Annotated in this window: 51 protein-coding genes, 4 tRNA genes and 1 pseudogene (1 of these 56 cut by a window edge); 23 read left to right on the top strand and 33 right to left on the bottom strand. The window is 71.7% G+C overall.

Annotated features, from left to right (window positions below; genetic code table 11):
• From BBH68_RS12900 to BBH68_RS12880, 5 genes are all read right to left on the bottom strand, one after another.
• Positions 1 to 1,544 carry the 5' portion of a copper resistance protein CopC gene (locus tag BBH68_RS12900; protein ID WP_079150952.1) on the bottom strand. It extends 451 nt beyond the left edge of the window, so the window shows 1,544 of its 1,995 coding nt (coding positions 1–1,544); the start codon lies at positions 1,542 to 1,544; its stop codon lies off the left edge, out of view.
• Between the two features lie 6 nt (positions 1,545 to 1,550).
• Positions 1,551 to 2,027: a copper chaperone PCu(A)C gene (locus BBH68_RS12895; protein WP_065961842.1), complete on the bottom strand. Its 477-nt coding sequence runs from the start codon at positions 2,025 to 2,027 to the stop codon at positions 1,551 to 1,553.
• Complete coding sequence (locus BBH68_RS12890; RefSeq protein ID WP_065961841.1) at positions 2,024 to 2,689, bottom strand: SCO family protein; 666 nt, start codon at positions 2,687 to 2,689, stop codon at positions 2,024 to 2,026. The genes BBH68_RS12895 and BBH68_RS12890 overlap by 4 nt, the downstream gene beginning before the upstream one ends.
• Positions 2,690 to 2,792: 103 nt before the next feature.
• Complete coding sequence (locus tag BBH68_RS12885; RefSeq protein WP_425428812.1) at positions 2,793 to 3,551, bottom strand: YcnI family copper-binding membrane protein; 759 nt, start codon at positions 3,549 to 3,551, stop codon at positions 2,793 to 2,795.
• Positions 3,552 to 3,651: 100 nt separating this feature from the next.
• Positions 3,652 to 4,449: a hypothetical protein gene (locus BBH68_RS12880; RefSeq protein WP_065961839.1), complete on the bottom strand. Its 798-nt coding sequence runs from the start codon at positions 4,447 to 4,449 to the stop codon at positions 3,652 to 3,654.
• Between the two features lie 201 nt (positions 4,450 to 4,650).
• On the opposite strand from BBH68_RS12880, the gene BBH68_RS12875 reads away from it, so the two are divergent.
• On the top strand, positions 4,651 to 5,139 hold the full coding sequence (locus BBH68_RS12875) for an ATP-binding protein (protein WP_065961838.1): 489 nt from the start codon (positions 4,651 to 4,653) through the stop codon (positions 5,137 to 5,139).
• Here the strand turns inward: BBH68_RS12875 and pdxR are convergent.
• From pdxR to BBH68_RS12860, 3 genes are all read right to left on the bottom strand, one after another.
• Positions 5,136 to 6,662, bottom strand: a complete 1,527-nt coding sequence (gene pdxR / locus BBH68_RS12870; RefSeq protein WP_104531294.1) for a MocR-like pyridoxine biosynthesis transcription factor PdxR — start codon at positions 6,660 to 6,662, stop codon at positions 5,136 to 5,138. The genes BBH68_RS12875 and pdxR overlap by 4 nt on opposite strands.
• A 234-nt stretch (positions 6,663 to 6,896) precedes the next feature.
• A complete protein-coding gene (locus BBH68_RS12865) occupies positions 6,897 to 8,414 on the bottom strand; it encodes an aminopeptidase P family protein (protein WP_065961836.1) in 1,518 nt (505 codons plus the stop codon).
• A gap of 30 nt (positions 8,415 to 8,444) precedes the next feature.
• Positions 8,445 to 9,977, bottom strand: a complete 1,533-nt coding sequence (locus BBH68_RS12860) for a PP2C family protein-serine/threonine phosphatase (RefSeq protein WP_079150950.1) — start codon at positions 9,975 to 9,977, stop codon at positions 8,445 to 8,447.
• 572 nt (positions 9,978 to 10,549) lie between these two features.
• Here BBH68_RS12860 and BBH68_RS12855 point away from each other — a divergent pair.
• Positions 10,550 to 11,224 carry a bifunctional DNA primase/polymerase gene (locus BBH68_RS12855; RefSeq protein ID WP_065961831.1) on the top strand — a complete coding sequence of 225 codons (675 nt, stop codon included), beginning with the start codon at positions 10,550 to 10,552 and terminating at the stop codon, positions 11,222 to 11,224.
• 680 nt (positions 11,225 to 11,904) lie between these two features.
• Here the strand turns inward: BBH68_RS12855 and BBH68_RS12850 are convergent.
• The 3 genes from BBH68_RS12850 to BBH68_RS12840 all read right to left on the bottom strand — a co-directional run bounded on the left by BBH68_RS12850 (position 11,905) and on the right by BBH68_RS12840 (position 14,537).
• Positions 11,905 to 12,873, bottom strand: coding sequence for a DUF5926 family protein (locus tag BBH68_RS12850; protein ID WP_065961830.1), 969 nt, complete (start codon positions 12,871 to 12,873; stop codon positions 11,905 to 11,907).
• A gap of 168 nt (positions 12,874 to 13,041) precedes the next feature.
• Positions 13,042 to 13,650: an ATP-binding protein gene (locus BBH68_RS12845; RefSeq protein ID WP_076970925.1), complete on the bottom strand. Its 609-nt coding sequence runs from the start codon at positions 13,648 to 13,650 to the stop codon at positions 13,042 to 13,044.
• 53 nt (positions 13,651 to 13,703) lie between these two features.
• On the bottom strand, positions 13,704 to 14,537 hold the full coding sequence (locus BBH68_RS12840; protein ID WP_065961827.1) for a glycerophosphodiester phosphodiesterase family protein: 834 nt from the start codon (positions 14,535 to 14,537) through the stop codon (positions 13,704 to 13,706).
• Between the two features lie 215 nt (positions 14,538 to 14,752).
• Here BBH68_RS12840 and BBH68_RS12835 point away from each other — a divergent pair, with 215 nt between their 5' ends.
• Positions 14,753 to 16,300 carry a S1C family serine protease gene (locus tag BBH68_RS12835; RefSeq protein WP_065961826.1) on the top strand — a complete coding sequence of 516 codons (1,548 nt, stop codon included), beginning with the start codon at positions 14,753 to 14,755 and terminating at the stop codon, positions 16,298 to 16,300.
• Positions 16,301 to 16,349: 49 nt separating this feature from the next.
• Positions 16,350 to 16,436 (top strand) — tRNA-Ser (locus BBH68_RS12830).
• A 193-nt stretch (positions 16,437 to 16,629) separates the two neighbouring features.
• Here BBH68_RS12830 and BBH68_RS12825 read toward each other — a convergent pair.
• Positions 16,630 to 16,869, bottom strand: coding sequence for a hypothetical protein (locus tag BBH68_RS12825; protein WP_065961825.1), 240 nt, complete (start codon positions 16,867 to 16,869; stop codon positions 16,630 to 16,632).
• 238 nt (positions 16,870 to 17,107) lie between these two features.
• On the bottom strand, positions 17,108 to 17,290 hold the full coding sequence (locus BBH68_RS12820; protein WP_065961823.1) for a DUF1737 domain-containing protein: 183 nt from the start codon (positions 17,288 to 17,290) through the stop codon (positions 17,108 to 17,110).
• 265 nt (positions 17,291 to 17,555) lie between these two features.
• On the opposite strand from BBH68_RS12820, the gene BBH68_RS12815 reads away from it, so the two are divergent.
• Positions 17,556 to 17,882, top strand: coding sequence for a helix-turn-helix domain-containing protein (locus BBH68_RS12815; protein ID WP_065961822.1), 327 nt, complete (start codon positions 17,556 to 17,558; stop codon positions 17,880 to 17,882).
• A 21-nt stretch (positions 17,883 to 17,903) separates the two neighbouring features.
• Here the strand turns inward: BBH68_RS12815 and BBH68_RS12810 are convergent, their stop codons facing one another.
• Positions 17,904 to 18,701: a hypothetical protein gene (locus BBH68_RS12810; RefSeq protein WP_245738035.1), complete on the bottom strand. Its 798-nt coding sequence runs from the start codon at positions 18,699 to 18,701 to the stop codon at positions 17,904 to 17,906.
• A 444-nt stretch (positions 18,702 to 19,145) separates the two neighbouring features.
• On the opposite strand from BBH68_RS12810, the gene BBH68_RS12805 reads away from it, so the two are divergent.
• The 8 genes from BBH68_RS12805 (at position 19,146) to BBH68_RS12770 (ending at position 27,606) form a co-directional block, all read left to right on the top strand.
• On the top strand, positions 19,146 to 20,315 hold the full coding sequence (locus BBH68_RS12805; RefSeq protein ID WP_065961819.1) for an acyl-CoA dehydrogenase family protein: 1,170 nt from the start codon (positions 19,146 to 19,148) through the stop codon (positions 20,313 to 20,315).
• A complete protein-coding gene (locus tag BBH68_RS12800) occupies positions 20,312 to 21,304 on the top strand; it encodes a bifunctional MaoC family dehydratase N-terminal/OB-fold nucleic acid binding domain-containing protein (RefSeq protein ID WP_079150948.1) in 993 nt (330 codons plus the stop codon). The genes BBH68_RS12805 and BBH68_RS12800 overlap by 4 nt, the downstream gene beginning before the upstream one ends.
• On the top strand, positions 21,304 to 22,635 hold the full coding sequence (locus tag BBH68_RS12795; protein ID WP_079150947.1) for an acyl-CoA dehydrogenase family protein: 1,332 nt from the start codon (positions 21,304 to 21,306) through the stop codon (positions 22,633 to 22,635). Before BBH68_RS12800 ends, BBH68_RS12795 begins: the two co-directional genes overlap by 1 nt.
• Positions 22,632 to 23,072 carry a MaoC family dehydratase gene (locus tag BBH68_RS12790; RefSeq protein WP_065961818.1) on the top strand — a complete coding sequence of 147 codons (441 nt, stop codon included), beginning with the start codon at positions 22,632 to 22,634 and terminating at the stop codon, positions 23,070 to 23,072. The genes BBH68_RS12795 and BBH68_RS12790 overlap by 4 nt, the downstream gene beginning before the upstream one ends.
• The gene (locus tag BBH68_RS12785; RefSeq protein WP_065961816.1) at positions 23,069 to 24,235 is read left to right on the top strand and encodes a lipid-transfer protein; all 1,167 of its coding nucleotides are present in this window, start codon (positions 23,069 to 23,071) and stop codon (positions 24,233 to 24,235) included. The genes BBH68_RS12790 and BBH68_RS12785 overlap by 4 nt, the downstream gene beginning before the upstream one ends.
• Positions 24,236 to 24,288: 53 nt before the next feature.
• The gene (locus tag BBH68_RS12780; protein ID WP_065961815.1) at positions 24,289 to 25,146 is read left to right on the top strand and encodes a DUF1906 domain-containing protein; all 858 of its coding nucleotides are present in this window, start codon (positions 24,289 to 24,291) and stop codon (positions 25,144 to 25,146) included.
• 193 nt (positions 25,147 to 25,339) lie between these two features.
• Positions 25,340 to 25,870, top strand: a complete 531-nt coding sequence (locus BBH68_RS12775; protein WP_065961814.1) for a SigE family RNA polymerase sigma factor — start codon at positions 25,340 to 25,342, stop codon at positions 25,868 to 25,870.
• 83 nt (positions 25,871 to 25,953) lie between these two features.
• On the top strand, positions 25,954 to 27,606 hold the full coding sequence (locus BBH68_RS12770; protein ID WP_065961811.1) for a long-chain fatty acid--CoA ligase: 1,653 nt from the start codon (positions 25,954 to 25,956) through the stop codon (positions 27,604 to 27,606).
• A 184-nt stretch (positions 27,607 to 27,790) separates the two neighbouring features.
• Here the strand turns inward: BBH68_RS12770 and BBH68_RS12765 are convergent, their stop codons facing one another.
• Complete coding sequence (locus tag BBH68_RS12765; RefSeq protein ID WP_245738034.1) at positions 27,791 to 29,056, bottom strand: MFS transporter; 1,266 nt, start codon at positions 29,054 to 29,056, stop codon at positions 27,791 to 27,793.
• 221 nt (positions 29,057 to 29,277) lie between these two features.
• On the opposite strand from BBH68_RS12765, the pseudogene BBH68_RS12760 reads away from it, so the two are divergent.
• Positions 29,278 to 29,853, top strand: a pseudogene (locus tag BBH68_RS12760) (TetR/AcrR family transcriptional regulator); the annotation flags it as partial.
• A gap of 166 nt (positions 29,854 to 30,019) precedes the next feature.
• Here BBH68_RS12760 and BBH68_RS12755 read toward each other — a convergent pair.
• Together BBH68_RS12755 and BBH68_RS12750 are read right to left on the bottom strand one after the other, a co-directional pair.
• Positions 30,020 to 34,948 carry a PAS domain-containing protein gene (locus BBH68_RS12755; RefSeq protein WP_174589016.1) on the bottom strand — a complete coding sequence of 1,643 codons (4,929 nt, stop codon included), beginning with the start codon at positions 34,946 to 34,948 and terminating at the stop codon, positions 30,020 to 30,022.
• A gap of 226 nt (positions 34,949 to 35,174) precedes the next feature.
• On the bottom strand, positions 35,175 to 35,468 hold the full coding sequence (locus BBH68_RS12750) for an SSI family serine proteinase inhibitor (RefSeq protein ID WP_342673132.1): 294 nt from the start codon (positions 35,466 to 35,468) through the stop codon (positions 35,175 to 35,177).
• Here BBH68_RS12750 and BBH68_RS44245 point away from each other — a divergent pair.
• From BBH68_RS44245 to BBH68_RS12740, 3 genes are all read left to right on the top strand, one after another.
• Positions 35,443 to 35,643 (top strand): hypothetical protein, encoded by a 201-nt coding sequence (locus BBH68_RS44245; RefSeq protein ID WP_342673133.1) that lies wholly within the window; start codon positions 35,443 to 35,445, stop codon positions 35,641 to 35,643. The genes BBH68_RS12750 and BBH68_RS44245 overlap by 26 nt on opposite strands.
• A gap of 186 nt (positions 35,644 to 35,829) precedes the next feature.
• Positions 35,830 to 35,919: transfer RNA gene (locus BBH68_RS12745), tRNA-Ser, on the top strand.
• A 316-nt stretch (positions 35,920 to 36,235) separates the two neighbouring features.
• Positions 36,236 to 36,308, top strand: a tRNA-Arg gene (locus tag BBH68_RS12740).
• A 91-nt stretch (positions 36,309 to 36,399) separates the two neighbouring features.
• On the opposite strand, the gene BBH68_RS12735 is transcribed toward BBH68_RS12740, so the two are convergent.
• From BBH68_RS12735 to BBH68_RS12705, 7 genes are all read right to left on the bottom strand, one after another.
• Entirely contained in the window at positions 36,400 to 37,674 is a 1,275-nt protein-coding gene (locus BBH68_RS12735) for a site-specific integrase (RefSeq protein WP_065961807.1), read from the bottom strand.
• Positions 37,674 to 37,853: a helix-turn-helix domain-containing protein gene (locus tag BBH68_RS12730; RefSeq protein ID WP_245738033.1), complete on the bottom strand. Its 180-nt coding sequence runs from the start codon at positions 37,851 to 37,853 to the stop codon at positions 37,674 to 37,676. Before BBH68_RS12730 ends, BBH68_RS12735 begins: the two co-directional genes overlap by 1 nt.
• Positions 37,850 to 39,298: a replication initiator gene (locus BBH68_RS12725; protein ID WP_065961805.1), complete on the bottom strand. Its 1,449-nt coding sequence runs from the start codon at positions 39,296 to 39,298 to the stop codon at positions 37,850 to 37,852. Before BBH68_RS12725 ends, BBH68_RS12730 begins: the two co-directional genes overlap by 4 nt.
• A 131-nt stretch (positions 39,299 to 39,429) precedes the next feature.
• A complete protein-coding gene (locus BBH68_RS12720; RefSeq protein ID WP_065961804.1) occupies positions 39,430 to 40,122 on the bottom strand; it encodes a DUF2637 domain-containing protein in 693 nt (230 codons plus the stop codon).
• Between the two features lie 48 nt (positions 40,123 to 40,170).
• Complete coding sequence (locus tag BBH68_RS12715) at positions 40,171 to 41,553, bottom strand: FtsK/SpoIIIE domain-containing protein (RefSeq protein ID WP_065961802.1); 1,383 nt, start codon at positions 41,551 to 41,553, stop codon at positions 40,171 to 40,173.
• A 2-nt stretch (positions 41,554 to 41,555) separates the two neighbouring features.
• Positions 41,556 to 41,753 carry a hypothetical protein gene (locus BBH68_RS12710; protein WP_065961801.1) on the bottom strand — a complete coding sequence of 66 codons (198 nt, stop codon included), beginning with the start codon at positions 41,751 to 41,753 and terminating at the stop codon, positions 41,556 to 41,558.
• The gene (locus tag BBH68_RS12705) at positions 41,750 to 42,088 is read right to left on the bottom strand and encodes an SCO3933 family regulatory protein (RefSeq protein ID WP_079150944.1); all 339 of its coding nucleotides are present in this window, start codon (positions 42,086 to 42,088) and stop codon (positions 41,750 to 41,752) included. The genes BBH68_RS12710 and BBH68_RS12705 overlap by 4 nt, the downstream gene beginning before the upstream one ends.
• A gap of 181 nt (positions 42,089 to 42,269) precedes the next feature.
• Between BBH68_RS12705 and BBH68_RS12700 the strand changes: the two genes are divergently transcribed.
• Positions 42,270 to 42,680, top strand: coding sequence for a GntR family transcriptional regulator (locus tag BBH68_RS12700; protein WP_065961799.1), 411 nt, complete (start codon positions 42,270 to 42,272; stop codon positions 42,678 to 42,680).
• On the opposite strand, the gene BBH68_RS44030 is transcribed toward BBH68_RS12700, so the two are convergent.
• Both BBH68_RS44030 and BBH68_RS12695 read right to left on the bottom strand, forming a co-directional pair.
• Entirely contained in the window at positions 42,655 to 42,786 is a 132-nt protein-coding gene (locus BBH68_RS44030; protein ID WP_281182479.1) for a hypothetical protein, read from the bottom strand. The two genes, BBH68_RS12700 and BBH68_RS44030, sit on opposite strands and share 26 nt — an antisense overlap.
• Before the next feature lie 1,091 nt (positions 42,787 to 43,877).
• On the bottom strand, positions 43,878 to 44,255 hold the full coding sequence (locus BBH68_RS12695) for a DUF6415 family natural product biosynthesis protein (protein ID WP_065961797.1): 378 nt from the start codon (positions 44,253 to 44,255) through the stop codon (positions 43,878 to 43,880).
• A 207-nt stretch (positions 44,256 to 44,462) separates the two neighbouring features.
• Between BBH68_RS12695 and BBH68_RS12690 the strand changes: the two genes are divergently transcribed.
• Positions 44,463 to 45,746 (top strand): NsdA family TPR-like regulatory protein, encoded by a 1,284-nt coding sequence (locus tag BBH68_RS12690; RefSeq protein WP_065961796.1) that lies wholly within the window; start codon positions 44,463 to 44,465, stop codon positions 45,744 to 45,746.
• On the opposite strand, the gene BBH68_RS12685 is transcribed toward BBH68_RS12690, so the two are convergent.
• The 5 genes from BBH68_RS12685 to BBH68_RS12665 all read right to left on the bottom strand — a co-directional run bounded on the left by BBH68_RS12685 (position 45,727) and on the right by BBH68_RS12665 (position 50,966).
• Positions 45,727 to 46,386, bottom strand: a complete 660-nt coding sequence (locus tag BBH68_RS12685; protein ID WP_065961795.1) for an HAD family hydrolase — start codon at positions 46,384 to 46,386, stop codon at positions 45,727 to 45,729. The genes BBH68_RS12690 and BBH68_RS12685 overlap by 20 nt on opposite strands.
• Before the next feature lie 149 nt (positions 46,387 to 46,535).
• Positions 46,536 to 47,741 carry a right-handed parallel beta-helix repeat-containing protein gene (locus BBH68_RS12680; protein WP_141712990.1) on the bottom strand — a complete coding sequence of 402 codons (1,206 nt, stop codon included), beginning with the start codon at positions 47,739 to 47,741 and terminating at the stop codon, positions 46,536 to 46,538.
• A 725-nt stretch (positions 47,742 to 48,466) separates the two neighbouring features.
• On the bottom strand, positions 48,467 to 48,883 hold the full coding sequence (locus BBH68_RS12675; protein WP_245738032.1) for a hypothetical protein: 417 nt from the start codon (positions 48,881 to 48,883) through the stop codon (positions 48,467 to 48,469).
• A gap of 746 nt (positions 48,884 to 49,629) precedes the next feature.
• Entirely contained in the window at positions 49,630 to 50,223 is a 594-nt protein-coding gene (locus BBH68_RS12670; protein WP_065961790.1) for an isochorismatase family protein, read from the bottom strand.
• A gap of 122 nt (positions 50,224 to 50,345) precedes the next feature.
• The gene (locus tag BBH68_RS12665; protein WP_065961788.1) at positions 50,346 to 50,966 is read right to left on the bottom strand and encodes a hypothetical protein; all 621 of its coding nucleotides are present in this window, start codon (positions 50,964 to 50,966) and stop codon (positions 50,346 to 50,348) included.
• 210 nt (positions 50,967 to 51,176) lie between these two features.
• On the opposite strand from BBH68_RS12665, the gene BBH68_RS12660 reads away from it, so the two are divergent.
• Positions 51,177 to 51,250, top strand: a tRNA-Met gene (locus BBH68_RS12660).
• A gap of 44 nt (positions 51,251 to 51,294) precedes the next feature.
• On the opposite strand, the gene BBH68_RS12655 is transcribed toward BBH68_RS12660, so the two are convergent.
• Complete coding sequence (locus BBH68_RS12655) at positions 51,295 to 51,912, bottom strand: hypothetical protein (protein ID WP_065961786.1); 618 nt, start codon at positions 51,910 to 51,912, stop codon at positions 51,295 to 51,297.
• 17 nt (positions 51,913 to 51,929) lie between these two features.
• On the opposite strand from BBH68_RS12655, the gene BBH68_RS12650 reads away from it, so the two are divergent.
• Positions 51,930 to 52,151 (top strand): hypothetical protein, encoded by a 222-nt coding sequence (locus tag BBH68_RS12650; protein WP_065961784.1) that lies wholly within the window; start codon positions 51,930 to 51,932, stop codon positions 52,149 to 52,151.
• 186 nt (positions 52,152 to 52,337) lie between these two features.
• Here the strand turns inward: BBH68_RS12650 and BBH68_RS12645 are convergent, their stop codons facing one another.
• A complete protein-coding gene (locus BBH68_RS12645) occupies positions 52,338 to 53,267 on the bottom strand; it encodes an LLM class F420-dependent oxidoreductase (RefSeq protein ID WP_079150943.1) in 930 nt (309 codons plus the stop codon).
• A gap of 209 nt (positions 53,268 to 53,476) precedes the next feature.
• Between BBH68_RS12645 and BBH68_RS12640 the strand changes: the two genes are divergently transcribed.
• Together BBH68_RS12640 and BBH68_RS12635 are read left to right on the top strand one after the other, a co-directional pair.
• Positions 53,477 to 54,214 carry a response regulator transcription factor gene (locus tag BBH68_RS12640; protein WP_076970928.1) on the top strand — a complete coding sequence of 246 codons (738 nt, stop codon included), beginning with the start codon at positions 53,477 to 53,479 and terminating at the stop codon, positions 54,212 to 54,214.
• Positions 54,215 to 54,374: 160 nt separating this feature from the next.
• Positions 54,375 to 55,870 (top strand): sensor histidine kinase (locus tag BBH68_RS12635; protein ID WP_065961936.1); only part of this gene is annotated, 1,496 nt, incomplete at its 3' end.

Raw genomic sequence — 55,870 nt, 5'->3', positions numbered from 1 at the left:
ACGGCCACGATCGCCTCGGCCACGACGGAGCGGTAGAGCGAGCCGCGCGCGAGGTCGCCGTAGCGCCTGCGGAGGGTGGTGGCCTTGGCGACCGCCGCCTTCTGGCGGGCGAGCTGGGCGGTGCGCACGGGGTCGGCGGGCTCGGCCGCGGTCTCGCCGCTCTCGCCGTCTTGTCCGCTCTCGCCGTCCTCTTCGCTCTCCTCGTTCACCTGGGCGGTCGTCTCGCCGGTCGTCTCATCGGCCGTCTCGGCGGGTCCGTCCGAGAGACGGGCCGTCCAGCGGCGGGAGACGGCCGCGATGGCGAGGAGCACCCCCACCAGGCCGATCTTGACCAGCAGCCAGCGCCCGTAGTCCGTGCCGGTCAGGGCCGACCAGGAGCCGACCTGCCGCCACGACTGGTAGACGCCGGTGAGGACGAGGGCGACGACCGAGCCGAAGGCCAGCCGCGAGAAGCGGCGCACGGCCGCCCGTTCGATCGGCTCCCCCGCGCGCAGCGTCGCCACGAGCGCCCCCAGGCCGCCCAGCCACACCCCCACGGCCAGCATGTGGACCACGTCGACCGGCATCGCGAGCGCCGACTGGATGCCGACCGAGGCGTGCTCGGCCATCGCCCAGGTCGCCGCGAGGCCCACCGAGACGACGGTGCCGCCAAAGGCGAGCCCGAACGCCAGGTCCTGGCGCCGGCGCGGATCCGCGTCGGCCGCGCGGCGCGCGTACGAACCGAAGAGGACGGCCAGGAAGACCGCCGCCGCGCCGAGCAGCAGCAGCCGCGACAGCAGCGCCGCGCCCGGCTTGGTGGACAGCACGTCACCCAGCCCGCCGAGGTCGAAGACCCCGCCGATGCCCTTCCCGTCGGTGTACGGGCCGCGCAGCAGCAACAGCAGCAGGGTCGCGGAGAACAGCGTCACCCAGCCGCCGACGGTGAGTTTCTGGACCGGTCGGGAGGAGCGGCACAGCCCGGCGAAGACACAGCCGCCGACGAGCGCCGCGAATCCGCCGTAGGCGGCGTACCGCCCGATGTCGTACAGCGTCTCGACCGTGGTGTCGGGGCCCGCGTCCGAGGGCACCTTCGCCTTGGTCTTGGACGGCGCCCCGATGGAGAAGGTGAACGCCCCCGCCACCGGGTGACTGTCCTCCGAGACCACCTTCCAGGCCACCGTGAAGGTGCCGTCCGGCAGCCCGGAGTGCAGCGCCACGGCGGCGGTCGACGACCGGCCGCCCACATGGGCGGGGCTGCCGGTGTCCACCCGCTTGCCGTCCGGGTCCAGGACGCGGACGGAGTCGCGGGAGAGCAGCACCCCCTCCGAGAAGGTGAGCCGCACCTGTGAGGGCGCGGTCTTGACCACCGCGCCGTCGGCGGGGTCCGTCGCCGTGAGCGCCGCGTGCGCGGACGCGGGGGACGCGCCGACGCTGAGCGCGCACAGCAGCGCGGTGAGCAGGGCACCGCAGATCGACAGCAGCCGCCTGGCGGTCGGCCCGAGGGCCGGCCGGTCGGCGGGCCCGGTGGCCCGCCTGGCGGTCACGGAGGGGGGCAGCGTGGTCATCGGGTGTCAGTCCTTGGGGCGGTACGTCGTCGGCTCGACCGGGACCTTGATCTCGATGGGGTCGGAGGAGGCGAAGTGCAGGGTGAGGCTGACCTTGTCACCGACCTTCGGCTTGTGGGTGAGGTTTGTCAGCATCAGATGATCTCCGCCGGTGGCCAGCCGGAGCTCCCCGTCCGCCGGGACCTTCAGCGACGCCACCCGCTTCATCCGGGTGCCGATGGTGGTGTGCATGGTGACCTCGGCGGCCAGGGGGGTGGTCACGGAGGTCAGCCGGTCGGCGGCGCCGCCCTTGTTGGTCACCGTCACATAGCCGGCGGCCATGTCGGGTGTCGGGGGCTGGGGCACGTACGCCCCGCTGACCGACAGCTCCGGGCGGTCGTCGCCGCCCCCGCCGCCCCCGCCGCAGCCGGCGAGGGCGGCGGCCAGGGCCAGGCCGAGCGCGGCGGCGGCCGTCCGCCGCGCGCCGGCCGCCGGGCCCGTCACGGGTTCTGTCCCTTGACGAGCTTCGGCAGGTCCTTGGCGTACTGGTCGGCCGTGGTCTCCGTGGTGTAGATCCAGTGGTTCTTGTCGTCCTTGGGGGAGAAGCCGACCACCTCGGCGCCGTGGTTGACGGTGATGCTGCCGTCCTTCTCCTTCTTCGGCTTCTCGACGAGGATGCCCAGCGGCCGCGCGGCGGCCTGGATGGTGTCGAAGTCGCCGGTCAGCCCGACGAAGTCCTTGCCGCCCTGGCCGTCCAGCCAGGAGCGCATCCGCTTGGGGGTGTCCCGGGCGGGGTCGGTGGTGACGAAGACGACCTGGAGCTTGTCGCGCTCGGCCTTGGGGAGCTTCTTCTCGGCGATGCCGATGTTGCTCATGACCAGGGAGCAGACGTCCGGGCAGTAGGTGTAGCCGAAGTAGACCAGGGTGGGCCGGCCCTTGGTCTCCTTCACCAGGTCGTACTTCTTGCCGTCGGTGTCGGTCAGGACCAGGTCGGGCTTGGCCTTGGGGCGGTCGAGGACGATCGCGTGGCCGGGCTTGGTGTTGCCGCCGGAGACCTCGGCGGCCTGCTCGGCCTTGTCGCCGTCGCCGCCGCCGGAGCCGCCGCAGGCGGTGAGGGTGAGCGCGGCGGCGGTGACGAGGGCCGCGCCCAGGTATGTGGTGCGCATGGAGTTCGTTCTCCGAAGGAAGTGCAGGAAGGAAGTACGGAGTGGATCGGTGATACGGGGGGCGGCGGGCCCGCGGGCCCGCCACTCCCCCTCGCGTCAGCGCTCAGGCGTTGCGGCGGCGGCCGGCCAGCACGCCGAAGGCGATGCCGGCGACGCCGACGACGATGCCCGCGATGCCCAGCACGCGCGCCGTGGTGTCGCTGCTGTCGCCGTCGTCGGAGGCGGCCGCGGCCTTCTCGGCGGTGCCGTCGGCCTTGGCGTTCTCGGCGCTGTCGCCGTCCGTGTCACCCGAGGCGGCGGAGCCGTGGCTGTCGGAGTCCTGGGCCGGCTTGACGAGCTTGAGCACCGGCGCCGGGTTCTCGGGCTCCGGCTGCCCCTCCTGGGGCGCCTCGATCCAGCGCACGACCTCCTTGTCGTCGTACGTCTGGAGGGCCTTGAAGACGAGCTGGTCGGTGTCGTGGGGCAGCTCGCCGACCGACAGCGGGAACTGCTGGAAGGTGCCCGGCTCGATCTTGCCGCCGCTCCACGTGACCTTGGTGACCGCTTCCGTGATCTTCTCGCCGTGCGACTCGACCGGCTTGGCGAGCTTGGTCTTGGTGAGCTTCACGTCCCAGCCGGGCACCGGCTGGGCCATCACCGAGGCCAGCGGGTGGTCGGCGGGCAGGGTGACCTCCAGCTTGACGGTCGAGGCGTCGTCCTTCTCGTTAGGCACCTTGAAGGCGATGGTGCTGTAGGTGCCCTGCTCGGCCTGGCCCGGCTGCACGCTGACGTGCGCGAAGGCGGGGGAGGCGGCGAGCAGCACCAGAGCTGACGCGGCGATGCCGCCGACGACCGGAAGACGGCGAAGACGCATGGCGTTCATGACAAAACACTCCATGGCAGGAATGGATCAGGGTGGGTGGGTGACGCGCGTGCGGCGACGTCGCGCACGCCCCCGGCCCCGCCGGAGTGCGCCGCGTCGCTCAGGCCGCGAGGTCGAAGCGCGGCGGTCCCCGCCTGATCACACTGTGCTGGAGTACGAGGGTCTCGGCCCCGCCCTCGTCGTCCTCCGGAGCGCGCGGCCGGCGCACGGCCGCGCCGCGCGGCTCGTCCAGCGCCGCGCGCAGCGCCCGCACCAGCCGCAGGGCGGCGCGCAGGGCTCGTACGAGCGCGGCCTCCGCGACTCCGCGCGCCCCGTCCGCCGACAGCCGCACCACCCGCCACATGGCGACCTCGCCGCGCCGCAGCAGCCAGCCGACGGCGAGGGCGGCGAGCAGGTGGCCGAGCACCATCGGCAGCGACGGCAGCAGGGCGTCGGCGTGCGGGGGCGCCGGGGTGGGCGTGCTCCCCGCCGCGGCGGGGTCGAGTCCGGCGTGGGTGACGATCCGGTGGGCCGTGGCGGTGTCCAGATGGCCGCGGCCGGAGCCGCACAGGAGCCTCCCGGCCAGGGCCGTCACCCCGCCCTCGGGGCCGCCCGTGCCCGGGGCCCGGTCCATGGCCGGCTGCTGGGTGGCGCGCTGTCCGAGCGCGAAGAGGACGTGCAGCGCGAGCTGCCCGGCGCCCAGCAGCGCCGCGATCCCCGGCAGCGACCGCTCCCGCCCGGCCAGCGGCGTGACCAGCGCGAACAGCGCCGCACAGGCCACGCCCACGGTCCACAGCGGCACGGTGGCGCAGGAGGCGAGCATGTGCCCGCCCGCGGACAGCACGACGCAGACCGCGGTGAACACCGCGGCCCGCAGCATCCGCAGATCGGCTCCGGCACGGCCGTGGGGGGCAGACATGGCGGCGCCATCATCCCACTGGGCCCGCGTTTCCCCTACGGCGGGTGGGGCGTACCGCCGCACACCCGGACAGCCCCATACACCGCTATGCGGAACTCGCGCTTCCGCCGAATGAGCGGCATCACGTCAATCGCACGCTTACGGACCATGGACCCAGGCAATACGTAACGGTATGTCGAGCCGTGGCCGGGAGGCTGGAGCATGAGCATCTGGTGGTCACTCCATCTGCCGCGTGAGGCGGCGAGCGTACCGCTCGCCCGGCGCCTGCTCCTCGGCACCATGGAGACAGCCGGGGTCGATCCCGAAATCTCCTACGACCTGTCGGTCGCCCTTTCCGAGGCATGTGCCAACGCGGTTGAGCACGGCGGGGCGGACGGCGCGGGCGGGGACTACAGAGTCACGGCCTCCATCGACGGCGACACCTGCCGCATCGAGGTCACCGACTCCGGTCCGGGCTTCCCCCGCCGCCCCGTCCCCCCGGGCTCGGGGGACTGGAAGAAGAGCCCCCAGCCCCACCCCGCCGCCAGACAACCGGCCCCCGCCCAGGCAGAGCACGGGCGAGGGCTTTTTTTGATCGAGGCGCTGACCGACCATGTCCGCTACCGCGACCGGCCCGGGCGCGGCGGTGTGGTGGTCAGCTTCGACAAGATCCTCAAGTGGCGCGAGGACTCCCTGATGGGGGTCTCCTAGCCGCGGGGGGTTTGGTAGCCGCTGGGGGTCTCGTGGCCGCTGGGGGTGGCGGACCAGCTGAACCCATCGGCTGAACCCGCTGAATCGGCGGAATCCGCTGAATCGGCTGAGTCCGCTGGACCCGCGAGGTCGGGCGGGAGCGCGCGGCACAGCGCGTCCAGCGCGCCCGCGAAGGAATGGTCGGGCGGGGTGGCGTAGCCGACGACCAGACCGTCCCGGTGCGGCCCCTCGGCGTCCGGGTGGCGGTAGTCGGCCAGCCCTTCCAGCGCCAGGCCCTGCCAGGCGGCGGCCCGTACGGCGGACCGCTCGGTGCCGCGCGGCAGCTCGAGCACCGCGTGCAGCCCCGCAGCGACACCGCTGACGCGGATGTGCGGGGCGTGTGCGGCGAGCATGGCCACCAGCTGGTCGCGGCGGCGGCGGTAGCGCTGCCGCATGCGGCGGATGTGCCGGTCGTACCCGCCCGATTCGATGAAGTCGGCGAGCGTGAGCTGATCGAGCGCGCTCACCCACCCCTCGCGGTCCCCCTTGACGGCCAGGACCTCGTCGACGAGGCGGTCGGGCAGCACCATCCAGCCCAGCCGCAGCGCCGGGGACAGGCTCTTGCTGACGGACCCGACGTACAGCACGTGGTCCGGGTCCAGACCCTGCACGGCGCCCACGGGCCTGCGGTCGTAGCGGAACTCGCCGTCGTAGTCGTCCTCCAGGACCAGCCCGCCGCGTGCCCGGGCCCAGTCCACGGCGGCCGCCCGCCGCCGCGCGTGCAGCGGCCCGCCGGTGGGGAACTGGTGCGCCGGGGTGAGCAGGACCGTCCGCACCCCCGGGTGCGAGCCCAGCTCCTCGGTGCGCGCGCCGTCCGCGTCCAGGGGCAGCGGCACGGTACGGACCCCGGCGGCGGCCAGCAGCGAGCGGTGGAAGCCGAGGCCGTACGCCTCCACCGCCGCCCTGCCGCGCAGCGCCCCCGTCCCGGCCAGCAGCCGCAGCGCGTGGGCGTACCCGGAACACACGACGATCCGCCCCGCGTCGGTGCGCACGCCCCGCACCCGGGCCAGATAGTCGGCCAGCGCCCGGCGCAGCTCCGGGCGGCCGTGCGGGTCGCCGGGGCCGAAGGCCTCGTTGGGCGCGGCGGTCAGGGCGCGGCGGGCCGAGGCCAGCCAGGCGGCGCGCGGGAAGGACGCGGCGTCTGGCCGGCCCTGCAGCAGGTTGTGGACGGGCTCGGTGGGGCGCGCGGGCGCACGCCGGACACCGCCTTCGCCCGGCGGCTTCGTGTGTTGCGTGAGTTTCGCGGGTTTCAGGGGTTTCGCCCGGTCGGCTCGCCTGCTGGGCGGGGGCGGGTCGGCGCGGGGGGCGACGCGGGTGCCGGAGCCCTGGCGGGCGGTGAGCCAGCCCTCGGCGACCAGCTCGGCATAGGCGTCGGCGACGGTGTTGCGGGCCAGGCCGAGGTCGGCGGCGAGCGAGCGGTAGGGCGGCAGCCGGGTGCCGGGGGCGAGCCGGCCGCCGCGGATCGCGTCGCGCAGCGCCGCCATCAGGGCCGCGCGGCGGCTGCCCGTCCCGGCCAGCTCCAGGTGGAGGTCACTGCCCAGGGCCTCCGCCGAATCGACCCACACATTGACCCCCGCATCAGCCCCCGCGTCGACCCTCACGCATCGACCCCCGCACCAGCCCCGCGTTGCCACCCGGATTGGCCCGCACCGCCCCGGGACCACGCCGCGGCGGCCGGCGATACCGCCGGCCGCCGGCTCACCGGCCCGCGCGGGCGGTCAGCTCCCGGCCGACCGCTCCGCGGCCAGCCGGGCCATCCAGGCCTCGACGTCATCCGCGGTGCGCGGCAGCGCGGCGGACAGGTTTCGGTTGCCGTCCTCGGTGACGAGGATGTCGTCCTCGATACGGACACCGATGCCCCGGTACTCCTCCGGGACGGTCAGGTCGTCGGCCTGGAAGTACAGGCCGGGCTCGACCGTCAGGCACATGCCGGGCTCCAGGGTGCCCTCCGCGTACGCCTCGCGGCGGGCCGCGGCGCAGTCGTGGACGTCCATGCCGAGCATGTGGCCGGTGCCGTGGAGCGTCCAGCGGCGCTGCAGGCCCAGCTCCAGGACGCGCTCGACGGGCCCCTCGACCAGCCCCCACTCGACCAGCCTGGTGGCGAGGACCCGCTGGGCGGCCTCGTGGAAGTCGAGGTACTTCGCGCCCGGGCGGACCGCGGCGATGCCCGCCTCCTGCGCCTCGTACACCGCGTCGTAGATCTTGCGCTGCAGCGGGGTGAAGCGGCCGCTGACGGGCATCGTGCGGGTCACGTCGGCGGTGTAGAGGGTGGTGGTCTCCACGCCCGCGTCCAGGAGCAGCAGGTCCCCGGAGCGGACCGGGCCGTCGTTGCGCACCCAGTGGAGCGTGGTGGCGTGCGGGCCGGAGGCGCAGATGGAGCCGTAGCCGACGGCGTTGCCCTCGACGCGGGCGCGCAGGAAGAAGGTGCCCTCGATGTAGCGCTCGGAGGTGGCCTCGGCCTTGTCGAGGACCTTGACCACGTCCTCGAAGCCACGCACGGTCGAGTCGACGGCCGCCTGCAGCTGGCCGATCTCGAAGTCGTCCTTGACCAGGCGCTGCTCGCTGAGGAACACCCGCAGCTCCTCGTCGCGCTCGGCGGTGACCTTGTCGGTGAGGGCCGCCTCCAGACCGGCGTCGTGGCCGCGCACGATGCGCACCGGGCCGGTCGCGGCGCGCAGCTCGTCGGCGAGCTCGCGGACGTCCCTGGCCGGCACGCCCAGCAGCCGCTCGGCCTCGGTGAGGCTGTGGCGGCGGCCGACCCACAGCTCGCCCTGGCCGTCCAGCCAGAACTCGCCGTTCTCCCGGTTGGAGCGCGGCAGCAGGTACACCGTCGCGGTGTGGCCCTCGGCACCGGTCGGCTCCAGGACCAGGACGCCGTCGTGGGTCTGGTCGCCGGTGAGGTACGCGTACTCCGTCGAGGCGCGGAAGTCGTACTCGGTGTCGTTGGAACGGGTGCGGAGATTGCCGGCCGGGATGACCAGGCGCTCGCCGGGGAAGCGGGCGGAGAGCGCGGCGCGGCGGCGGGCGGTGTACGGCGCCTGCTCGATGGGCTCCAGGTCGCGCAGCTCGGTGTCCGCCCAGCCGGACTTCATGTTCTCGGCGAGCTCGTCGGAGACGCCCGGGTAAAGGCCGTTCTTCCGCTGCTTGATGGGCTGCTCCCCGGCCTCTGGGGTCTCCAGGGTCTCGGAAGTGGGCTCCTCGGTCACGTCATCCTCCTCGCGCTGAACCGTGTCCATGGTAGGCGGGGGGTACGACAGCCGGTCCGGTCAGTCGAAGTGGGCGACGAGCAGGACCACGTCCTCAGTGCTGTAATCCGAGCCCGCGCCCCCGTCCCGCCCGCCCCCGGCGGGAGCCGCGTCGGCGCGGCGCGTGTCGGCGCGGCGCGCGTCGGCGCGGTGCGCGTCGAGGAAGGCGGCATCGGGGAGGACCGTGCGCAGCAGGTGGTCCGCGAAGCCTTCCGGATCGTTCCGTACGGCCCTGGGGGCGCTCGCGGCGGCCGAGTGCAGCCGTGCGAAGGCCCGGTCCATGGGCTCTCCCGTACGGTGCAGCAGCCCGTCGCTGTAGAAGAGGAGCGTTTCCCCTCGGCCCGGCTGGAACTCCACGCTGGGCGCTTCCCAGCAGGAGAGCATGCCCAGCGGCGCGGACAGGGCGGTCTCCACGAACTCGGTGCGCCGCTCGCCGGTGATCAACGGCGGGCAGTGTCCCGCCCCGGCCAGCACCATCCGGCGCGGCAGCGGCTCGTAGTAGGCGAAGAGAGCGGTCGCGGAGCGGGCGGGCTCGGTCAGCCGCAGCAGCAGTTCCAGGTCGGAGAGCACGGCCACCGGATCCTCGCCCTCCATCACGGCGTACGCGCGCAGGGACGCCCGCAGCCGGCCCATCGCGGCGACCGCGCCGGCCCCGGAGCCGGTCACCGCGCCGACCGAGAGGCCGAGCGCGCCGTCGGGCAGTGGCAGCGCGTCGTACCAGTCGCCGCCGCCGCGTGGCGCGGCGCTGTGGCGCACGGCGAGGCGTACGCCCGGGATCCGGGGCAGCCGCGTGGGCAGCAGCTCCTCCTGGACCGTGGCGACGGTGGCCCGGGCGCGGCTGAGCTCCACCAGCCGGGCGATGTGCGCGGCGGCGTAGCGGCAATAAAGGCCGACCAGGTGGCGCTGGCGCTCCGCGGGCTCGGCGGGTTCGTCGTACAACCACGCCGCCGCGCCGAGCCGCCCGGCGGGGCGGGCGGCGCCCGCGATGCCCGTGGTGCCCGCGGTCCCGCCGGGGGCGGTGGGCGGGTCAAGCGCCATGGCGTAGCTCGCGGAGTAGCCGAGGCGGGCGGCGACTTCGCGGTGGCGCGGGTCGAGTTCGGGCTCGCCCGGGATGTCGGGGTGCGCGACGCCGGACCGCCGCTCCCCGTCCGGCTCCGGGAGTCCGTCCAGGAGATGGCCGGCGGACGCGGAACCGCGCGGGATCGTCTCGATGTGGCCGAGGTCGGCGCGGCCGAGACCCAGCCCGACGGTGGTCACCGGGCCCAGCCCGTCGGCCGGTTCCAGCGCGACCAGCCCACGCCGGGCGCCGACCAGCCCCGCTCCGGCGCGCAGGAGTTCGTCCAGCGCGTCCTCCAGCGTGCCCGTAAGGGCGAGCCGCTCGGTGAGTTCGTGCAGGGTGGTCAGATCCGAGACCCACCCGGCGAGATGGTCCTGGATGGCGGGACCGGGGTCGGGGCCGGGGGCGGAAGGCGGGGTGACGGGGTCGGAAGTGTGCGTGGGGGCGGGGAGTGAAGGATCGATTCCGGCCACTTTCGGCAGGTGGGGCGAGCTCATGGCCCGCTGCCTTGGCGCGCGGTCCCCGGCTTGCTCAAGAGCATCGCAAACCCCCTGTCGTGCTGCGCCGCTACGGTGCCGCTACTGTCTCCAGATGTACACGCACCCGAGAGGCGATGTCCAGCATTGTCCCGGTGGTCTTGTTGGTGTCTGTGGGGAATTGAACTTGGCCGAAAAGAGGTCGTTACGTTGCCGATTTAGGGTCGACTGTCGTCATTCGACAGCGCGTCGTCTCCGCCGCGGCGGGTACACATTCGGAGAAGGGCAGGGGCAGTTGGGCCGCCCCGGAACCCCCGGACCGGTCCTGGCGTCCTAGACGGCAACGGCCGGCGCCCATCCCCGAGTGGCGAGGGAACGCACCACCGAAGACGGCAAGCGCCATGCGCGCGCCACCCCTCGCCACGTTCCACGCTCGGCCTGCGGCGTGATGCGCTGCCTTGTACGCGCAGTGACTTGTGATCCACGTGGTGTGACGGGCCGAACAATGCCGGACAGCTCCACGTAGTGCCATGTGAAGTGCCATGTAGTGCGACGGAACAGCCCTCGGCGTTAACGGAAAGGAACGAGCGCTCATGCGCGAGATCCTCGGAAGGCGACGCAAGTTCTCGCTGCGGCGCGGTGCGCGATCGCCGCTGCTCCGTGCGGCGCTCACCTGCGCCACCGAGTGGCAGTGGCCCGTACTCCCCGGCGTGGGCCTCGCGCCCGGCGGCGGACGGCCGCGCTCCTGCGGATGCCCGGACCCGGACTGCGCGGTGCCCGGCGGCCACCCCTTCGACCCCGTCCTCCTCGCCGCGACCACCGACCCGCGCATGGTGCGCTGGTGGTGGACCAACCGCCCGACCGCGCCCGTCCTCCTCGCCACCGGAGGACGCGGCCCCTGCGCGGTGAGCCTGCCGGCGGTCGCCGGGATGCGGGCCCTGGACGCCATCGAGCGGTTCGGTGTGCGCCTCGGCCCCGTGATCGCCACACCCACCCGCTGGTCGCTGCTGGTGGCCCCGTACTCCCTCGAAGAGCTGGGCGATCTGCTGTACCGCCAGGACTGGGTACCCAGCTCACTGCGGTTCCACGGCGAGGGCGGCTATCTGGTGCTGCCGCCCTCGCAGCTCGGCGCGGGCGGGGTGCGCTGGGAGCGGGCCCCGCTGCGGCGCGGCGGGCGCCCGTGGCTGCCCGAGATCGCGACGGTGCTGGAGGCGCTGGTCGAGGCGAGCACCAGCGCGCCCGACGGCGGCAGCCGGCTCGCCTACTGACCCGGGGCGACTTCCCGGGGCTCGCCTACTGACCCGGGCCGACTTCCCGGGGCTCGTCTACTGACCCGGGGCGGCTTCCTGCCGCCGGGCCCGCCTGCCGACCCGGGCCCGCCTGCCGACCCGGGCCCCGAGCGCCCGAGGACCTTCAGAACGCCGGAGAGGGGGCGAGCGGCGCCATGGGCGCCCTCCCCCGGCCCCGGACCACCCCGACGCCGCGCGCGGCGCGGAGACGGCCGCGTGCGGCTTCCCGATCGGCCCGCCAACGCGATCGCGATACTGCCCAGGGCTGCGCCTGTGATCGCGGTCGCGTTGCGGTTGCGACGACTCGGCGATCCGCTCCAGCGGGCTGCCCCGGCGGCTGCTCCGGATGTTCCGACGGCTGCCCCGGCCGCGCGTACGGGACGCAACTCCCGGCGGCTCGGCGGCCGTTGCGCGCCCCTGCGCGGCGCCGTGGGGCCGGGGAGGGCCCGGGGCGGGTGCGACCCCGGATCCCGGACATGGAAGCGCCCGGTCGCTGGCGACGGGGGATGCACCAGCGACCGGGCTTTTAAAACCGTAACAAGAGATCGGCGGTTCGCAAATTCGATCGCGGATTTCCGGACGCGTAATTGCAGGGCGTAGCGCTGAGTTGTGAGCAGCGTCACGCGTACGGTTCCCCGTGCTTGCGCCCGGTATGACCGTCAGCTCAGCGTCACCTGACGGTTGGTGAGTCCGCCGCGCGCCCGCCGCTGCTCGGCGGTCAGCGGGGCGTCGGAGGCCAGCGCCTCGGCCAGCCGCTCCGCGAACGCCTCGGCGGGCTTCTCCGTCTCCTCCGCGCCCATCGTGCCGGGCAGGTCCCACACCGGCACGGTGAGCCCGTGGGCCCGGAAGGAGCCGACCAGCCGGGTGTCTTCGCCGAGGGAGGAGGCGCCCGCGGCGTGCAGCCGGGCGAGGGCGTCGAGCAGCTTCTCCTCGGGGTGGGACATCACCCAGCGCAGGTGGTTCTTCTCCGGGGTGCGGCACCAGTAGGCGGCCTCGACGCTGGTGAGCCGGGCGGTCGGAATGGCGGCGGCGTTCGCCCGTTCGAGGGATGCGGCGACCTCACCCGTGGCGCTCGCGGCGTCCTCGAGCCAGAACTCGAAACCCTCGTGCAGGGTCGGCGAAAAACCGCCCTTCGGATCGAGCAGATCCTGCAGCCGCGGACCCTCTCCGGAGACCCGTTCGGCGGCGACCGGCGTCCCCGGCTCGGCGGTCAGGGCGCGCCGCAGGGTGTCGGCCAGGTCGCGGCTGATGTCGCCGGAGGGGGTGTCGTTCTGCAGGCCGAGCAGCACGGCGCCGTTGTCGCGGCGCAGCGCCGGCCAGGCCATGGGCAGCACGGTGGCGAGGGTGACGGACGGGACGTCCTCGGGCAGGCCCTCGGCGAGCTTCAGCTCGACGGTCGCGGCGGGCACGAGCTCACGCAGGGCGACCCAGTCGCACTCGCCGGGCAGCCCCTCGAAGGGGCGCTGCACCAGTTCGGTGACCGCGTGCGCGGCCTGACGGCCGTGGCAGGCCTTGTAGCGGCGGCCCGAGCCGCACGGGCAGGGCTCCCGCGCCCCCACCACGGGGATCTCCGCGCTCGTGACCCGCGGTCCGGCCTTCGTCGTCTGGGGGCGGCGCTTCTTGCCCATGGCGTGGCAGTCTCCCGATCGTGCGGCGCGTGGCTTCCTCGTACGGCCGCGATGCTTCTCGTACGGCCGCGGTCGCTCCGCACGGCCCGTACGACTGGTACGGGCGGGAGCCTAGCCCTTTGGCCGAACTCAGTCGGCGAACCCGGGCGGCGACGCCGGGAGTGTGCCCTAGGCGAGCTCGTCCAGATCGGCGAAGCCCAGGCCGGCGTCGAGGTCGGGGCCGAGCCCGGGGAGGAGGGCGATGCGGTCGCCGAACTCGTCCTGGGCGGGGAGCGAGGCCCATACCGTCACTTCCCCGCTGCCGTCCCGCACCCCCCAGTCCTCGGCGAGCGACGTGATGATGTTGAGCCCGCGGCCGCCGCGCGCGGTGATGGAGGGATTGGCCGGAATCGGTCTTGTCGGGCCTCCGCCGTCGGTCACCTCGACGATCAGCCGTCCGTACTCGTCGATGCGCCACGCCGCCCGTACGGCCACGTCGCCATGGTCGGAGCGCAGTGGACGACCGTGCCGCCAGGCATTGCTGAGCAGTTCCGAAAGGATCAGTACCGCATCGTCTATGACCGAATCCGATACCCCAGTCCTGCCCAAATCGCCACGCATCCGGTGCCGTGCCGCACCTACGCCCGCAGGACCATGGGGTACGGCCATGGTCGAAGACGTCGGCACCTGCCGTGCCACCACCAACGCCACCCCCGAGACCTCCTTAGCCCCACGCCACGGGATGGATGCCCCGCCGGGCTTGAGCAGAAACAGGCCATGTGGCATCTGGTGACGCACTCGTCACGATCGAATACGTACCGAACGCGCCGGTGTACGCCTTGTAATGCCCATTATGAGCGTCCGAGTTGCGACAGTACCTGTTTGGGGCGGTTCGTAATCACGGCGTCCACTCCCAGGTGGGCGCACAGTTCGACGTCGGCCGGGTCGTCCACGGTCCATACGTGCACTCGGTGCCCCGCACGGTGCAGACGCGCCACATAATCGGGATGGTTCCGTACGATCCGGATGCTCGGCCCCGCGATGCGCACCCCGCGCGGGAGCGCGCCGTCCCGGTGGCGCGGCAGCAGGAACTGCATCAGATAGACGGTGGGGACCGCGGGCGCCGCGGCGCGCACCCGGTACAGGGAGCGCGCCGAGAAGCTCATCACGCGCACGGGCGAGGGCTCGCCGGGTGGCGGGGAGTCGAGACCGTAGCGGCGGAGCAGGCCGAGCAGCCGCTCTTCGACCTGGCCGGCCCACCGGGTCGGGTGCTTGGTCTCGATGGCCAGCTCGACCCGGCGGCCGGCGTCGGCGACGAGCTCCAGGAGGCGTTCCAGGGTGAGGACCGCGGTGTTGTCGCGGCTGTCCCGGTCCGGCGCCTCCTTGTCGTTCGCCTGTCCCTTCCAGGAGCCGAAGTCGAGGGCGGCGAGATCGGCCAGCTCGAGCGCGGAGACGGCGCCCCGGCCGTTGGAGGTGCGGTTGACGCGGCGGTCGTGGACGCAGACCAGGTGGCCGTCCGCGGTCATCCGGATGTCGCATTCGAGCGCGTCGGCGCCGTCCTCGATGGCTCGGCGGTACGCGGCCAGGGTGTGCTCGGGGGCGTCCTCGGAGGCGCCGCGGTGGGCCACGACGGAGGGGGTGGGCGGACCGGGGCGGAAGTCCCGGTCCGGGCGCGCATAGGTCACCGCGTTATGGTGCCACCGCCCGGCGCGGCGCGTCGCGGGAGGTCCGGCCCGCCACCGCGCGGATTGGCGGCGGTCCGCTTTGTCCGGGATAAAGGGTGGTAGCCCACAGGGTCGCCGCTCCTTACAGCGGTCTGACGCCTGGTGGGAAAAGCTTACGTCGGACATGCGTGAACGTAGGCCGTCGAAGAAACTGTCGTGCACATGAGGAGAGAGCTGTGAGCACCGAGAACGAGGGCGCTGCCGTTCCGCCTGAGGCCGGGTCGCGTCCGGCCCCTCCGGCGCCGCACCCCGACCCCGCCCCCGCGGTGCCCCCGGCGCCCGACTTCAAGCCGGCGGTGGGCACGGCCCCGGCCGCCCCGCAGGCTCCCATAGGCCCGCCGGGGGAGCCGGCCGCGGGGTCCGGCCTCCCGGAGCCCGCCGCGCCCACCCCCGCCCAGGCCGGCCCGCCGCCCGCGACGCCCCCGGCCCCCGGAGCGGACCCCGCCCGGTCGGGCGCGTGGTGGTCCGAAGCCGACGGCCGGCCGCACGACGCCTCCCAGGCCGCCTCGCACGCCGACGCCCACGAGGGCACGCCGGGCGCCGCTGGCGGGCCGTGGGGGACCGGAGTCCCCCTCCCGCCGTCCGACCCACCGGCGCGCAAGCGCACCGGTGGCCTCGTCGCCGCCCTCCTGGCCGCCGTCCTCGTCGCCGGCGGCATCGGCGGCGGCATCGGCTACTGGGCCGCCGACCGCGAGGCCGGCGGCGACTCGACCACCATCTCCGCCCTGGGCAACCCGAAGTCGGAGAGCCGCGCCCCCGGCTCCGTGTCCGACATCGCGGGCAAGGCCCTGCCGAGCGTGGTCACCATCGAGGCCGAGGGCAGCAACGGCGAGGGCGGCACCGGCACCGGCTTCGTCTACGACAAGCAGGGCCACATCCTCACCAACAACCACGTCGTCGCCTCCGCCGCCGACAACGGCAAGCTCACCGCCACCTTCTCCAACGGCAAGCGGTACACCGCCGAGGTCGTCGGCCGCGCCCAGGGCTACGACGTCGCCGTCATCAAGCTGAAGAACGCCTCCGACGCCAAGCTCACCCCCCTCCCGCTCGGCGACTCGGACAAGGTCTCCGTCGGCGACGCCACCGTCGCCATCGGCGCCCCCTTCGGCCTCTCCGGCACCGTCACCACCGGCATCGTCAGCGCCAAGAACCGCCCGGTCGCCTCCAGCGACGGCGGCGGTGGCAACGCCTCCTACATGAGCGCCCTGCAGACCGACGCCTCCATCAACCCCGGCAACTCCGGCGGCCCCCTGCTGAACGCCGACGGCGGCGTCATCGGCATCAACTCCGCCATCCAGTCCGCCGGCAACGGTGGCGGCCTCGGCGGCGAAACCCAGCAGTCCGGCAGCATCGGCCTCGGCTTCGCCATCCCCATCAACCAGGCCAAGAACGTCGCCCAGCAGCTGATCAAGACCGGCGAGCCCGTCTACCCCGTCATCGAGGCCACGGTCAACATGAAGGACACCGGCAACGGCGCCACCATCGCCGCCAACGGCGCCGGCGGCACCCCGGCAGTCGTCCCCGGCGGCCCCGCCGACAAGGCAGGCCTCAAGTCCGGCGACGTCATCGTCAAGCTGAACGACACCGTCATCGACAGCGGCCCCACCCTGATCAGCGAGATCTGGACCCACAAGCCGGGCGACAAGGTCACCATCACCTACAAGCGTGACGGCAAGCAGTCCACCACCCAGGTCACCCTGGGACAGCGCAAGGGTGACAGTTGACGCGCTAGGCTGATCCCCGCGTCACCCACCCCCAGCGGGCCCGACGCGAGGAGGCTTGCCCGAGCGGCCTAAGGGAACGGTCTTGAAAACCGTCGTGGCAGCGATGTCACCGAGGGTTCAAATCCCTCAGCCTCCGCCGAGGTGAGAGAACGAGCAGGTCAGAAGGGGCACCCCCGCTCAGGAGGCGCCCCTTCTACGTCTGCGGTGTCTCACTCCGGCCGCGTGAATCCGCACCTTCGACCAGCGGGTGTAGACCAGGGGCGGTTCAGCGCGGCGTCGCCCGGGCCGGTGCGACGCTCGTGGCCCGCTTTGCTACGCGTCCAGTCGCGTCAGTTCTTGCGGCGGCGCCCTTGCCCGTAGGGGCCGTGGCGATCGTGTGCTCGCCACTCCTCCTCGTGGATGTCGCGGTCTTCGCCGGACGTCTTGCCGTTGGGAGTGGGGATGGCCTCGCCTTTGTTGATTTTGTCCAACAGGGAGGCGAGGGGGTCGGGGTGCTCGTCGCCGAAACGCTCGCGGGCGCGCTCGGGGAGCGGGCCTGGGGAGGGCGGTATGAGGGCGATCTGCTTCACCTTGGGGCGCTTCGGTGCAGACGAGGCTATCTCTGCCTCGGCGCTGTGCTGATCAGGTCGTGACGTACCACTCATCAGCAGGCCCCCGTCTCGCTGAAGTGCTCTCACCCGTGGAGAGATCATTCCCTGGAAGGGCCTGCGGCAAACGGAATGATCCAGGGCGAAGTAGGCGCAGTTGAGGCGATCTCGCCGCATCCCCGGTTGCTCGTACGTGCGCTGGTGAGCGGCTTCCGCGTACTTAACGCGTCGGCCAGAGGAGGGCTTGGGCGACGATCACGCGGTCGCCGTTGAAGGTGACGGCGGGGCCTTCGTGGAGTTGGTAGCCCAGGGCGAGGACCTCGCTGACGCGGCGGCAGAAGGTCTCGTCGTCGGGGCCGGTCAGGACTCGGTAGGCCGGCAGGCCGTCCGGGGGTGTGCTCATGGGGCAAGAGTCTCAGCCGGCTCTTCGAGCGACCAAGCCGGTTACGAGGTACGGATCTGGCCGAAAACGAATGGTGTCTGTCGTCGTCGCAGGTCACGGCCGTGCGAACGGGCGGGATCCGTCGGCTCATCATGAGATTGAGCCGAAAGTGGGCTTTTAGCTGAAGCTAAAAAGGGGATCCTGGGAGTGTGGATGTGAGAAGCGAAGTGTGGATGTGAAGAGCGACGCCATGATGTCGATGCAGCGCGGTCTGGAGTGATGAGTCTTGCCGTGGAAGAGCAAAGGTGTGAAGGCCGAGGCGGCCGACGCCGCCGGTGCCCGGTTGGCTCGGCAGGCCACCGTGGAGGTGGCTGGAGTGTTGGGCAAGCGGGACATGAGCCGAACCGATCTCGCCAGGCTGATGGACGTGAGTCCGGGCAGAGTCAGTCAGATCCTGTCCGGGGACGAGAACCTGACGCTGCGTAGTCTGGCAGCAGTGGCGGAAGCGCTTGATCTCGATGTCAGGATCAGCTTTGTCGAGCCCAAAACCGGCCGCCAGGACGAGGTCGCACTGCGACCGGGTAGTTCCGACGCGTTCGTCTATACCCATTGACGTGGGCGATGGGCGGGCTCGTCACGGATGGGGCGTGGGGGCCTCGGTTAGCGGTTCGACGGCCATGGCCGCTTGTCGGATCCTCATGAGGTCCCTGTCGCCGCTGCGCTTGCCGTGCCTGTAGCCGAACTCGAGCATCTGCACGCAGGCTTCCTTGGCCTTGGCCAGGGCCTGCCGGCAGTCCTCGGCCTCCTCCCTCGTCCGGCTGTGCAGTTCCTTGGGGAAGTCCTGCAGCTCTCGCTGCCGGCGGCGCGCCTCGACGTCGGCCTCGACCTTCGCGGCCTCGTCCAGTAGGGCCTCCACGTCTTCGTACAGGCCGTCGATGGTCGTCTTGTCCTTCGTCTGTACGGCGCAACCGCGCAGATGCGCGCGGGCGTCGAAGGCGAACATCCGCAGTTGTGCGATGTCCTCGAAGTCCCTGACCAGTCGGTGACAGTGGCAGTACATGTCGTGGATGAGCCGCCGCTCCAGGTGGCCGAGCAGCACGGCGATCCCGAGGGTGATCATGGCGACGAAGGGAGGGGTGGACTGTTGGTTCTGCTGCTGGCGGACCCTCGGGGCCAGCGCGCCTCCGGCGGCGGCCGCGGCCACGGCGGGCGGCACGTCCGCGGCGTGCGGCAGCAGGAGGGTGATGGTGATCATGGCCGCGGCGCAGGTGCACGCCATGATCGTGCCGCACAGGGCTGTCGATCGGGCGGTCCCCAGGAGCCGGCCCTTGTCGGCGAATCGGTGGACCAGCGAGATTCCGGTGACCAGTGCGCACAGGCCCATGGGTAAGACGAAGTTCCGGAACCACCCCTGTGTGTAGAGCTCGTGCACTGCTCCCCCCTGGTTCTGCGCCGCCGTCCCGGATGCCGAGCGTCCGGTCGCGGGGGAGTGCGGAAAACCGGATTCACTGTCCGCCTGGGTGCGGAAGCGCCGACCAGTGGCCGTGCCATCCCCTCACGGAGCGCCTCGTTCGCGTCATCACGATAGTCTCATCCGAACGCGTAGCGCACAGGTCACTTTCTGTACAACTTTGGATCGTCGTCGGCCTTATCCCTATCGGTTCCCGCTTGAGGCGGCCGTTTCTCCGGTCGTGGGGGCGAGGCGCGCCGCGGCGAGCTGAAGGCCGACGCCGCGTTCAATCGCTCGGTGCGCGCTCGCCCTCACCTCGCGCCTCGCCGCCGCGCGACCTTGACAGCACTGATTTATCTGACGGATAGTCAGAAAGCTTTGCGCCCGGACGTGCGACGTTGTCGAGCGAAGGGGAGACCGCTGCCCATGCACCTCGCTCCCACCCCCCGCCAGCGGCGGCTGCGCGAGGAACTCCGCGACTACTTCCGCGAGCTGATTCCCCCGGAGACGCGCGCCGCGCTGCCGGGCGATCCGGCCTTGCAGCGGCTGCTGCTGCGGCGTATCGGCGCCGATGGACTGCTGGGGCTCGGCTGGCCGGTCGAGTACGGAGGCCAGGGACGGGGCCCCGACGAGCAGTTCGTCTTCTTCGACGAGGCGTACCGGGCCGGCGCTCCGGTCTCGATGGTCACGCTCAACACCGTCGGGCCGACCTTGATGAAATACGGCACGGAGGAGCAGAAGCGGTTCTTCCTGCCGGGCATCCTCGCCGGCGAGGTCGTCTTCGCCATCGGCTACTCGGAGCCGGAGGCCGGCACGGACCTCGCCTCGCTGCGGACCAGAGCGGTGCGGAACGGCGGCGAGTGGCTGATCGACGGCGCCAAGACCTTCACCAGCAACGCGCACAACGCCGACTGGATCTGGCTGGCCTGCCGCACCGACCCGCGGGCGCGCAAGCACGAGGGCATCTCCATCATCCTGGTGCCGACCGACGCCCCCGGCTTCTCCTGGACGCCGATCGAGACGGTGGCCGGGCTGACCACCACCGCGACGTACTACGACGCGGTGCGCGTCCCGGCCGACCACCTCGTCGGACAGGAGAACGGCGGCTGGGGGCTGATCACCAACCAGCTCAACCACGAGCGGGTCGCGCTCGCCGCCATCGGCATGCAGGCCGAGGACTTCTACCGGGCCGCGCTCGCCCACGCCCGCACGCCGGATCCGCACACCGGCGCGCGCCCCGCCGACCGGCCCTGGGTGCGGGCCCGGCTGGCGGAGGCGCACGCCCGGCTGGCGGCCACCCGGCTGCTCAACTGGCGGCTGGTGGGGGACGTGGGGGCGGGGACGCTGAGCCCGGGCGACGCGAGCGGCGTCAAGTTCGCGGGAACCGAAAGCGCCGTCGAGGTGTACAGGATGTGTCAGGAGATTGTGGGGGAAGCGGGGCTGATCCGGGCGGGATCGCCGGGCGCGTTCGGCGACGGCGAGCTCGAGCGGATGAACCGGGCCGCGCAGATCAACACCTTCGGGGGCGGTGCGAGTGAAGTGCAGCGGGAAATCGTCGCCACGATGCGGCTCGGCATGCGGCGGGGGCGGCGATGAGCGGTGAGCGGACGGCCGGCGGCGGGCCGGCCGTCGGCGAGGGCGCTGTCAGTGAAGGTGTCGTCGGCGAAGGTGGCGTCGGGGGCGTCGCCGTGGACGACTTCTACGGGCGGCTGAAGGCGTTCGAGGGGCGGACGGCCGCGGTCGGTGGCGAAGGCAAGGACCCGGTCAACGAGCCGATGATCAGGCATTGGTGCGAGGCGATGGGCGACGCCAACCCCGCCTATCCGGCCATCGCGCCGCCGACGATGCTGCAGGTGTGGACGATGGGCGGGCTGTCCGGCCATCCGGCCGGCTCGGCGCGGTCCGAGGCGTATGACGAGCTGCTGGCCCTGCTCGACGGCGCGGGCTGCACCTCGGTCGTCGCCACCGACTGCGAGCAGGAGTATGTGCGCCCTCTGCGGCCGGGCGATCGGGTCACCTTCGACGCGGTGATCGAGTCGGTGTCGCCGCGCAAGACCACCAAGCTCGGCGAGGGCCACTTCGTCACCACGCGGATGGACGTCCGGGCGGGCGGGGACCTGGTCGGCAGACACCGCTTCCGCATCCTCAAGTACGCCCCGGCGCGGCGGGCCACGACGGCGAAGGGGGCGAAGCGGCCGCGCCCCGTGATCAACCGTGACAACGCCGGCTTCTGGGCGGGGGTCGCCGAGCACAGGCTGCTCATCCAGCGCTGCACCGGCTGCGGCGCGCTCCGCTTTCCGTGGCTCCCGGGGTGTGGGGCATGCGGCTGCCAGGAGTGGGAGACGGTCGAGGCCTCCGGCGCCGGCACGGTGTTCAGCTATGTCGTCATGCACCACCCGCCCTTCCCGGCCTTCGACCCTCCGTACGCCGTAGGTCTGATCGAGCTCGCGGAAGGGGTGCGGATGATCAGCAACATCACGGGGGTGCGCTACGACGAGGTCCGCATCGGCATGCCCGTGGAGCTGGAGTTCCTGCGGGTCGACGCCGATCTTGAGCTTCCCGTCTTCCGAGGGGTGGTGGCCTGATGGACTTCACACCCACCGTCGAGCAGCGAGCCGCGCGCGAGCTGGCGGCGGAGATCTTCGGCGATCTGTCCACCCATGAGCGGCTGTCCGCCCTCGGCACCGCGATGGACGCCGAGCTATGGAAGGCGCTGTGCGCGGCGGGGCTGCCGGCCGCCGTGGAGGAGATCGGCCTGGTCGGGCTCGTCCTGCTGCTGGAGGAGCAGGGAAGGACCACCGCCCAGGTGCCGCTCGCGGCGACCTGTGCGTACGGAGTGCTGCCGGTGGCCGTCCACGGCACGGCTGAGCAGCGCGATCGGCTGCTCCCCGCCCTGCGGGACGGCACCGCGGTCGCCACGGGCGCGTTCGGCTCGCGGGTGGCCACCGCTCGCCGGACGGCGGACGGGTGGCGGTTGAGCGGCATCTTCCCGGCCGTGCCCTGGCTCCGGGTGGCGACCCATGTCCTGGTGCCGGCCCAGGTCGCGGGGGCAGGCCCTGAACAGGTCGCGGGGGCAGGCCCTGAGCAGGCCGCAGAGGCGAGTACTGTGCAGGTCGCCGGGGCGGGCTCCGGGGCGGGGGCGGGCCGCGGGGCCCCGGCCGGGCCCCGGGCGGAGCCGCGCTGCTTCCTGGCCGAGGTCCGCGCCGCCGGGATCGAGGCCGTCGAGACCACCGCGCCATGGGCGGCGGGCCGGCTGACCCTCGATGCCGCGCCCGCCGAGCCGCTGGGCGGCGAGCGCACCCACGCCGATGTGCTCGGCCGGGCCCGCACCGCGTTCGCCGGGCTGCAGGTCGGAGTCTGCGAGGGTTCCCTCGACCGGGTGGTCCACCACACCTCCGTCCGCGAGCAGTTCGGCCGCCCCCTGTCCACTCACCAGGGCGTGCTGATGCGTGCGGCGGATGCCCATATGGACACCGAGGCCATCCGGGTCACGGCGTACGAGGCGGCCTGGCGCTACGACCAGGGCCTGCCCGCCGCCATCCACGCGCTCACCACCGCCTGGTGGGCCTGCGAGGCCGGCAAACGGGTGGTGCACTCGGGCCAGCATCTCCACGGCGGCATCGGCGCCGATGTGGAGCACCCGGTGCACCGGCACTTCCTCTGGGGCCGACAGCTGGATGCGTATCTCGGACCGGCGCCGGGGCTCCTGGCCGAGCTGGGCGATGAACTGACCACCGATGAACTGACCGCCGGTGAATTCACCGGAGACGAATTCACCGGAGACGGACCGACCGCCGATGAGCTTCCGGGCGCCGCGCTGACGGCCGATGAGCCCGGGGAGCCCGGTGAGCTGTCGGGTGACGCGCCGCTGGGCGGTGCTCTGGCGGCCGGTGAGCTGCCGGAGGTGGCCGGATGACGGCCCGGGTCGGCGAGGAGCTGCCGACGCTGCGAATTCTCATCACCCGGACCCTCATCGTCTCCGGCGCGATCGCCTCCCGCGACTACCAGGACGTGCATCACGACGCCGAGGCGGCCAAGGCGAAGGGCTCCCCGGACATCTTCATGAACATCCTGACCACCAACGGTCTGGTCGGCCGGTACATCACGGATCACTTCGGCCCGCGCGCCCGGCTCCGGAAGGTCGCTATCCGGCTCGGCGCCCCCAACTACCCCGGTGACGAGATGGTGCTGACCGGACAGGTCACGGCGGTCGCGGCCGATGGCGTCGCGGAGATCTCGGTGACGGGCCGCAACGCCCTCGGCAAGCATGTGACCGGCAAGGTCACCGTGTGCTTGCCACCCGACCGCCCACAGCACGTCCCGCGTCCTGGGTCCGACGGGGAGGCCCGATGAGTGTCCGCAGAGCCGACACGCTCGGCGGCCGGGCGGCGATCGTGGGGATCGGCGCCACCGAGTTCTCGAAGGACTCCGGCCGCAGCGAGCTGAAGCTGGCGGCTGAGGCCGTCCGCGCCGCCCTGGACGACGCCGGGCTCACCCCCGCCGATGTCGACGGGCTGGTCACCTTCACCATGGACACCAGCCCCGAGATCACCGTGGCCCAGGCATGCGGCATCGGCGAGCTCTCGTTCTTCTCCCGCGTCCACTACGGCGGGGGAGCCGCCTGCGCCACCGTCCAGCAGGCCGCGCTCGCCGTGGCCACGGGCGTCGCCGACGTCGTGGTCTGCTACCGGGCGTTCAACGAGCGCTCCGGCCGCCGTTTCGGCTCCGGGGTGCAGCACCGCGAGCCCTCGGCCGAAGGCACCGCGCTCGGCTGGGCGCTGCCCTTCGGCCTGCTGACCCCGGCCTCGTGGGTCGCCATGGCCGCGCGGCGCTATCTGCACACGTACGGCCTGTCGCCGGACGTCTTCGGCCATGTGGCCGTCACGGACCGCCGCCACGCCGCCACCAACCCCGCCGCGTACTTCTACGGCAAGCCGATCACCCTCGCCGACCACGCCGCCTCCCGCTGGATCGTCGAGCCACTGCGGCTGCTGGACTGCTGCCAGGAGACGGACGGCGGCCAGGCGCTCGTGGTCACCGGTGTCGAGCGGGCGCGCGATCTGCCGCATCCGCCCGCGGTGGTCACCGCGGCGGCGCAGGGCGCGGGGCGCGGGCAGGAGCAGATGACGAGCTTCTACCGCGACGACCTGACCGGGCTTCCCGAGATGGGAGTGGTCGCGCGGCAGCTGTGGCGCGGCAGCGGGCTGATCCCCGCCGACATCGATGTGGGCATCCTCTACGACCACTTCACCCCGTTCGTGCTGATGCAGCTGGAGGAGTTCGGCTTCTGTGGGCCGGGTGAGGCGCCCGGCTTCGTCGCCGACGGCGCGCTACCGCTCAATACCCATGGCGGTCAGCTCGGTGAGGCCTATCTGCACGGGATGAACGGGATAGCCGAAGCGGTCCGCCAGATACGCGGCACCTCGGTCAACCAGGTCCCGCAGGCGTCCCGCGCCCTGGTCACGGCGGGAACCGGGGTACCGACATCCGGGCTGCTCATCGGGGCAGACGGCTGAACCGCGCGCGTGTCTGCGGGGCCGGTCCCCCCACCGGCACTTTGACTCGTCATATGGACCGAAGAAAGAAGATCAGATGGAAGATCGTCGGATGTGCGGTCGGCCTGTCCGCGACGCCGGCCACGCTGATCGTCGGCGCCCCTTCCGCCGCCTCCTCCCCCGAGGCGGCCCTCCCCGACCCTCGGCCGCTGGGCGCCAAGGTCTTCCGTGGCTGGGCCCTGGACACCTGCCACGCCCCCTCGCTCGAGACCCTGCGTGCCTGGAGCGGATCCCGGTACGGCGCGGTCGGCGTCTACTACGGGGGCCGCGGCCGGGCCTGCCCGAGCCAGCCGAACCTCGGCGTTTCCTGGATGCGGGGGACCCGTGCCATCGGCTGGCGGGTGCTGCCCATCTATGTCGGCTCGCAGTCCCCCTGCGTCCGCAACAAGAACAAGAAGCACGTCCCCATCGGCGACAAGCCCTGGTCGCAGGGGCGCAAGGAGGGCAAGGACGCGGTCAACCGGGCCAAGGCGCTGGCCCTCAAGAAGCGCAGCGCGCTCTACCTCGACATGGAGGCCTACGAGCAGTGGCGCACCAAGTGCGCCAAGACCACGCTCTCCTTCATCCGCGGCTGGAACCGGGAAGTGCGCTCGCACGGCTATTTCCCGGGCTTCTACAGCAGCGCCGAGTCGGGGGTGCTGCATCTGGAGCAGGCCCGCGAGGCCGGGAAGCACGACCTCCCCTCCGTGATGTGGTTCGCACGCTGGAGCGGGAAGGCATCGCTGTCCGGGGAGCCGGTCCTGCCCAAGAGTGCCTGGCATCCGCACCGCCGTATCCACCAGTACGTCGGCAATGTCACCGAGACGCACGGCGGCCGGACCCTGCAGATCGACCGCAACAAGGTCGACGCCCCCGTGGCGATCATCGACTGACCCCGGCCGTCGGCCGAGCCCCCGGTCGTACCCCCCTCGCCGTACCACCCCTGGGGCACAACCCTGAGGTACTCTCCGCCACCCCTCCCCCCGCAGGAGGTGATGCCGGCCCCGCTCCTACAACCTGAGGTTGAGGCGCCTTCGGCACTTACGGCCGATCCATCGACCGCTGCCCGCTCCTAGCGTGGGAGGCATGACCACGAGTGTGTGCACCGGCGCGTCCACCGCCGCGTTTCCGTCCTTCGCGTCGTACGTGCGGGCGCGGGGGCCGGTGCTGCTGCGCACCGCCCGCGCGCTGAGCGCGAACGCCTGGGACGCGGAGGATCTGTTGCAGACCGCGCTGGCCAAGACGTACGTGGCGTGGGAGCGGATAGAGGACCACAACGCGCTGGACGGGTACGTCCGCCGGGCGTTGGTGAACACGCGGACCTCGCAGTGGCGCAAGCGCAAGGTCGACGAGTTCGTGTGCGAGGAGCTGCCCGAGCCGGATCCGGTCCCCGCCCCGGACCCCGCGGAGCAGCAGGTGTTGCGGGACGCGATGTGGCGGGCGGTGCTGCGGCTGCCCGACCGGCAGCGGGCCATGGTCGTCCTCAGGTATTACGAGGACCTCAGCGAGGCCCAGACGGCCGAGGTGCTGGGCGTGTCGGTGGGCACGGTCAAGAGCGCCGTCTCGCGCGCCCTCGGCAAGCTGCGCGAGGACCCGGCCCTCACCCGGGCGGCCTGACCGGACCTAGTGACATACCGTCCGGTCGGCTGCAGAATCGGCGGACACCTCGCCCGCGCGTAACCGGAACCCTGGAGGCCCCGGTGCTCAGCACGATGCAGGACGTACCGCTGACCGTGACCCGCATCCTCGTCCACGGGGCGCTGACGCACAGCAAGGCGCAAGTCATCACCTGGACCGGTGACGGCGAGCCGGAGCGCCGTACCTTCTACGACGTGGCGCTGCGGTCGATCCAGCTGGCGAACGCGCTGCGCGACGAGCTCGGCGTCGAAGAGGACCAGGTCGTGGGCTCGCTCATGTGGAACAACTGCGAGCACCTGGAGGCGTATCTGGCGGTGCCCTCGATGGGGGCCGTGCTGCACACCCTCAATCTCCGGCTGCCCGCCGACCAGTTGACCTGGATCATCAATCACGCCGCCGACCGCGTGATCCTCGTCAACGGCTCGCTGCTGCCGCTGCTCGCCCCGCTCCTGCCCCGGCTCGGTTCCGTGGAGCACGTGGTCGTCGCCGGGCCGGGGGACCGCTCCGTTCTGGACGGGTGCCGGGCGAACGTCCACGACTACGAGGAGCTGATCGAGGGCCGTCCCGCGCGTTACCCCTGGCCCGTCACGGATGAGCGCCGGGCCGCGGCCCTGTGCTACACGTCCGGGACGACCGGTGACCCGAAGGGCGTGGCTTACAGCCACCGTTCGATCTATCTGCACTCGATGCAGGTCAACAGCGCCGAGGCGTTCGGCATGTCCGCGAAGGACACCCTGCTGCCGGTGGTGCCGATGTTCCACGCCAATGCGTGGGGCACCCCGCACGCCGCCTTCATGGCGGGCGCCTCCATGCTGATGCCCGACCGCTTTCTGCACCCGGCCCCGCTCGCCGACATGATCGAGGCGGTCCGCCCCACCCTCAGCGCCGCCGTCCCCACCATCTGGCAGGGGCTGCTGTCCGAGCTCGACGCCAAGCCGCGGGACGTGTCCTCGCTGCGCGAGGTCTACATCGGAGGGGCGGCCTGCCCGCCGTCGTTGATGAGGGCGTTCGAGGAGCGGCACGGCATCCGGGTGGTGCACGCCTGGGGCATGACGGAACTCTCGCCGCTCGGGTCCGTGGCCCATCCGCCCGCCGGTCTCACGGCGGAGGAGGAGTGGCCGTACCGCGAGTCCCAGGGCCGCTTCCCGGCCTCGGTGGAGTACCGGCTGACCGCGCCCGACGGCGAGCTCGTGCCCTGGGACGGCACGTCGGTGGGCGAGCTGGAGGTGCGCGGTCCGTGGATCGCGGCCGCGTACTACGGCGGGGCGGAGGGCGAGCCATTCCGCCCGGAGGACAAGTTCACCGCCGACGGCTGGCTGAAGACCGGCGATGTCGGCGCCATCACGGCGGACGGCTTTCTGACGCTGACGGACCGGGCGAAGGACGTCATCAAGTCGGGCGGCGAATGGATCTCGTCGGTCGAGCTGGAGAACCATCTGATGGCCCACCCGCATGTCGCCGAGGCGGCGGTGGTCGCGGTGCCGGACGAGAAGTGGGGGGAGCGCCCGCTGGCGACGGTGGTGCTGAAGGACAGCGTCGAGGTCGATTACGAGGAGCTCCGGGCGTTCCTCGCGGAGCGGATCGCGCACTGGCAGCTGCCGGAGCGCTGGGCGCTGATTGAGGAGGTGCCGAAGACGAGCGTGGGGAAGTTCGACAAGAAGGTCATCCGCAGGTGGTACGCGGACGGTGAGCTGGAGGTGACGAAGCTCGGCTAGGCGGCCGAGGGGCGCGGACGACCAAGTCCACGCCCCCGAAAAGCTCCGATGCTCCCGATGTCGGGCGCGAAGCAGAAGCCGAGGCCGGGGCCCAGCACGAGTCCGGGGCCGAGACCGGGGACCGGGTCCGGGACCGGGTCCGGGGTCCGGGTCCGGGGCCGGGGACCGAATCCTGGGCGGTCGGTCAACGCGTACGGGTGGCCCGGCCGGGACGGCGTCGGGCGGCGCCCAGCCAGCCGAGGGCCAGCCAGCAGACGGCGACGGCGCATACCCCGCCCCAGCCCCACCGCTCGAACGCGGGCCCCGCGAGCGCCGAAGCGGTGGCTCCGCCGATGAACGCCGAGACGATGTAGGCCGTGTTGGCCGTGGCCGGCGAGGCGGTCGAGGTCAGGGCCCGGGTCTGGTTGGCCACCTGCCCCGCCGTCAGCCCCGCGTGCAGCAGCACCGCCGCCGCGCACAGCGCCCAGATCCAGGAGCCGCCGAGCCAGAACAGCGGTACGGAGGCGGCGGCGAGCACATACGCGGCGCCGACCACCCGGGTCACCCCGAACCGGTCCACCAGGCCGCCGGACAGCGGCGCCACGGCGCTTGCGGTCAGCCCGAACAGGCCGAACAGGCCGGCCGTGCCCGTCGACATGCCGTATCCGGGCCCGGTGAGCAGCAGGGCCAGCGCCGTCCACAGGGCGCTCCACGCCCCGTACAACCCGGCCTGCCGCAGGCACGCGCTCCGCAGTTCAGAGGAGGTGGCGAGCATCCGCGGCACCCGCGCGACGCCCTTGAGGATCGCCGACGGGTGGGTCTTGGCGCGCGGACGGGTCTCGGCCGGCAGCAGCGCGGCGGTCGCCAGGCCGATGAGCGCGGTCAGGCCCGCCGCGCCGAGGAAGACGGCGCGCCAGCCGTACGCCTGCCCGGCGAGCCCGCCCAGCACCCGGGCCGCGACCACGCCGGCGAACAGCCCGGCGACGACGACGCCGAGGTGGCGGCCGCGCCGCGCGGCCGGGGCGCGTTCGGCGACGAGCGGCACCAGCAGCTGCGGTACGACCGTGGCGGCGGAGGCCGCGAAGACGGCGGCTCCGAGCGCGGGCAGCCCCGGCGCCAGTCCCGCGACGACCAGGGCCACGCCCGCCGCGGCGGACAGCGCGCCGACGAGGCGGCGGCGGTTGGCGGTGTCGCCGAGGGGCGCGAAGAGCAGCAGTCCGGCCGCGTAGCCGAGCTGGGCGACGGAGGCGATCCACCCGGCGGCCGACGGGGCGACGCCGAGGTCGCGGGCGATCAGATTGAGGAGCGGCGCGGCGAGGTAGATGTTGGCGGCGGTCACGGCGGTGCAGAGGGCGATGACCGCGAGGAACACTCCGCTGGGCGGGCCGTCGCGCCGGGCGCGGGGGCGGGGCCCGGCGCCGGTGGCACGGCTGGTGCCGGACGGCACGGCCGGATCCCTACCCGTACCCATATCCGTATCCGTATCCGTGCCTCTACGTACGTCCGTGCCCGTACCCGTACCCGTAGGCGTGGCCATGCCCGAGCCCGTGCCCGTACGCGTCTCTGCCACCGTCATCGCTGATGCCTCCCCGCGGCGCATGCCTGCTGCTTTTCTCGTAACCAACTGGTTGGTTATTGAGTCTGCGGGCTCGGGGGGATGTTGTCAACCAGACAGTTGGTTACCCTGGGTCCATGGCACAAGCAAGGGACGCGGAGGCGACGAAGGCCCGGATCTTCGCGGCGGCCACCGCGGAATTCGCCGCCCACGGCATCGCCGGGGCCCGCATCGACCGCATCGCCCGCGAGGCCAAGGCCAACAAGCAGCTCATCTATGCCTACTTCGGCGACAAGGCCGAACTGTTCAGGCAGGTCATACAGCACGCCATGCTGGACCTCGCGGCCGCGGTCCCGCCCGACCCCGAGGACCCGGCCGGCTATCTGGACCGCCTGATGGCCTACCACGCCGCCCACCCCGAGCTGCTGCGGCTGATGCTCTGGGAGGGGCTCGAGTACGGAAGCGGCGGTTCCGAGGTCCAGCGGGAGGAGGAGCGGCGCGCGTCCTACGCGGCGAAGGCCGCCGCGTTCGCCGCCGCGCAGGAGCGGGGCGCCATCGACGGGTACCTCCCGCCGCAGCACCTGGTGTTCGTCATCAGCGCGCTGGCGGGCTGGCCCTTCGCCGTGTCGCAGTTCCGCAGGCTGCTCGTCGGCGACACGGAGGAGGACGCCGCGCGGCTCAGCGAGTCACTCCACGCCGCCGTCCGCCGCCTCACCGGCACGGAGGGCTCACCGTCCAAGGGCTCGCAAGCCGAGGGCCCCGAACACGAGGGCCCCGAACACGAGGGCCCCGAAGACGAGGGCTCCGAACACGAGGGCCCCGAACCCGACGGTCCCCACTCCCAGGGTTCATAGCCCGAGGGCCGGCGGTCGGCGGGCCTCAGTTGTTGCCGATCTTGGCCAGCAGGTCCACGATCCGCCCCTGCACCTCCGCGCTCGTCGAGCGCTCCGCGAGGAACAGCACGGTCTCGCCCGAACTCAGCCGCGACAGATTGGCCGGGTCGATGTCCGCGGAGGTGTAGACGACCAGCGGGGTGCGGTTGAGCAGCCCGTTCCCCCGCAGCCAGTCCACGATCCCGGCCCGGCGGCGGCGCACCTGCATCAGGTCCATCACCACCAGATTCGGCCGCATCTGCGCCGCGAGCGTCACCGCGTCCGCGTCCGTAGCCGCCCTGGCGACCTGCATGCCGCGCCGCTCCAGCGTCGCCGTCAGCGCCTCGGAGATCGGCTGGTGCTCCTCGATCAGCAGCACCCGCGGCGGGTGCTGCTCGCTGTCGCGCGGGGCGAGCGCCTTGAACAGGACGGCCGGATCGGCGCCGTACGCCGCCTCCCGCGACGCCTGGCCGAGCCCCGCCGTCACCAGCACCGGCACCTCGGCGGCGACCGCGGCGGTACGCAGCGACTGCAGCGCCGTCCGGGTGATCGGCCCGGTCAGCGGGTCGACGAACAGCGCGGCCGGGTACGCCGCGATCTGCGCGTCCACCTCCTCCCGCGAATGCACGATCACCGGGCGGTAGCCGCGGTCGCTGAGCGCCTGCTGGGTGGACATGTCAGGCGCCGGCCATACGAGCAGGCGGCGCGGGTTGTCCAGGGGCTCGGGCGGCAGCTCGTCGTCGGGCGGCGGGGTGCGGTCGTCGACGACCTCGACCGCGCCGTTCGGCCCGTCCAGCGGCTCCGGCCCCTCGGCGCCCTCGTCGGGCGCGCCGATCGCGAAGGCGCGGCCCGCGCTCTGCGGCGCGGCGGGACGGTGCGGATGCGGCCCCGGCCCCACCGGCTGGGGGCGCGGCTGGGGCCCGCGGGCACCGCCGTGGGGCTGGGCCCCGGGGTGGGCCGGGCCTCCGGGGCGCGGCTGGGCACCGGGGGGTGGTTGGGCACCGGGGTGGGGCTGGGCACCGGGGTGGGGCGGCTGCGCGCGGCCGGCCGGCTCGATCTCGGCCGAGGCGGCAGGATCGCCCGGGTCGGGCCGGGCCGCCAGCTTGCGCCGCCTGCCCGAACCCCCGGGCGTGGCCGTGCCGCCCGACGGCGTCTGGAGCTGCGCCTGCGAATGGTGCGGGTGATGCTCCGAGACCTGCTGAGCGAACGGCACGCCCTGCCCAAGGGTCCGCACGCTGATCGAGCGCCCCTGCGAGGCGTCGGCGCCCGGGGCGGGCTCGGCCGCGGCCAACTGCTGCGGCCGGCGCTGGGGCAGAGGCTGAGGCTGGGGGCCGCGTGGCGCGGGACCGCCCGGTGTGGGACCGCCTGGCGCGGGACCGCCCGGCCAGGCGCCCGGCTGCGGCGCGCCTTCCTGCATGGCGGGCAACTGGCCCTGCCCCGGCTGTCCGCCCTGCCCCGGCCGGCCTCCGTGCTCCGACATCCCGCCGTGGCCCGGCTGCTCGCCCGGTCCAGGCTGATTCCCAGACCCCGACTGGTCCTCGGTCAGCGGTCGCCGGGCCCGTCGCCGCCCGGTGGGCTGCGGGGCGGGCTGGGGCACGCCGGGGCCGGGCACCGGCCGCGGGCCGCCGCCGGTCTCGTACGGGCCGTCTTCCGGGCCGCCCTCCGGGCCGTACGGGCCCGCGTCCGCGTCGTACGGGGCGCCCTCGGGCTGGTTCCAGTTGTTCTGCTGTTGTTCGGGGGTGCGTGCGGCGGGCAGTGCGGGCATGGCCGGTCCGCCCTGGGCACCTTGGGCGTCCGGGGGCGTCTGGGGGCCCGGGGCGGCGGGCCAGCCGCCGGGCCGCTGCCCGGCGTTGGGCGGTACGGGGCCGCCCCGTACGGCGAGGCCGCCGCCCTGGGCGTCCTGGGCGGCTCCGCCGCGCGCGTCCCGCGCCCCGTGCTGCGCGGGGACGAGGCCCACGGGGCCCAGCTCCGGCGGCAGCGCGGACTGCGGCGCCCGGTCGGCCGCCGCGGGCGGCAGCGCGAAGGGGGACCGGCCACCGGCCGGGTCGCCGGCGGGCTGAGACTGCGCCTGGGGTTGCCCCTGGCGCTGCGGTTGCGGCTGTGGCTGCTGCGCCTGGTCGGCTCCGGCCCGCCCGGGTGCCTCGGCGAGCGCGCGCCGGGCCCTCCGCCGCCCGGCGGGCTGGGCGCCGGGCTGGGCCGGGGGGAGCGGGTCCGGGCCGTCCTCGGGCTGGTTCCAGTTGTTCTGCTGTTGTTCGGGGGTGCGTGCGGCGGGCAGTGCGGGCATGGCCGGTCCGCCCTGGGCACCTTGGGCGTCCGGGGGCGCCTCGGGGCCCGCGGCGGCGGGCCAGCCGCCGGTCTGCGGAGCGGCGTCGGCCGCGGCGGGCGGCAGCGCGAAGGCCGACCGCCCCGGGCCGCCCTCGGCCGGGGCACCGCGGCGGGCGCGCCGCCCCGCCGGGGGCGACGGCTGCCCGGCCACGCCCTGCGGCGGCACCGGACCCATCGCGGCGGCCTGCGGGCCGGTCCGCGGACCGGCCTGCGGCGCACCGGCCCGGGCATGGCGATGAGCCCCCGAACCCTGGCCGTCGGTCTCGGGGTTCGCGCTCGCGGCCGCCGGCTGCCCTTCGGCGGGGTGGCGGCGGGCGCGTCGGCGCCCGGTCGGCCGTGGCTCCTCGGCCTCGGCCTGCTGCGCCGCGGCGGTGTCGTCGCCGTCCGGCGCGGGCGCCAGGGGCGCGGGCCCGGCGTGCGCGGCGCGGTGACCGGCGCCCTGGGTGCCGGGCGTGCGCGGGGCGGCTCCGGGCACGGCGGCGCCGCCGTGCGTGCCCCCGCCGTTGCCACCGCTACCGCCGACACCGGCGCCGTTCGTACCGGCCCCGTTCGTACCGGCCCCGTTCGTAGCGGGCCCGTTGGCACCGGCGCCGCTCGTGCCGGCGCCGTTCGTGCCTGTGCTGTTCATACCGGCGCCATGGGTCCCGACGCCCTCGGCCCCGGCACCGTTGGTTCCGGCACCGTTGGTTCCGGTTCCGTTGGTCCCGACACCCTCGGCCCCGGCTCCGTTGGTCCCCGCGCCGTTGGTTCCGTTCGGGCCGCGCCGGGCGCGCCGCCCCGTCGGCGTCTGGCCCGTGCCCGTGCCGTCCGTTCCGCCCTGGGCGGCCCCGGGGCCCGAGGCCGTGTGGCCGGTGTCGGCTGCCGGGCCGGAGGCGCCCCGGCCGGCGGTCCCCGCCGCGGCCCCCGTCCCGGACGTGCCCGCGGATGCCGCCGTGGCGTCCTCGGGCCCGCCCGCCTGGTCGGCGGCGGCCGCGGAGATCGGCACCTCCAGGACGTACGCGTGCCCGCCCATGCCCGGCATCTCATGCGTCTGCAGCACGCCACCGTGCCGCCGTACGATCCCCCGGACGATCGGCTCGTGCACCGGGTCGCCGCCCGCGTACGGACCCCGTACCTCGATCCGTACGACGTCGCCGCGCTGCGCCGCCGCCACCACGATCGTCGAGTCGCCCGTCGCGCCGCCGGGGCCCCCGGCCGCCTTTCCGGTGGAGTCGACTCCGGCCACGTCCGCGATCAGGTGCGCCAGCGCCTGTGCCAGGCGCTCCGCGTCCACCTCGGCCTCGATCGGCGGCGCGTGCACGGCGAACTGCGCCCGCCCCGGGCCGATCAGCTCGACCGCGCCCTCGACGCCGGCCGTGACGACCTCGTCCATCGAGACCGGGTGCCGCGTGAAGTCCTCGCTGCCCGAGTCGAGCCGCTGGTAGCTCAGGACGTTGTCCACCAGCGTGGTCATCCGGGTGTAGCCGGCGGCGAGGTGGTGGAGGATCTGGTTCGCCTCGGGCCACAGCTGCCCGGCCGGGTCGTCGGCGAGCACGCCGAGTTCGCCGCGCAGCTCCAGCAGCGGGCCGCGCAGCGACTGGTCGAGTACGGCGAGCAGCTGGGCGTTGCGGGCGGCGACCGCCTCGTACCGCTCGGCGTGTTCCTGGCGCTCCTGGGCGAGCCGCGCCGTGAGCTCGTCCCGCTCCTGATTGAGCCGCGCGGTGAGTTTCTCGACCTCCTCCGCGTGCCGCGCGGTGAGCTTCTCCAGCTCCTCCGCGTGCTTGGCCGTGACCTTCTCCAGCTCCTCGGCGTGTTGCGCCACGAGGGCTTCCTCGGGCCGCCGGTCGGTGAAGGTCATCACCGCGCCGACGAGCTGATCACCGTCCCGCACGGGCGCGGTCGTCAGGTCGACCGGTACCGGGCTGCCGTCCTTCGCCCACAGCACCTGGCCGCGCACCCGGTATTTGCGGCCGGAGCGCAGGGTCTCGGTGAGCGGGGCCTCCTCGTACGGGAGAGGGGAACCATCCGCGCGCGAGTGGTGTACAAGAGGATGAAGCTCCTGACCGCCCAAGTCGCTGGCCCGGTAGCCGAGGATCTGCGCGGCGGACGGGTTGACGAGGACCACCTTGCCCTCGGTGTCCACGCCGACCACGCCCTCCGCCGCCGCGCGCAGGATCATCTCGGTCTGGCGCTGCTGTCGGGCGAGTTCGGCCTCCGTGTCGAGCGTCCCGGTCAGGTCGCGCACGACGAGCATCAGCAGTTCGTCGCCGGTGTAGCTGTACTGGTCGGCGTACGGGGTCCGGCCGTCCTCCAGATTCGCGCTGGTGACCTCGACGGGGAACTGCACGCCGTCGGTGCGCCGCGCGACCATGCGCGTCGGCTTGGTGCGGCCCACCTCGTCCTGGTCGCCCGGGCGGCGCATCGAGCCCGGAATGCGATTGGAGTCGAAGGTGGGGAGGAGATCGAGAAGCCCGCGGCCCACGAGCGCCGTTCCCGGCACCTCGAAGGTCTCGAGCGCGATGTGGTTGGCGTTGACGACCGTGCCGTTGCAGTTGACCAGCAGCAGGGCGTCCGGGAGGGCGTCGAGTATGGCTGCGAGGCGAGCAGCGCCTCGGGATGGCCTGCTGCTCACGACGACGCTTCCTCCCTGATGTACCGCACCTTGCCCGACACTCGCGGTCATTGTGCCGCCGCGTCCGTTGAGTGTCCTCCAGGGAGTCTACGGGCAGCGGGCGCGGGCGCGGCGGTAGATGAGAGGGAGGTCGCAGCACGACGTACGCGTCTCGACGCACGCCTGGACAAACCCCCTGGGCGCGCTCACCGGTCGGTTCCGTCCCAGGCCCGGCCAATACTCCAGGTCAGCTCCCAGGAAGGCGCAAAACCTCGGAAAATCTGTCCCACCGGGCGATCTCGCACCCGTTCACCCGAGAGAACCGCGCGTCCACCGGCCGCCCCGCCCAACGCCCCCGCAGATGCCCCGTGGCCGGCCCCCCGTACTGCCCCGTGCACATCGCCCCGGGCGGCACGGGCGCGAACGGGTCCCTCCCCCACACCATCGCGTCATCCAGCTGATCGCACGCCTCCCCCGCGGCCGGATGCGTCCCGCCCGTGGGATGACACGTCAGCGTGTACGTGACGGAGTCCGCGACCACGCCGCTCCGCGACACGGTGACGACCAAACGGTCGCCGCCCTCCCCGTCGTACGGCCTGGGCAGCGGCACGGGCGCTGCCCAGGCGGGGACGCTCAGCGCGGCCACAGAGGCGGCCGCCGAGACGGCGGCGACGGCGAGGCGGTGCAACACAGGCATGGGGGCGCTCCAGGTGTGATCACATCGGGGCGCACTGCCCCTGCCCCTCTAACGCGCCGCCGTCGTGCGCGTTGCGCCGCCATAAGGGCTTTGCGATGCGACCCGCCAGCCGAGTACCGTAGGCGGCGATTGGTGACATCCCCCTGGGCTGTGACATCATCTGCACACACCGCATCGCGCTCGCGCGAATATGCTCGGTGTGCATGGAGGCTTCGCCTAGTCTGGTCTATGGCGCCGCACTGCTAATGCGGTTTGGGGTAACCCCCCATCCCGGGTTCAAATCCCGGAGCCTCCGCACTGACCGGAGCCCCGGCCCCACGGCCGGGGCTCCGCTGCGTTTGCCCCTCCAGGCGCCCCACCGCCCCACCCGTTTGGCCGCCCCCTGCGTGCCACTCTGGTCACGCGCGGTAACTATCGCCAGCCCGGCCTCAGCCCCCTTGTGCCTGCCTCGCTCCGCCGCCCCGCCGCTCCCATCGATCTTCCGGGCGACCGCCAAAAGGGCGTTTTCCCAGTTCAGAGGGGGTGTGGGAAACGGATTTCGTCTGACGCCGCAGGTCATGTAATGTTGTCCCCGCAACGCCGACCGGCAAGAAGAACCGCCGGGAAGCCAAGCGCTCGTAGCTTAACGGATAGAGCACTTGACTACGGATCAAGAGGTTGCAGGTTCGAATCCTGCCGAGCGCGCCCCAGCTCAGAGGCCCCTTCCAGTGATGGAAGGGGCCTCTGGCGTTACCGGTTGACGGCGGTCGTTGACGGCAACCGCCATGCGCCTCGATCAGACGGCGACCAGGGCGCCGCTCGGGCCGTCATCGTCGTCCGGACCGTTGCCGTCACGCAGGGCATCACCGACGCGGTCGAAGGCCGAGCGCTGCGAGTCGAGCCGGACGAAGGTGTAGATGTCCATGGTCACGCGGATCGAGCTGTGTCCGAGCACTTCCATGATCATCCGGGCGTCGGCCCCCTTCTCGTGCAGCAGTGACGCACAGGTGTGCCGTAGGTCGTGGAAGCGGACGCGCCGCACTCCGGCTTTGTCGCACAGGAGGGTGAAGGCGCGGTTCAGGTTGCGCGGCTCGATGGGCGTCCCGTGCTTCGTGGTGAAGACGAGATCATTGCCGCCGCCCTTCCACCTCTCGCCAGCCGCCAGCCTGTCTCCCCGCTGCTGGGCCCGACGAGCCCGGAGCGCCGTCACGCATTCAGCGGGCAGTGCTATCCGCCGGGCCGAGCGCTGAGTCTTCGGGGCGGCGATCAGCAGTTCCCCACCCACGCGCTGGATCGTCTGGCGGATGGTGACCGAGCCGTCCGCAAGGTCCACGTCCTTCCACCGAAGGCCCAGGACTTCACCACGCCGCAGGCCGATCCGAACGGCCAGCTCGTAGGCCGCCCAGAGTCGGTCACCACGCGCGGCGGCGAGGAGCTGCCGCCCTTCCTTCACCGTCAGCGGTTCTATCTCGCGCTTGGTGCCCATGCTCAGCTCTACGTTCTTGGCCACGTTGCGCGGCAGCTCGTCCTCACGAACAGCGTGTTCCAGCGCGGCCCGCAGCAGCACCAGGAGGAAGCGCACGGTGCGGTCAGAGGGGTACGACTCGCAGCACTCGCCGAGCGCGCAGCAGCGACGTTTCTTCTCCGGACGGGCCTTGTCCTTCCCCTGTGCGCAGCACTGGCAGGTACGAGCGGTGGCGGTCAGGAAGGCCCGGATGTCGCGCGCGGTGAGTCGTGCCAGCTTGTTCTTCCCGAGGCCCGGGGCGAGGTAGTTCCGCACGAGGGATTCATAGGCGGCGTACGTGGCCGGACGGACCTTGAGGCGCGCGACGTTGGCCAACCAGTCGGTCAGGAACTCCCCCAGGCTCATCTTGCTTGTGGAGATGGGAAGCCCACTCTGGGATTCAGCCTTCAGCTTGGTCAGCTTGTCGTGCGCCTCATCCCACGTCTTCCCGTAGACGCTGCGCCGCTTGTGAGTGCCGTCTGCGGTGAGAACGTACGCGATTCCCTCCCAACGCCCGTCCTTGCGCTGGTAGATGCTTCCGGCGCCGTTCGCGTTCTTCTTGCCCATCAGGCGGCCTCTCGTTCGGTCTGTCGGGTGATGTAGTCGTGCAGGGCGGTTTCGGCGATGCGGCGGCAGCGGCCGATGGTCAGAGAGGCCAGTTCGCGCGAGCGGATGAGGTTGTAGACCGTCCAGCGGCTGACCTGGAGTCGAGCGGCGACCTGGTCCACGTTGAGCAGGGCCGTCACAGCCAGGGGGCTCCTTCCGTCTTGAGGCGTTCGGCTTGGGCGAGGTCGTGGCGTACCTGGGCGGCGATGAGTTCTTCGCCGGGGCTGTAGCCGGAGGCGAGGTATTGCCAGTGGGAGAGGACGAGGGTGGTTTCCTCGCTCGTCTCAGCGGCCCCCGCGGGGCGTGCTTGCTGGGCGCGCCAGGCGCGGCGTATGTCGCGGAGTGCGCCGAGGGTGGTGGAGTAGCGGCGGGATTTGCTGGAGAAGTGGCCCCGGAAGCCGAGCATGTGGGCCCATTTCCAGAGCTTGAGTTCGGCGAATTCGGGGAGGTGGCCGAGGTCCCAGGCGGTGCGGATCATCTGGCGGACGTGACTGTGAACAGGCAGGTCCCTGATCGGCTCAGACTGGCCGGTGCCCTCACACGACTCGCACAGGTCGCGGAAGCCGTCGGGGCCGGTCTGGTAGCCGCGTCCGGCGCAGTGGGGGCAGCGCAGGGAGCGGTCCACGGTGCCGGAGTCCTCGGCGCTCTTGGTGGCGTATTTGGCGACGTAGGCAGCGACCTTCTGGTCGGTCAGCTCTCCGTCGCCGAGTGCGGCGATCTCCCGGATGTCGAGCTGTTCACCCCAGCGCAGCTCGCGCTCCCCGATCGCCTTAGAGCCGATGGTGAGCACGGCCCGGCCGGCCGCCGTCTTGATCGCGTGGGTGAGTGCGTCGGTGGTGGCCCAGTCCGGCGGGGGCTGATTGCTGCCGTCCGGGCCGTCGAGCCGGATGACGGCGTGGAAGTGGACCAGTCCGCGCCGCTGATACTCGGCCACCTTGGCGAAGGAGACCCGCAGCGAGGCGTTCAGCGCCTTCTGGGTCATGCCGAGGTGTGCGGCCAGCTCGCGGCGCAGGTAGGTGGTGAACCGGGCCCAGAGCGCTCCGGCGTGCGCGTTCCACAGCACCGCACCCGCGTAGTCGTACGTGGTCGGGTTCAGCGGCGTGCCGAGGGCGGGGTCGTCGGCGGGGTGGTGGGTGCCGCAGCGGCAGGGCAGGTTCTTGCCCGTGTCGGTGGTTCGGCGGTTGTGGACCGGGCCGAAGGAGGGGGCGGTGAGGGTGACGAAGAGCCGGGGGTGCGTGCGGACGGTGTCGGGGACGGTCTTGCCGCCGGAGAGTCCGGCTTTGATCAGGTGGTAGGTGTCGGCGGCGTAGAGGCGGGAGCAGGCGGGGCAGCGGGAGGAGCGGCGGTTGCCGCACGCGGTCAGGAGGCGGCCGGTCGGTTCGTCAGCGGTGCTGTACGACCGCAGGACCGTGTTTGTGGCGGTGTCGAGGGTCTGTGTGGTGCCGACGAGCTGAACGGGGCGGGTGCAGCCCCGGACGTGGCTGATCTGCTCGCGGACGCGGTCGAAGTCGGGCAGGTGGGCGAGTTCGATGAGGTCCCGCAGGGCCAGGCTCGCCACGTGGCGCAGGTCCAGGGGGCGTTTCACGGCGGTGCTGTCCTTTCTGGGAGAGGGGCCCCGAGCAGCAGGCCAGGGCGTGCGGGTGCTGCTCGGGGCATGGCGAATCGAGCCCGGTCGGGCAGGGGCAAGGTGGGGTTGCCGGAACGGCCGGCACGGGGTCAGAGCTGGGCGTGCGCGGCAGTGGCCAGGGGGAGGGCGACGCCCAAGCGCGCCCGGAGCTGGGCCGGAGTGATGGGGGCGCCGTGCTCGGCCTGGTAGGTGTCGGCGATCGTGCGGGCCGCGTTCAGCAGCGGCAGAGGCACGGTGACCGCCGGGGGCGTCACGGCTTCCGGAGCCGGAGCCGGAGCCGAGGCAGGGGCCGGGGCGGGGGCAGGCTCAGTAATCGGCGCGGGGGCCGTCTCGGCCGGGGCCGGGTCCGGGGTGGCAGTTGCCGGGGCCGGGCCGGTGTGGGTGACGGCGTGGAAGTGGCGCAGGAGTTGCGGGCCGACGGCTCCCCAGCCCAGGAGGAGGAGCGGGGCGACAGCGTCCACGGCGGCGCGGCCATAGTGCTCGGCGACGAGGGGTTCGGCGACGTTGAGAGCCAGGGTCAGCAGCCCGGACAGGTGCATCAGCCGTGTGGCGCCCTTGATCTGCTCAGCGGGGATACCGCGCAGGGACAGGTAGCGCAGGGCCACCAGGAGGCCGACGACGGACAGGTCAACCATGGGAGCGATCAGCGGGGCGATCGGCCGGGGGACGCCGAGCCGCAGCGCCAGGGCCCAGACGTTGCCGAAGGAGAAGACGAACGCAAGGGCGGCGATGATGGCCATGACGACGGTCACGGTGCGCTGAGTGATCCGGTCCTCAGACACAGGGTGTTCACCTCCTTTCGGGTGTCGGGCTGGACCCAGAAGCGAGGGTCAGACCGTCTCCAGTGCGTCAGTCTCAGCGAGGCCGGACAACTGCGCGTCGAGGAGTTCGGCCGGGTCGCGGGTCAGGTGGGCGGTGTCGGCGGCGATGCGGGCCGCATCTTCGTCGGCGACGTAGGGGGTGCGGATGCGGGTGAACCCGGGTCGGCCCTGGTGGGCCATGGAGGCCACGCCGACATAGGCCGGGTCCTGGAGCGCGGTCGGGTTGGCGTCCGGCCAGTTCCGGATGTCCTCACCCAGTGCGACCACGGCCGCCTCAGCCGTCTTCTGCGCGAAGGACAGGCCCACCGGGCACACGTCCCGGATGAACGTGGGAATGGCATCCCCGGTCGCCTTCTGCGTTGCGATGATCACCAGGATGCCGACGCTCCGGCCCTTCTTCACCAGGTCCTCGACCAGCCGGGCGTTGTCAGCGGCCAGCGCGGCCAGCTTCTTCGTCTGCGCGTCCGACCCCTTGTAGTCACGGAAGTAGGTGTGCGCCTCATCCACGATCAACACCGTCAGCGGCCAGGCAGCGGAGGGGCCGAGGTGCCACATGTTCTTGACACCCAGCACGGCGCGGATGGACGCCGAGCGGTCCCGCCGCAGCTTCACCAGCCGCTTGAACAACGCGTTCGCTTCTTCCAGGTCATCGCCGACGAACGCGAACATGCGTTGCGCCAGGTCCGCGTAGTCGCCCTCATGGGAGGAGGTCACCTTGCCGTCCGCTACGGCGTACTGGATCGCCTCCGACGGCGCGGTGTCGCAGATGAACTTGTTGATCAGCGATGTCTTGCCGAACCCGGGCAGCCCGGCCACCGTGACCCCGGGCACATCCGACAGGCTCACGTCGATCGGCTGCGCGTACTCGTCCAACCCGAGTCGCCACAGCGCCAGTTCCTCAGGAACCTCCCCGGTGGGTATGTGTTCGGTCGGGACGATCAGCGGGTCCACGCGGACGCCACGGATCAGCAGATGCCCCGGCTTGTCGGGCAGGACCGAGACCCGCGTACACCGCCACGCGTCCGCCAGGTAGGGGGCCGCGCGCTGGAACTCAGCCAGGCTGACTTTCGGCAGGCACACTGCGCGCACCACGACGCCGTACCGGTCGGCCGCGACCTTGATCTTCGGGATGAGGACCCGAGGCTTGGGCACCTTGCCATCCGGCGCCACGATCACCGCAGCCGGGGGCGTCTTGTCGGTCACCGACAGCCCGGCCATCGGAGCCAGCCGCCGCCACCCCCGCCGCACCCGGATTGCCTGCCGGATGCTGGCCCGCGTCATCTTGTCGGCACGCACATAGCGCACCACCCACCACAGGGCCCATACGGCGCTCAGGGCCAGGGCCGCCCCGGCCACAGCCGGGGCAGTCCCCACGATTTCACCCACCGTCACGGTCAGTCCTTGTTCATGTAGAGGAATCGGTACAGGGAGATCCGCAGTTCCAGCAGGTCACGGCCCGATGTGAGCTTGGGGTAGCCGTGGGACTCGATCACCTTGGCCACGTCGAACAGCAGGCCGTTGGTGAACCGCGAGTCGTCATCCCCGCTCTCCGGCTCGACCGGATAGACCGGCCCGGGGGCGGCGGCCGTCACTGGACCAGCTCCAGGGCCGCCGCCCGGTAGGCGATCCCGTCGGACAACTGCCCGTTGAAGACGCGCGCCCACGGAGTGGCGAACAGCTCCACCACCCGCACCGGAACACCCGGCTGAAGACCATCCGGCAGACCACTCGCCGGAACGGTCAGCTTCATCTGCTCCGCCCGGCCCTCCTCCATCAGGAACACGGTCAGCGTGTGCAGGGTCTCCCCGGTGTCCCGATCGGTGGCCAGCTCACCGGTCTCCGGGTTCTTCACCTTGGGAATCGGCGCCGTGCCAGCAATGAACATCGTCGAGGGCAGCAGCCCCACGCGGATACGGGTCATAGCCATGCCTTGCTTCCTTTCGATCAACAGCCGCCCGGTGCGACCGAGACCAACAGTGCACCATGTGCGCTAGCGCGTCAAGCGCATAGCGCACCAGCGGCATGGGAGAGCTAGCGCACTTCGGGCATAGTGAGAGACAGCGGGCGTTCTAGTGCGATGAGTGGGCTTAGCGGGCTACCCTCATGCTATGAGCCTGCCGAGGGATACCCACACTCCGCCTTACCGGCTGGTCGCCGAGGAACTGCGCCAGCAAATCCGGTCCGGTCGTATCAAGCCGGGCGAACGGGTCCCGTCGTCGCGCGATCTTGAAGCCAAGTACGACATCGCGAACATGACCGCGCGGTCCGCACTGCGCGTGCTGCGTGACGATGGACTGATCTATTCCACACCAGGACGGGGCAACTTCGTTGTTGACCCCCTGCCCCCGGAGCCAGACAAGACTCAGGGGGCAGTTGAGCCGGAGGGCCAACGGCAGATGCCCAGCGCCGAGTATCTGGAGCTGTCTGGCCGCCTGGACGCCCTCACCGCGAAGGTTGACGACCTCATGGGGTTTCTTCAGCAGCTCGCCAGCTTCACCGAACGTCAGAAGAAGAGCTAGCGGCCAGATCCTCGACGATCTGGCGGGCGAGTTCTTCCAACTGAGCAACCTTCTTGTCGAGTTCAGCGAGGCGTTCGCGAATCTCCGCCGACTCGTGCTCGTGCATTCCCACCCCGTTCGTGTTGTTAGCTGTTGCTCCTTGAGGCACGCGCCTGCGGCGATGGCCTAGGCAGGCCCAGAGCGCGAGCTGTTCAAAGTTTCTTTACTGGATCAAGGCGGCCCGCTTGCGCGGACCGCGCGCGCTGGCGGCCCGTGGCCGCCGCCCGCTCCTGTCTCCGCCCCGCTCAGCGGCGCCCCCGGCCCACTCAGCGCGCCACCCCACATCAGCGACCCACCAGACACAGTCACCACCTGGAACAGCTGTCCCCGCGGTGCTCCCGCCGACCGCAGCGGACACTCCGAAGCAGCAGCACGACCAGGACCACGCGGCCGAACTGCCAGCCGTCGAGGGGCGGCAACGCTGAGCGGCTTACATGGCCAGCCGTCCGCCGACTGCGGCCATCCCTGTTGTGCGCGTAGAGAGGCCAGCGGGAAGAGGGGGCGCCCGGCCGGGGGCATGTTGGCCGTCGGCCCCGGTCCGATGTGGCCGGCCGCCGTACTGCCGCCGTCACAGATGCGGGCGCGTGAGCAGACCGCACTGCCCGGACGTGGCGGGCGGGGAGCAGCTGCTGCCGCGCAGTGGCTCAGGCCGCCGTGGTCGCTCCGCGTCGGCGCGGGCATCGTCGTGGCTCGGCAGCGTGTCGTAAACACGGTCGTTACCGCCGCCGCCGAGCCCACCGCGCCGCGTCCCCCTCGCACTCGTAAACCCCCTTCTCCACCTGAACTCATCAGGGACAGGGCAGAGTCGAGCGAGAGCACGACGACCGCCCCGGTACCATCGGCACCGGGGTCCTGATCACGGACTCTCCGCCGGACCACCTCGTGACCTGCCAGGGTTTGGGGGGTGGTCCGGTTTGTATATGCGGTTATTGTGCGCGGTCCGGCTCCCCACCTCGGATCGGGTGTGGCGAGTGCAAGGAGCCGGACCGCAGACGGCGGACGGTGCAGGTCCGCCGCCATCCCCCGGGCGCAGTGGGTGACGTCAGTGAGGCGGGGGAGCCCACAAGGTGTGTGCTTGCCTCACGGACACTGAACCAAGGGGATTCAGAGGGCGGGAGCCGTCATCCCTTCCCACAGACAGCAGCTCCCGCCCGGTCTCTAGGTCATCGGCCGCGCCTCTGAGGTCACCCCGGCGTTGCTGATGAGGAACTGACACGTGTATCCGAGGGTGCGGACGTGCCAGTCGGCCGACTGCAAACCGGAGCCGAGCCCTTGACGCACTTGGTGCGGGATCAGGTCGAACCTGCTTCGCTTCTGGTACCAGGCCACGGTCCCCCGGTTCAGACGGTTGATCTGTTTCTCGGCAAGCGGCATCAGCGCCTCAATGTGTCCCACCAAGGACTCATGCAACTCGCAGAGTTCCTCGTATGGAGGCAGCGCCGTCCGCTTGACCACAGCACGGGCGATCGTCGCCTCAATCGCCTTGAGGTCCACCTCGGCTTGCTGTTCACCCGTACGCTTCACCGCCTCGCCCATGGCCTCTACCCCGCACGCTCGCTCGCTGTTTGGTCTTAGACATGGTGGGGTCACAGCACGTCCCATTGAAGGCCGCTCAGAGGACGAAGAGAGGACGTATTGAGGACTTCATAGGGGGCCGTGGGGAGCTGGGGTCCTCAAAGCGGCCTTGCAAAGCTACGGTGAGCTGAGTTGCCCAACTCCGTCGAAAGCTGAGAGGAAGGTCCAGTGCCCAGGCCAGTAGGGAACACGCGGTTGAAAGCCGCGCGGCAGGCAGCGGGATACGCGTCTCAGGAAGCGTTCGCCGAGGCGATCCGTAACACCGCTCCCCAGCTCGGCATACGGTCGTTGCAGATCAGCGTGCGCCAGGTCCGCCGCTGGGAGTCGGCGAATCCCCCATGGCCGCAGCCTGACGTTCAGCGCGTACTGACGCATCTGCTGGGCCAACCTGTCGAAGAACTGGGCTTCATCCCGCCATGGGGTAGGCCGACTTCGGCCCAGGAGCGCGTCAGTCAGCGGCCCGTCGCAGCATCCGGCGCGCCCGTGATCGGGGCCGCCCCCGGTCCACTGCCGATCGCGAGCAATGCCACCCAACCGGCCACCGCGGGGACGGATTTCGCAGCGATCACCGCCGCTCACCGTCGCCTGTACTGGTCTGTGCAGCCCTCTCAACTCCACGCCAGCGTCATGGAACACGCACGGCTTGGGACCGCGCTCATGGGAGAGACGGCCGGCCGGTGCCGCACCACCCTCGCCGCCGCCCTCGCCGAGTCCTACCTACTCGCCGGACGCATCGACTTCTTCGACCTCCAGAAGCCCCAGGCCGCAGGGAACGCGTTCGTGCGCGGCCTCCAGGCCGCCGGGGAAGCCGATGACGCCCTACTCGGAGCGGCGATCCTGGCTCATACCGCGTTCATCCCCGGGTGGGCGGGCCAGAGGGAAGACGCCGAAGAGCGGATGTCAGCCGCGCGCGCCTACGCCCGCAGGGGCAACGCCCCCGCTCTCATGCTCGCCTGGCTCGACGCCGTCGAGGCCGAATGCATGACGCGGTGCGACGACACCCGCACCGCGCTGCGCCTGATATCCCACGCCGAAAACGTGCTGGCCGAAGGCGACGCCGACCAGCCATGCCCGGTGTGGATGGACTGGTTCACCCCTGTCCGGCTCGCCGCCTTCAAGGGCAACACTCAGTTGATCGCCGGACACACAGCCCAGGCCCGGCAAACGCTGCTCGGTGTGCTCGACAACCTGCCCGCCGACGACGGCAAACAGCGGACCGTCATCCTCGGCGACCTGGCGGCCGTCGAGGCCGCAGCGGGTAAGCCGGAAGAAGCCTGCCGATGGGCCAATGAAGCACTCGATCAACTGAGCGTCACGTGGTACGCCGCAGGCATGGACCGGATCCGCGACGTGCGGAAGCGACTCCATGCCTGGCGTAACGAATGGTGGGTGCGCGATCTGGATGACCGCATGTACGGCTGGGGAACGACCGTCAGCGCTCTTCAGCGTTGACCTTGGAGACCAACCCCGGCAACTCGTCGAGGCTGCGAATGCGGAAGGTCGGCATCGCGACGGAGTCCGGCTCATCCCACTGGATAGTGGCCCACGGCCCCCGCCGGATCAGTGCCGTCTTCATGCCGACCTTGGCCGCCGGGCGGATGTCGTTGTCCATCCGGTCGCCCACGTAAAGGATCTCCTCGGCCTGGCAGGGGGCCGCGTCCGCCACATGGGAGAAGAACGCCGGATCAGGCTTGGACACGCCCCAGTCATCGGACGTGGCGATGAAGTCGGCCCGAAGGTCGAGGGAACGCAGAATGCCCCCGGCCCGTACGGTCTGGTTGCCCGCGACGCCCACCCATAGACCGGCATCCCGCAGCGCGGTCAGCGCCGGACGGACATCGGGGTATAGATCGCTGTTGTCGAAGTGCTCCGGCTGGCCGGCCTGGGCCCGCTTCTCCCGCTCCTCGGACAGATCAAACCCGGGGCGGAAGACCTGGAACGTCTCGCGGTAGTCCCGACCCTGAGCGATCACCGCGCCGAACATCGCCGCGAACGTGTGCCGGGGCACCCCCAGCCAATCCGCCCACGTGCCGTACTCGCGCGTCTCGTCCACCAGGCACTCACCGACATCGAACACCACAGCTCGGATCATGATGAGCAGCGTAGGACAATCAGGTCCCGCATTGCGGACGCCGCCCAGAGGTTCGCTCCGAGCCGCCCCCTGAGCAGACAAACGAAGGAGGCACCACCCCGGGCTCTGTGAGTGGTGCCTCCGGTTCTGTTGCCCACAAAGATCGTGGATCAGCCGATGCAGCCTGCTACCGCCGGGGAGCTGCCGGTGCAGTTGTTGGGGTTGTTGGCCACTACGGGACTGCTGTTCAAGGTTGTGGTGGAGGCGCTGTTGAAGATGCCACCCGCCGTCGAGCCCGCCTTGTTCGCAACCACCGCGGTGCCGTTGAGGGTGGCGGTGGATCCGGTCAGAGTCGCCAGGCCGCCGCCGGACGTGCCCGCCTCGTTCACTTCGACCACGCTGCTGTTGAGAGTGGTGCTCGCGTTGTCGCGGGTCAGCAGGCCGCCGCCGAAGGTGGTCGCCTTGTTGGACAGGAAGAGGGTGCTACCGATGGTTGCCTGACCACTGCCGCTGAAGTTGGCGAGACCGGCCCCGCGGTTCGCGGAGTTACCGGTGAAGACGTCACCTGAGAGTGTCAGCGACCGGTCATTGGCCAGTCCGCCCCCATCACCACCCGCCGTGTTGCCGGTGAAGTAGCTGCTCCTGACCGTCAGCGTGCCGTCGTTGGCCAGTCCACCGCCGTTGATGTTCGCCGTGTTGTTGGTGAGGAAACTGGACTGGATCGTGCCGGTGGTACCGGTGTCGAAGCCGAGGCCACCGGAGAAGTTTCCTGTGTTTCCCGTGACCGTCGAGGCGGTGAGTGTGAGGGATCCGCCGCCGCTGACTCCGATTCCGCCACCGAATCCGGATGCCGTGTTCTTGCTGATGGTGCTGGCCGTGATGGAGGTGGTGCCGTTGCTGAAGATGCCGCCCCCGTTATTGGCGGTGTTTCCGGTGACGGTGCTGCCGCTCTGGATGGTCAGCTTGCGCCCGGAGTCGACGAGAATGCCTCCGCCGTCCGCGCTCGAGTCGAGGTCGCCATTGCGCACGGTGAGCGTATTGAGCGTGAGATTGCCCGCCGGGCCACCCACCTCGAAGATACGGAACAGAGGCGACCCAGTGGCACGTTCGATGGTTGCGCCGTTGCCGAAGATGGTGACAGCGGCTGTGATCACAGGTAGCCCGTTGCTGTCGTTGTCGACCGAGTTGAGGCTGTAGGTACAGCCCGGGAACAGACTGATAGTGCCTCCACCGCTGTTGGCGGCGTTGATAGCGGTCTTCAGGTCCGTGACCGTGCAGCCGATGACTGCGGCGGACGCCGGGCTGGGCAGGGCGGCCAACCCAATAGCCAGCCCGATGGCGGAGAGTATTCCGCCTGCTCTGAGTGAGAATCTCACGGGGGGACTCCTTGCTTCGTGGGGAGCCTGGTTGGCTTCCCTCAGCCCGAGCCGAAACCGTTCCAACCCGTTGAGTGAGCTGAAGGGCGACACACGCAAAGCCACAGGGTTCGGATCTCGGCGAGGCGCGAGACCACGTGGGAAGGTGGTTGTCTCGCTTAGCACGATTGAACCCATGGACCTCAAGTCCACAAAGGCGCAAACACATCCACCTTGAGGCAGAAGTGGCTAATGCGACAATCTTATGAAGATCCGTCAGTGATGCTTCCCGCTCCGGCGCACGCCGCTTGAAGCGGCCCCGTCGAGGCTCCGAAGACGAGCTGGAACCCGCCCGTGCAGTGCCGAGGGGTTGGGGCTGTGAGCTGAGGTCCGCGCTTTCGTCCAGCGGCTTCGGTGACGGCAACGCTGACGGCAACGACGGCGCATGGCACCTGCCCCCGGCCCTCTCTGAACACCAGGCCGGGCCGCCATTGAGATCCGCACCAGCCCCCTGCCCGAAGCTACGGATCAAGAGGTTGCAGGTTCGAATCCTGCCGAGCGCGCCCCAGCCCAGAGGCCCCTTCCGATCATCGGAAGGGGCCTCTGGCGTATGCGTTGACATCAACGGTGACAGCAGCCGTGGCCTGGTGGTGATCAATAGCCGGGTTGGGGTCAGGTTGGGGCTATGAGCCGCACGCTCGCCATCCCTCCCCGTCGCGTATGGCCGACGGGCCCGGGTGGCCGGGTCAGGCGTCGTGCGGAACGACGACGATTTGGTACGCGTCCTCGTAGACGATCCTTCCTGGATCCGACGAGCGCATCATGCGGCACCCGATCCCATGAGCGGCGAGGATCTCCAAGTAGCCGTCCACTCGCTTGATCAGGTCCCGCGAGGTGGATTTGAACCAGGCAGCCGCCCCGGGGTGAAGCGCGCGGTCGTAGACCGTCGGGTCGACGGAGGAGGGGTCGGGATAGGCCGCGTTGTACCAGTCATTGTTGGTCCGCCTGAAGCGCTCCTGCTCAGCGGTGAGCTTCCCGTCCCGTGCCAGGCCGTTGACCAGTCCGAATACGCCGGTGAAGTATCCGCGTTCGTTCGGGGTCGTGCTCTGGAATCGTATGTATGGCGCTTCGTCCGCAAGGCCTCTTGTTCCGCCGATCTCCACGGCGAAGATGCTAGGAGCCCGGCTGACCGTGTGTCCGGGGGACGGGGATCTCTCAAGGGCACCCCAGCTCAGAGGACCGATCATCCGCCAGTCGTCGCCCGGGAGGGTCGTTCCGGGGTGCCTCGTGGGGTGGGCGACGTACGCTCGGGTTATGGATGCCCTCCTGCCGTTAATGATTGTTTTTGGCGTGCTTGCGGCGGTCCTTGGTTGCTTTGTGTGGCTGGCGTTGCGGATTCGTCGGCGGGGACTTGCGGGGGGAGCCATGAGCGCTGCCCTGGCTTCTTACGAGGAGGCGTTCCATGTGACCGCGCATGAGGCTCACTACGAGATCCGGGCGCAAGCGGAGCGCAAGGCACCGATGTTGTCGCCGGATGGCGACTGGCGGCGGAGTCGTGTCGAGACCGGTCGGGCGGGAGTGGAGGGCGGGCGGTCGGATCGGTCGCATCGGTCGGTTCGGCGGGCGAGGCGGGGGCTTGCTCGCTGGGTGGGCCGGCTGAGGGGTGGGCGTACAACCACGTCCGCGTGAATCTGGCCGCGTCGGCGCTCACCGCCCTCTGCCGCCGCGTGCTGCCGGAGGTTCTGCGGGAGCGGGTCATGACCCGGATCGAGGGGCGTCGTCCTGGTCCTGGCACGGCTACGCCAACTCCGTCGCGGACATCGACGGTTCCCGGGTGCCGGTGGTTTCTGGTGGGGCAGGCATCTGTGCCTGCGTGGCGGCCAGTGGTGCCCCGGGGTCTGTGGGGCCGTCAACGTCCTCGAGTGCGCTGGGTCGCGGAGGGCTCGAACGTCACATCGGTGGCGTGCGGGACGATTTCGACCTCGTCGCCCAGCGCCCATTCGGCGACGCGGGAGACCATCGCGGCGGGCACTATGTCGCTGATGCCGGGCGCCGCGGGGATGTCGTAGGTCGCGTGGGCGTCGTGCGGCATGACCACGCGGTAGCCCTGGGCCAGCGCCGTACGCGCCGTCGCGCTGACGCACATCTCCGACATCACTCCGCATATGGCCAGGGCCTGGACTCCCGTCTCGTTGAGAAGCCGCGCGAGGGGGGTGTCCTGGAAACCGTCGTCCTCCGTCTTGCGGATCACGACGTCCCCGAGGTCGTCGTGGACAGGCAGGTGCAGCTCCCAGCCCGGTGTCCCCGGCTCGTCGGGCGCGCCCTCCGGGCCGTCGTTCTGGAGCTGGACGACGAGCGCGCCGGCCGTACGGGCCCTGGCCATCAGGTCCTTGACGCACACCACCATCTGCGGGGCCGCGGGCACCGCGTCCGGGCCGGAGGCGAAGGCCGATTGGACGTCTACGACGATCAGGGCCTGGACGGGGGACACATGGGCAGCCATGGGGCGATTATGCCGTCCTCGGGACGCGCGGGGTGGGTGGTTTGTGTGGGGAGGCTGGTTTGTGTGGGGAGGCTGGTTCCGTTTCCGTGGAAACAGCCTCCCCCCCGGTGGGAGAGCAGGGGTCAGTCCTGCCCGGCCTTCCAGAACACCGGCTCCTTGTCGAAGTCGCCCGTGTACGAGGTGACCGACGGGGTCTCGCCGGCGGGCAGCAGGAAGACCTTGCACAGGGTGGCGTTGTCGCCCGCGCCGAAGTCGTCCGGGTCCTCGCCGGGGCACTTGGCGACGTCGCCGTTCAGGGTGATGAGTGCCTTCGCGTCCTCGCCGCGGCTGTCACGGAGATTGACCGGGGTGGTGAGGAAGGGGTAGTGGATCGAGTTCTTGCCGATGTTCTGGAAGCTCATCGTCACGTAGTACGGCTGGAGTTTCCGCTCCTCGGCGTTGAGGGCCACCTTGTCCAGGTCCGACTGCGCGCCCTTCACCACGCTCTTGGCCGCGATCCTCAGGGTGCCCGTCTTGTCCGAGCGCTTGTAGGTGATCGGGGTGGACTCGCCGAGGGCGAGGGTCTTGCCCGCGTCGGAGTCCAGCGCCTTGCTGGGGGTGGCGGAGGGCTTGGGCTCCTTGGTGGGCGTCTTCTCGCCGCCGTCCTGGGCGAGGTTGTCGTTGCAGCCGGTGACGAGCAGGGCGAAGCCGGCGGCACACAGGACGGTGACGGCGGTGCGGTGGCGCGTGGATCGGATACGCATGAGTCGGTCCCCGTTGGCGTGAGTTCGTGGTGCGGCGGGCTGGATGCGCAGGCCCGTCGATGTGGTGTGCACACATCATGGCCGTGACAAAGCCCCAGGCCAGAAGCGATGATCCACTCGAAGCGAGGCTGAGACCGGGCCGTTGCAAAGTAACCGGGGCGGGATGGATTTCCCTGGGCGCTCGGAATGACGTACAGTTACCAGCACCGACGCGGGGTGGAGCAGCTCGGTAGCTCGCTGGGCTCATAACCCAGAGGTCGCAGGTTCAAATCCTGTCCCCGCTACTCATACGAGGGCCCGGCACATCAGTGCCGGGCCCTTGGCCGTTTCAGCCCGGGAGCTTCCAGGCCACGGGGCGCTCGGTGTGATCGCCCGTGGCGTAGGTGACGGTGGCCGGGGCGGTGCCCCGGGGCAGCAGGAAGATTTTGCACAGGGTGACGGTCCGACCCGCTCCGAAGTCGTCCGGGTCCTTGCCGGGGCACCGCTTCACTCCCTCGTCCGCCGTGATCAGCACCTCCTGCGGCACGCCGACGCGGTCCTCCAGGCCGGTGGGGGTGTTGAGGAAGGGGTAGTGGATGGCGGCGTCACCGACGTTCGTGAAGGTCATCGTGACGTAGTACGGCCGCAGCCGCCGGTCCGCGGCCCGCAGGGCGTTCTTGGGCAGGTCGGCCTGGGAGCCCCGCACCACGCTCTTCGCCACGATCTTCAGGGTGCCCCGGACGTTGTCCGAGCCGCGCTTGTAGGTGATCGCCGCGGCCTTGCCGAGGGCCAGGGCCCCGTCTCCTTTGCTGTCGCCGTCGAGCGCTCGGCCTCTCGAGGCCGCCGGTCCCGGTCCGCGCCCCGGCTGCGCGGCGGCGGTGTCCTCCTCGCAGCCGGTGGCCAGCAGGGCGAGGCCCGCCGCGCAGAGGAGGGCGGCGGCGGGGGTGCGGGGGGAGCGGTTGAGCACGTTGGGGGGTCCCGTCGGTGGTGAACGTGGCGTTGTCGCGTCTGGTGAGCTCGTACGTGCTGATCTTGTGCGTGCTGATCTCGTACGCGGTGATCGTGTACGCGGTGATCGTGTACGGGGTGATCTCGCGCGTGGTGAGTCCGTGCGCGGTGAGCTCTACGTGGCGATCTTGCACTGCAGATCATCATGGTCGCGACAAAACCCTGACCGGCGCCGATACCAACCCGCAGCAAGCTTGAGACGGGGCCGTGACGCGTCGCCCCGGCGTCCGCGAGTCGCAGGTCAGCGCGATTGTCAGTGGGGGGTGCCATGCTGCTTGCACAGTGGCCGGGCTGACCCGGCGGCGTTCGGGGCGGGCCCGACGGGGGTGGGCCCGCCCCGAACGTGAGTCGTGAGCCGCGCGTGGTGAGGCGCGAGCCCGGGGCTCAGCCGTTCTGGCCGAGCGGCAGGGCCTCGGCCAGCGTGCGCCACTCCGCCAGCGGGATGTCGCTCATGGGGTTGGCGGTGACGACCTGCACCGCCAGGTGGTCCGCGCCCGCCGCCAGGAACTCGTCGACGCGGCGGCGGATCGCCTCCGCGTCGCCGAGGGCGAAGACGGAGGAGACGAGGCGGTCGCTGCCGCCGTCGCGGAAGTCGTCCTCGCCGAATCCCAACCGGAGGAGGTTGTTGGTGTAGTTGGGCAGCGCGAGGTAGAAGGCGAGGTAGTCACGGGCGAGGGTGCGAGCGCGGTCCAGGTCCGGTTCGAGGACGACCTTGAGCTCCGGGGCGAGGAGGGGGTCGGGGCCCAGGATCTCGCGGGCCTTGGCGGTGAACTCGGCCGTGACGAGGTAGGGGTGGGCACCCGCGGCGCGGTCGCGGGACAGCTTCAGCATCTTCGGGCCGAGGGCGGCCAGCACCCGGCGGGAGGCGGGGACGGGGGTCGGTGCGGCGTCGAGGGCGTCGAGGTACTCGCGCATCGCCGTGTACGGGCGGGAGTAGTCCTTGACCACGCGGCTGTGGCTCACCCCGAGGCCGAGCAGGAAGCGGTCGCCATGCGCCGGGTCGAGGGCGGCGTGGCGCTCGGCCACCTGGGCCGCCGTGTGGTCCCAGATGCTGAGGATGCCGGTCGCCACGGTGATCCGGGAGGTCGCCTCCAGGAGGAAGGCGGCCTGGTCCGGTGAGGGGCTGCCGCCGAGCCACAGCGCTGGGAAGCCGAGCTCTTCCAGCTCGGCCGCGGCGTCCCTGATCGCGCCGTGCCGCGCGGGGTCCGTCGCGCGGAGGGCTCCGGTCCAGATGCCCGTCCGGCCCAGTGTCGCGGCGAGTGCCCTGCCGGAGGTCGTGCCGGGTGTGTCGCTCTGTGTGTTGTGAGAGGCCATACGGCCATTCAACCGGAGGCCCCATCCGGTTGTTTCCCGCCGCGCGGTCGTACGCCGATTCGGCACCGGATTCTCACCTGAGAGGGCCTGAGAGGACCTGAGAGGGCCCAAGAGGGGCCGGCGGGGGCCGAGCGGAGCGCACAGCATTCTCAGGTTTTTCACAGACAGCCGAAAGGGGGCTCTCAGACGGCCGGCAGAGGGTGACAACCATGAAGGCGACCTCGCCCCATGGGCGTTCCGAACTGCTGCGGCCCGACGGCAGCCCCGTACGGGTGCTGGTGGTGGACGATGAGTCGGCGCTCGCCGACCTGCTCTCGATGGCGCTGCGCTACGAGGGCTGGGAGGTGCGGACGGCCGGCGACGGCGCGGAGGCTCTGCGGATCACCCGCGAGCTGCGCCCGGACGCCGTCGTCCTGGACATCATGCTGCCCGACATGGACGGGCTCACGCTGCTGGGGCGGGTCCGCGGTGAACTCCCCGAGGTGCCGGTGCTCTTCCTGACCGCGAAGGACGCGGTCGAGGACCGGATCGCCGGGCTGACCGCGGGCGGCGACGACTATGTCACCAAGCCCTTCAGCCTGGAGGAGGTCGTGGCCCGGCTGCGCGGCCTGCTGCGCAGGTCCGGGGCCGCGGCGGCGCGCAGCGAGTCGCTGCTGACCGTGGGCGATCTGGTCCTGGACGAGGACAGCCATGAGGTCTCGCGGGCCGGCCGGGAGATCCATCTGACCGCGACCGAGTTCGAGCTGCTGCGCTACCTGATGCGCAATCCGCGCCGCGTGCTCAGCAAGGCCCAGATCCTCGACCGGGTGTGGAGCTACGACTTCGGCGGCCAGGCCAACGTCGTGGAGCTGTACATCTCCTACCTTCGCCGGAAGATCGACGCGGGGCGCAGCCCGATGATCCACACCCGGCGTGGCGCGGGGTATCTGATCAAGCCGGGCGAGTAGGCGAGCCGGGCCATGGCGTTCTCCCCTGCCGACGGTGCGCCCGCCGGCCGCCGGTGCGCCCGCCGGTGCGTCTGCCGCTGCGCCCGCCGGGCCCCGGCCGTCCCGGCCGTCCTCCCCGTCCGGCAGGCGGTCCGCGCGACGCCACCGCAGGCCGTGGTCGCTGCGCACCCGGCTGGTCTTCTCCGCGGTCGGGCTGATCGCCGTCGTCTGCGCCGTGATCGGCACGGTCACCACCATCGCCCTCCACACCTATCTGTACGACCAGGTGGACAAGCAGCTCTCCGGCGTCGCCATGCGGGTCGCGGGCCCGCCCTTCGGCATCGGCAAGACCCCGCTGCCCGACAGCGGCGGGGGCCGCTGGACCGAGGACATCCGCGACACCGTCGCCGGGCCCGGCCAGCCGATGGGGACCCTCGCCGCCGAGGTCGGGGACGGGGGCGAACTCGGCGACAGCGCGATCAGCTCGCAGCACGAGTCCACCACGGGGGAGCCCCGGATCTCCGGCAGCTCTCTCACCTCCGCGCAGCGGAAGGCGCTGAGCCAGGTCCCCCGGGACGGGGCGGAGCACACCGTCGACATCCCCGACAAGGGCGAATACCGCGTCACGTACGTCATCGGCGGCCACGGCGACTTCCTGGTCGGCATCCCGACCGCCGAGGCGCAGAACACCATCGACACCCTCATCCTCGCCGAGGTCTCCGTCACCGCGGCCGGGCTGGTCGCCGCCGGGATCGCCGGCGCCGCCATGGTCGGCATCTCGCTGCGCCCGCTGCGCCGGGTGGCGGCCACCGCCACCCGGGTCTCCGAACTCCCGCTGCACAGCGGCGAGGTGGCCCTGAGCGAGCGGGTTCCTTCCTCCGAGGCCGACCCGCGCACCGAGGTCGGCCAGGTCGGCGCGGCCCTGAACCGCATGCTCGGGCATGTGGAGTCGGCGCTCGCGGCCCGCCAGGAGAGCGAGACGCGGGTACGCCAGTTCGTCGCCGACGCCAGCCATGAGCTGCGTACCCCGCTGGCCTCGATCCGCGGCTACGCCGAGCTGACCAGACGCGGCCGCGAGGAGATCGGACCCGACACCCGCCACGCCCTCGGCCGCGTCGAGTCCGAGGCGGCGCGGATGACCGGCCTGGTCGAGGACCTGCTGCTGCTGGCGCGGCTCGACGCGGGCCGCCCCGTCGAGCGCGCGGAACTCGACCTGTCGCCCCTGGTGGTCGACGCGGTCAGCGACGCCCGGGCGGCCGGACCCGACCACAAGTGGCGCCTGGAGCTGCCCGACGACCCCGCGGTCGTGTACGGCGACGACGCCCGGCTGCGTCAGGTCCTGGTCAACCTGCTGGCCAACGCCCGTACGCACACTCCGCCCGGGACGACGGTCACCGCGCGCGTGTATCCGTCCCCGTATCCCGCGTCCCGCGTCTCCCTGGAGGTCGAGGACGACGGGCCGGGCATCCCGCCCGACCTGCTGCCGCATGTCTTCGAACGCTTCGCGCGCGGCGACGCCTCGCGCTCGCGCGCCGCCGGGAGCACGGGGCTCGGCCTCGCCATCGTGCATGCCGTGGTCACGGCGCACGGCGGCCAGGTGACGGTGGACAGCGTCCCCGGCCGCACCGTCTTCGGCGTCCACCTGCCCGTGCACCGGTCTTCCGTTCTCTTCCGCGC

The organism is Streptomyces sparsogenes (assembly GCF_001704635.1).
Classification (GTDB): Bacteria; Actinomycetota; Actinomycetes; order Streptomycetales; family Streptomycetaceae; genus Streptomyces; species Streptomyces sparsogenes.
Note: the sequence above shows the minus strand (reverse complement) of the source record. Positions and strands in the feature narration are given on the sequence as shown.

What these genes read in the sequence shown, in the direction of transcription:
- BBH68_RS12850 (WP_065961830.1), bottom strand. Translation starts at nt 12,873, where the DNA reads ATGGGCAAGAAGCGCCGCCCCCAGACGACGAAGGCCGGACCGCGGGTC.
- BBH68_RS12695 (WP_065961797.1), bottom strand. Translation starts at nt 44,255, where the DNA reads ATGGGCGAGGCGGTGAAGCGTACGGGTGAACAGCAAGCCGAGGTGGAC.
- BBH68_RS12765 (WP_245738034.1), bottom strand. Translation starts at nt 29,056, where the DNA reads ATGGGTACGGGTAGGGATCCGGCCGTGCCGTCCGGCACCAGCCGTGCC.
- BBH68_RS12855 (WP_065961831.1), top strand. Translation starts at nt 10,550, where the DNA reads ATGCGCGAGATCCTCGGAAGGCGACGCAAGTTCTCGCTGCGGCGCGGT.
- BBH68_RS12860 (WP_079150950.1), bottom strand. Translation starts at nt 9,977, where the DNA reads ATGAGCTCGCCCCACCTGCCGAAAGTGGCCGGAATCGATCCTTCACTC.
- BBH68_RS12875 (WP_065961838.1), top strand. Translation starts at nt 4,651, where the DNA reads ATGAGCATCTGGTGGTCACTCCATCTGCCGCGTGAGGCGGCGAGCGTA.
- BBH68_RS12705 (WP_079150944.1), bottom strand. Translation starts at nt 42,088, where the DNA reads ATGGCTATGACCCGTATCCGCGTGGGGCTGCTGCCCTCGACGATGTTC.
- BBH68_RS44030 (WP_281182479.1), bottom strand. Translation starts at nt 42,786, where the DNA reads ATGCACGAGCACGAGTCGGCGGAGATTCGCGAACGCCTCGCTGAACTC.
- BBH68_RS12645 (WP_079150943.1), bottom strand. Translation starts at nt 53,267, where the DNA reads ATGGCCTCTCACAACACACAGAGCGACACACCCGGCACGACCTCCGGC.
- BBH68_RS12700 (WP_065961799.1), top strand. Translation starts at nt 42,270, where the DNA reads ATGAGCCTGCCGAGGGATACCCACACTCCGCCTTACCGGCTGGTCGCC.
- BBH68_RS12885 (WP_425428812.1), bottom strand. Translation starts at nt 3,551, where the DNA reads ATGAACGCCATGCGTCTTCGCCGTCTTCCGGTCGTCGGCGGCATCGCC.
- BBH68_RS12785 (WP_065961816.1), top strand. Translation starts at nt 23,069, where the DNA reads ATGAGTGTCCGCAGAGCCGACACGCTCGGCGGCCGGGCGGCGATCGTG.
- BBH68_RS12670 (WP_065961790.1), bottom strand. Translation starts at nt 50,223, where the DNA reads ATGGCTGCCCATGTGTCCCCCGTCCAGGCCCTGATCGTCGTAGACGTC.
- BBH68_RS12795 (WP_079150947.1), top strand. Translation starts at nt 21,304, where the DNA reads ATGGACTTCACACCCACCGTCGAGCAGCGAGCCGCGCGCGAGCTGGCG.
- pdxR (WP_104531294.1), bottom strand. Translation starts at nt 6,662, where the DNA reads ATGGCGGCGCTGCGCGACGCGATCCGCGGCGGCCGGCTCGCCCCCGGC.
- BBH68_RS12665 (WP_065961788.1), bottom strand. Translation starts at nt 50,966, where the DNA reads ATGCGTATCCGATCCACGCGCCACCGCACCGCCGTCACCGTCCTGTGT.
- BBH68_RS12800 (WP_079150948.1), top strand. Translation starts at nt 20,312, where the DNA reads ATGAGCGGTGAGCGGACGGCCGGCGGCGGGCCGGCCGTCGGCGAGGGC.
- BBH68_RS12640 (WP_076970928.1), top strand. Translation starts at nt 53,477, where the DNA reads ATGAAGGCGACCTCGCCCCATGGGCGTTCCGAACTGCTGCGGCCCGAC.
- BBH68_RS12880 (WP_065961839.1), bottom strand. Translation starts at nt 4,449, where the DNA reads ATGTCTGCCCCCCACGGCCGTGCCGGAGCCGATCTGCGGATGCTGCGG.
- BBH68_RS12865 (WP_065961836.1), bottom strand. Translation starts at nt 8,414, where the DNA reads ATGGACACGGTTCAGCGCGAGGAGGATGACGTGACCGAGGAGCCCACT.
- BBH68_RS12820 (WP_065961823.1), bottom strand. Translation starts at nt 17,290, where the DNA reads ATGAGCACACCCCCGGACGGCCTGCCGGCCTACCGAGTCCTGACCGGC.
- BBH68_RS12685 (WP_065961795.1), bottom strand. Translation starts at nt 46,386, where the DNA reads ATGATCCGAGCTGTGGTGTTCGATGTCGGTGAGTGCCTGGTGGACGAG.
- BBH68_RS12890 (WP_065961841.1), bottom strand. Translation starts at nt 2,689, where the DNA reads ATGCGCACCACATACCTGGGCGCGGCCCTCGTCACCGCCGCCGCGCTC.
- BBH68_RS12735 (WP_065961807.1), bottom strand. Translation starts at nt 37,674, where the DNA reads ATGGGCAAGAAGAACGCGAACGGCGCCGGAAGCATCTACCAGCGCAAG.
- BBH68_RS12805 (WP_065961819.1), top strand. Translation starts at nt 19,146, where the DNA reads ATGCACCTCGCTCCCACCCCCCGCCAGCGGCGGCTGCGCGAGGAACTC.
- BBH68_RS12790 (WP_065961818.1), top strand. Translation starts at nt 22,632, where the DNA reads ATGACGGCCCGGGTCGGCGAGGAGCTGCCGACGCTGCGAATTCTCATC.
- BBH68_RS12780 (WP_065961815.1), top strand. Translation starts at nt 24,289, where the DNA reads ATGGACCGAAGAAAGAAGATCAGATGGAAGATCGTCGGATGTGCGGTC.
- BBH68_RS12775 (WP_065961814.1), top strand. Translation starts at nt 25,340, where the DNA reads ATGACCACGAGTGTGTGCACCGGCGCGTCCACCGCCGCGTTTCCGTCC.